This is a genomic window from Streptomyces actuosus, from assembly GCF_016921115.1.
Classification (GTDB): Bacteria; Actinomycetota; Actinomycetes; order Streptomycetales; family Streptomycetaceae; genus Streptomyces; species Streptomyces actuosus_A.
This window is the reverse complement of the sequence record NZ_JAFFZS010000026.1, coordinates 55960-112479: the sequence shown is the minus strand read 5'-3', so window position 1 is coordinate 112479 and position 56520 is coordinate 55960. Positions and strand designations below refer to the sequence as shown.

At 73.6% G+C, this 56520-nt stretch carries 53 protein-coding genes and 2 pseudogenes (2 of these 55 cut by a window edge); 24 read left to right on the top strand and 31 right to left on the bottom strand.

The genetic code is table 11. The features are described 5' to 3' along the window. Both JS756_RS26345 and JS756_RS26340 read left to right on the top strand, forming a co-directional pair. Positions 1-1808, top strand: partial view of a 2OG-Fe(II) oxygenase gene (locus JS756_RS26345; protein ID WP_205385694.1) — the 3' portion only. The gene continues 589 nt to the left of window position 1, outside the view; only the last 1808 of its 2397 coding nucleotides appear in the window; its start codon lies off the left edge, out of view; the stop codon is at positions 1806-1808. Between the two features lie 186 nt (positions 1809-1994). After that, positions 1995-2339, top strand: coding sequence for a hypothetical protein (locus JS756_RS26340; protein WP_205385693.1), 345 nt, complete (start codon positions 1995-1997; stop codon positions 2337-2339). Between the two features lie 170 nt (positions 2340-2509). On the opposite strand, the gene JS756_RS26335 is transcribed toward JS756_RS26340, so the two are convergent. Further along, positions 2510-3385, bottom strand: a complete 876-nt coding sequence (locus tag JS756_RS26335) for an undecaprenyl-diphosphate phosphatase (RefSeq protein WP_205385692.1) — start codon at positions 3383-3385, stop codon at positions 2510-2512. Positions 3386-3580: 195 nt separating this feature from the next. After that, positions 3581-4051: a winged helix-turn-helix transcriptional regulator gene (locus JS756_RS26330; RefSeq protein ID WP_205385691.1), complete on the bottom strand. Its 471-nt coding sequence runs from the start codon at positions 4049-4051 to the stop codon at positions 3581-3583. Positions 4052-4187: 136 nt separating this feature from the next. Here JS756_RS26330 and JS756_RS26325 point away from each other — a divergent pair, with 136 nt between their 5' ends. Next, a complete protein-coding gene (locus tag JS756_RS26325) occupies positions 4188-5357 on the top strand; it encodes a thiolase family protein (protein ID WP_205385690.1) in 1170 nt (389 codons plus the stop codon). 13 nt (positions 5358-5370) lie between these two features. Here the strand turns inward: JS756_RS26325 and JS756_RS26320 are convergent, their stop codons facing one another. After that, positions 5371-6150 carry a TVP38/TMEM64 family protein gene (locus JS756_RS26320; RefSeq protein WP_205385689.1) on the bottom strand — a complete coding sequence of 260 codons (780 nt, stop codon included), beginning with the start codon at positions 6148-6150 and terminating at the stop codon, positions 5371-5373. A 49-nt stretch (positions 6151-6199) separates the two neighbouring features. Between JS756_RS26320 and JS756_RS26315 the strand changes: the two genes are divergently transcribed. The 3 genes from JS756_RS26315 (at position 6200) to JS756_RS26305 (ending at position 9631) form a co-directional block, all read left to right on the top strand. Further along, complete coding sequence (locus JS756_RS26315) at positions 6200-6922, top strand: DNA alkylation repair protein (protein ID WP_205385688.1); 723 nt, start codon at positions 6200-6202, stop codon at positions 6920-6922. A 288-nt stretch (positions 6923-7210) separates the two neighbouring features. After that, positions 7211-8392 (top strand): elongation factor Tu, encoded by a 1182-nt coding sequence (gene tuf, locus JS756_RS26310; RefSeq protein WP_205385687.1) that lies wholly within the window; start codon positions 7211-7213, stop codon positions 8390-8392. A 393-nt stretch (positions 8393-8785) separates the two neighbouring features. Next, on the top strand, positions 8786-9631 hold the full coding sequence (locus JS756_RS26305; protein ID WP_205385686.1) for a spermidine synthase: 846 nt from the start codon (positions 8786-8788) through the stop codon (positions 9629-9631). A gap of 169 nt (positions 9632-9800) precedes the next feature. Here the strand turns inward: JS756_RS26305 and JS756_RS37850 are convergent, their stop codons facing one another. Then, positions 9801-10265, bottom strand: a complete 465-nt coding sequence (locus JS756_RS37850) for a Pycsar system effector family protein (RefSeq protein ID WP_307791080.1) — start codon at positions 10263-10265, stop codon at positions 9801-9803. 252 nt (positions 10266-10517) lie between these two features. Further along, positions 10518-11555, bottom strand: coding sequence for a DUF8017 domain-containing protein (locus tag JS756_RS26295; protein ID WP_205385685.1), 1038 nt, complete (start codon positions 11553-11555; stop codon positions 10518-10520). A gap of 313 nt (positions 11556-11868) precedes the next feature. On the opposite strand from JS756_RS26295, the gene JS756_RS26290 reads away from it, so the two are divergent. Next, positions 11869-12306 carry a DUF4442 domain-containing protein gene (locus JS756_RS26290; protein ID WP_205385700.1) on the top strand — a complete coding sequence of 146 codons (438 nt, stop codon included), beginning with the start codon at positions 11869-11871 and terminating at the stop codon, positions 12304-12306. A 427-nt stretch (positions 12307-12733) separates the two neighbouring features. Here JS756_RS26290 and galU read toward each other — a convergent pair whose 3' ends face one another. Further along, positions 12734-13684: a UTP--glucose-1-phosphate uridylyltransferase GalU gene (gene galU / locus JS756_RS26285; RefSeq protein ID WP_205385684.1), complete on the bottom strand. Its 951-nt coding sequence runs from the start codon at positions 13682-13684 to the stop codon at positions 12734-12736. Positions 13685-13977: 293 nt separating this feature from the next. On the opposite strand from galU, the gene JS756_RS26280 reads away from it, so the two are divergent. Next, on the top strand, positions 13978-14622 hold the full coding sequence (locus tag JS756_RS26280) for a DedA family protein (protein ID WP_205385683.1): 645 nt from the start codon (positions 13978-13980) through the stop codon (positions 14620-14622). A 117-nt stretch (positions 14623-14739) separates the two neighbouring features. On the opposite strand, the gene JS756_RS26275 is transcribed toward JS756_RS26280, so the two are convergent. After that, complete coding sequence (locus tag JS756_RS26275; protein ID WP_205385682.1) at positions 14740-15297, bottom strand: gamma carbonic anhydrase family protein; 558 nt, start codon at positions 15295-15297, stop codon at positions 14740-14742. 107 nt (positions 15298-15404) lie between these two features. Here JS756_RS26275 and JS756_RS26270 point away from each other — a divergent pair, with 107 nt between their 5' ends. Then, on the top strand, positions 15405-16202 hold the full coding sequence (locus JS756_RS26270) for an acyltransferase (protein ID WP_205385681.1): 798 nt from the start codon (positions 15405-15407) through the stop codon (positions 16200-16202). Between the two features lie 7 nt (positions 16203-16209). Here the strand turns inward: JS756_RS26270 and JS756_RS26265 are convergent, their stop codons facing one another. After that, complete coding sequence (locus JS756_RS26265; RefSeq protein ID WP_205385680.1) at positions 16210-17067, bottom strand: DMT family transporter; 858 nt, start codon at positions 17065-17067, stop codon at positions 16210-16212. 174 nt (positions 17068-17241) lie between these two features. Here JS756_RS26265 and JS756_RS26260 point away from each other — a divergent pair, with 174 nt between their 5' ends. Then, positions 17242-17814: a helix-turn-helix domain-containing protein gene (locus JS756_RS26260; protein ID WP_205385679.1), complete on the top strand. Its 573-nt coding sequence runs from the start codon at positions 17242-17244 to the stop codon at positions 17812-17814. A gap of 301 nt (positions 17815-18115) precedes the next feature. Here the strand turns inward: JS756_RS26260 and JS756_RS26255 are convergent, their stop codons facing one another. Next, positions 18116-19195, bottom strand: coding sequence for a cation diffusion facilitator family transporter (locus JS756_RS26255; RefSeq protein ID WP_438817346.1), 1080 nt, complete (start codon positions 19193-19195; stop codon positions 18116-18118). A gap of 62 nt (positions 19196-19257) precedes the next feature. On the opposite strand from JS756_RS26255, the gene JS756_RS26250 reads away from it, so the two are divergent. Continuing rightward, positions 19258-19617 (top strand): ArsR/SmtB family transcription factor, encoded by a 360-nt coding sequence (locus JS756_RS26250; protein WP_205385678.1) that lies wholly within the window; start codon positions 19258-19260, stop codon positions 19615-19617. Positions 19618-19798: 181 nt separating this feature from the next. Here the strand turns inward: JS756_RS26250 and JS756_RS26245 are convergent, their stop codons facing one another. Next, complete coding sequence (locus JS756_RS26245; RefSeq protein WP_205385677.1) at positions 19799-20212, bottom strand: CoA-binding protein; 414 nt, start codon at positions 20210-20212, stop codon at positions 19799-19801. A 158-nt stretch (positions 20213-20370) separates the two neighbouring features. Between JS756_RS26245 and JS756_RS26240 the strand changes: the two genes are divergently transcribed. From JS756_RS26240 to JS756_RS26215, 6 genes are all read left to right on the top strand, one after another. Next, positions 20371-21099: a cysteine--tRNA ligase gene (locus JS756_RS26240; RefSeq protein WP_205385676.1), complete on the top strand. Its 729-nt coding sequence runs from the start codon at positions 20371-20373 to the stop codon at positions 21097-21099. Next, positions 21099-21641: a SixA phosphatase family protein gene (locus JS756_RS26235; protein ID WP_205385675.1), complete on the top strand. Its 543-nt coding sequence runs from the start codon at positions 21099-21101 to the stop codon at positions 21639-21641. Before JS756_RS26240 ends, JS756_RS26235 begins: the two co-directional genes overlap by 1 nt. 58 nt (positions 21642-21699) lie before the next feature. Next, positions 21700-22326: a YigZ family protein gene (locus tag JS756_RS26230; protein ID WP_205385674.1), complete on the top strand. Its 627-nt coding sequence runs from the start codon at positions 21700-21702 to the stop codon at positions 22324-22326. 561 nt (positions 22327-22887) lie between these two features. Then, a complete protein-coding gene (locus JS756_RS26225; RefSeq protein WP_205385673.1) occupies positions 22888-24051 on the top strand; it encodes an exonuclease SbcCD subunit D in 1164 nt (387 codons plus the stop codon). A gap of 58 nt (positions 24052-24109) precedes the next feature. Beyond that, entirely contained in the window at positions 24110-27118 is a 3009-nt protein-coding gene (locus JS756_RS26220) for an AAA family ATPase (protein ID WP_205385672.1), read from the top strand. 59 nt (positions 27119-27177) lie between these two features. Next, the gene (locus JS756_RS26215) at positions 27178-27507 is read left to right on the top strand and encodes a DDE-type integrase/transposase/recombinase (protein ID WP_205385671.1); all 330 of its coding nucleotides are present in this window, start codon (positions 27178-27180) and stop codon (positions 27505-27507) included. Here JS756_RS26215 and JS756_RS26210 read toward each other — a convergent pair. The 3 genes from JS756_RS26210 to JS756_RS26200 form a co-directional block, all read right to left on the bottom strand. Beyond that, entirely contained in the window at positions 27497-29569 is a 2073-nt protein-coding gene (locus tag JS756_RS26210; RefSeq protein WP_240204376.1) for a pentapeptide repeat-containing protein, read from the bottom strand. The two genes, JS756_RS26215 and JS756_RS26210, sit on opposite strands and share 11 nt — an antisense overlap. A gap of 119 nt (positions 29570-29688) precedes the next feature. Then, positions 29689-29892, bottom strand: coding sequence for a hypothetical protein (locus JS756_RS26205; protein WP_205385670.1), 204 nt, complete (start codon positions 29890-29892; stop codon positions 29689-29691). Positions 29893-30405: 513 nt separating this feature from the next. After that, a complete protein-coding gene (locus JS756_RS26200; protein WP_205385669.1) occupies positions 30406-30852 on the bottom strand; it encodes an Lrp/AsnC family transcriptional regulator in 447 nt (148 codons plus the stop codon). 126 nt (positions 30853-30978) lie between these two features. On the opposite strand from JS756_RS26200, the gene JS756_RS26195 reads away from it, so the two are divergent. Continuing rightward, positions 30979-31458, top strand: coding sequence for a rhodanese-like domain-containing protein (locus tag JS756_RS26195; RefSeq protein WP_205385668.1), 480 nt, complete (start codon positions 30979-30981; stop codon positions 31456-31458). Between the two features lie 79 nt (positions 31459-31537). Here the strand turns inward: JS756_RS26195 and JS756_RS26190 are convergent, their stop codons facing one another. Further along, complete coding sequence (locus tag JS756_RS26190; RefSeq protein WP_205385667.1) at positions 31538-33226, bottom strand: DUF885 domain-containing protein; 1689 nt, start codon at positions 33224-33226, stop codon at positions 31538-31540. A gap of 33 nt (positions 33227-33259) precedes the next feature. Further along, positions 33260-33751, bottom strand: a complete 492-nt coding sequence (locus JS756_RS26185; protein ID WP_205385666.1) for an Lrp/AsnC family transcriptional regulator — start codon at positions 33749-33751, stop codon at positions 33260-33262. A 109-nt stretch (positions 33752-33860) separates the two neighbouring features. On the opposite strand from JS756_RS26185, the gene JS756_RS26180 reads away from it, so the two are divergent. Beyond that, positions 33861-35057 carry a trans-sulfuration enzyme family protein gene (locus JS756_RS26180; RefSeq protein WP_307791078.1) on the top strand — a complete coding sequence of 399 codons (1197 nt, stop codon included), beginning with the start codon at positions 33861-33863 and terminating at the stop codon, positions 35055-35057. A 271-nt stretch (positions 35058-35328) separates the two neighbouring features. Here JS756_RS26180 and JS756_RS26175 read toward each other — a convergent pair whose 3' ends face one another. The 4 genes and pseudogenes from JS756_RS26175 to JS756_RS26160 all read right to left on the bottom strand — a co-directional run bounded on the left by JS756_RS26175 (position 35329) and on the right by JS756_RS26160 (position 39533). Continuing rightward, positions 35329-36726 carry a GNAT family N-acetyltransferase gene (locus JS756_RS26175; protein WP_240204375.1) on the bottom strand — a complete coding sequence of 466 codons (1398 nt, stop codon included), beginning with the start codon at positions 36724-36726 and terminating at the stop codon, positions 35329-35331. A 243-nt stretch (positions 36727-36969) separates the two neighbouring features. Continuing rightward, a pseudogene (locus tag JS756_RS26170) lies at positions 36970-37482 on the bottom strand (alkaline phosphatase D family protein); the annotation flags it as partial. A gap of 448 nt (positions 37483-37930) precedes the next feature. Next, positions 37931-38761, bottom strand: coding sequence for an alpha/beta fold hydrolase (locus JS756_RS26165; protein WP_205385663.1), 831 nt, complete (start codon positions 38759-38761; stop codon positions 37931-37933). A gap of 118 nt (positions 38762-38879) precedes the next feature. Continuing rightward, positions 38880-39533, bottom strand: a complete 654-nt coding sequence (locus tag JS756_RS26160) for an NADPH-dependent F420 reductase (protein ID WP_205385662.1) — start codon at positions 39531-39533, stop codon at positions 38880-38882. Positions 39534-39936: 403 nt separating this feature from the next. On the opposite strand from JS756_RS26160, the gene JS756_RS26155 reads away from it, so the two are divergent. After that, entirely contained in the window at positions 39937-40698 is a 762-nt protein-coding gene (locus tag JS756_RS26155; RefSeq protein WP_205385661.1) for a GntR family transcriptional regulator, read from the top strand. A 435-nt stretch (positions 40699-41133) separates the two neighbouring features. Here JS756_RS26155 and JS756_RS26150 read toward each other — a convergent pair whose 3' ends face one another. Further along, positions 41134-42291, bottom strand: coding sequence for an ROK family transcriptional regulator (locus tag JS756_RS26150; RefSeq protein WP_205385660.1), 1158 nt, complete (start codon positions 42289-42291; stop codon positions 41134-41136). 477 nt (positions 42292-42768) lie between these two features. Here JS756_RS26150 and JS756_RS26145 point away from each other — a divergent pair, with 477 nt between their 5' ends. Beyond that, positions 42769-43209: a hypothetical protein gene (locus tag JS756_RS26145; protein WP_240204374.1), complete on the top strand. Its 441-nt coding sequence runs from the start codon at positions 42769-42771 to the stop codon at positions 43207-43209. A 9-nt stretch (positions 43210-43218) separates the two neighbouring features. On the opposite strand, the gene mug is transcribed toward JS756_RS26145, so the two are convergent. From mug to JS756_RS26130, 3 genes are all read right to left on the bottom strand, one after another. Beyond that, positions 43219-43716 (bottom strand): G/U mismatch-specific DNA glycosylase, encoded by a 498-nt coding sequence (gene mug / locus JS756_RS26140; RefSeq protein ID WP_205385659.1) that lies wholly within the window; start codon positions 43714-43716, stop codon positions 43219-43221. 44 nt (positions 43717-43760) lie between these two features. Further along, positions 43761-45203 carry an adenylosuccinate lyase gene (gene purB, locus JS756_RS26135; protein WP_205385658.1) on the bottom strand — a complete coding sequence of 481 codons (1443 nt, stop codon included), beginning with the start codon at positions 45201-45203 and terminating at the stop codon, positions 43761-43763. A gap of 73 nt (positions 45204-45276) precedes the next feature. Next, positions 45277-46062, bottom strand: a complete 786-nt coding sequence (locus JS756_RS26130) for an SGNH/GDSL hydrolase family protein (RefSeq protein WP_205385657.1) — start codon at positions 46060-46062, stop codon at positions 45277-45279. Positions 46063-46173: 111 nt separating this feature from the next. On the opposite strand from JS756_RS26130, the pseudogene JS756_RS26125 reads away from it, so the two are divergent. After that, a pseudogene (locus tag JS756_RS26125) lies at positions 46174-46335 on the top strand (IS110 family transposase); the annotation flags it as partial. Between the two features lie 177 nt (positions 46336-46512). Here JS756_RS26125 and JS756_RS26120 read toward each other — a convergent pair. The 5 genes from JS756_RS26120 to JS756_RS26100 form a co-directional block, all read right to left on the bottom strand. Beyond that, positions 46513-47529: a hemolysin family protein gene (locus tag JS756_RS26120; RefSeq protein WP_205385656.1), complete on the bottom strand. Its 1017-nt coding sequence runs from the start codon at positions 47527-47529 to the stop codon at positions 46513-46515. Next, positions 47526-48869 carry a hemolysin family protein gene (locus JS756_RS26115; protein WP_205385655.1) on the bottom strand — a complete coding sequence of 448 codons (1344 nt, stop codon included), beginning with the start codon at positions 48867-48869 and terminating at the stop codon, positions 47526-47528. Before JS756_RS26115 ends, JS756_RS26120 begins: the two co-directional genes overlap by 4 nt. Positions 48870-49081: 212 nt before the next feature. Continuing rightward, positions 49082-49507: a GNAT family N-acetyltransferase gene (locus tag JS756_RS26110; RefSeq protein ID WP_205385654.1), complete on the bottom strand. Its 426-nt coding sequence runs from the start codon at positions 49505-49507 to the stop codon at positions 49082-49084. A gap of 320 nt (positions 49508-49827) precedes the next feature. Further along, positions 49828-52395 (bottom strand): ABC transporter permease, encoded by a 2568-nt coding sequence (locus JS756_RS26105; RefSeq protein WP_205385653.1) that lies wholly within the window; start codon positions 52393-52395, stop codon positions 49828-49830. A 4-nt stretch (positions 52396-52399) separates the two neighbouring features. Next, a complete protein-coding gene (locus JS756_RS26100; RefSeq protein ID WP_205385652.1) occupies positions 52400-53236 on the bottom strand; it encodes an ABC transporter ATP-binding protein in 837 nt (278 codons plus the stop codon). A gap of 139 nt (positions 53237-53375) precedes the next feature. Between JS756_RS26100 and JS756_RS26095 the strand changes: the two genes are divergently transcribed. Both JS756_RS26095 and JS756_RS26090 read left to right on the top strand, forming a co-directional pair. Further along, entirely contained in the window at positions 53376-53621 is a 246-nt protein-coding gene (locus JS756_RS26095; RefSeq protein ID WP_205385651.1) for a toxin-antitoxin system HicB family antitoxin, read from the top strand. Positions 53622-53625: 4 nt separating this feature from the next. Further along, complete coding sequence (locus JS756_RS26090) at positions 53626-54000, top strand: fic family toxin-antitoxin system, toxin component (protein WP_205385650.1); 375 nt, start codon at positions 53626-53628, stop codon at positions 53998-54000. Positions 54001-54017: 17 nt separating this feature from the next. Here the strand turns inward: JS756_RS26090 and JS756_RS26085 are convergent, their stop codons facing one another. From JS756_RS26085 to JS756_RS26075, 3 genes are all read right to left on the bottom strand, one after another. Beyond that, positions 54018-54704, bottom strand: coding sequence for a class I SAM-dependent methyltransferase (locus JS756_RS26085; RefSeq protein WP_205385649.1), 687 nt, complete (start codon positions 54702-54704; stop codon positions 54018-54020). Between the two features lie 142 nt (positions 54705-54846). Further along, positions 54847-55572 (bottom strand): dethiobiotin synthase, encoded by a 726-nt coding sequence (gene bioD / locus JS756_RS26080; RefSeq protein WP_205385648.1) that lies wholly within the window; start codon positions 55570-55572, stop codon positions 54847-54849. A gap of 1 nt (position 55573) precedes the next feature. Further along, positions 55574-56520: the 3' portion of an adenosylmethionine--8-amino-7-oxononanoate transaminase gene (locus JS756_RS26075; protein WP_205385647.1), read on the bottom strand. It continues 334 nt past the right edge of the window; 947 of the gene's 1281 nt are visible here — the last part of the coding sequence; the start codon falls outside the window, past its right edge; its stop codon occupies positions 55574-55576.

Sequence of the window (56520 nt, the reverse complement as noted above, 5' to 3'; positions counted from 1 at the left end):
AGTCCGGCTACCGCGTCACCCTCACCATGAACCTCCTCGCCGAACGCACCCGCCCGGTCGGCGAGGACGGCGGCCCGGCCACCGACCTGGCCCACTACCTGACCGAACACTTTACCGAGCCGGCCGAAGAGCGCTACGCCTACGGCCGCCAGAAATCGGCGCCCCCGAACCGCCTCGTGTACCTTCTCGACCACGAGTACACCCAGCGTGGCCTGGACTGGGATCGCCTCAAGGGTGCCGACGCCACGCGTGCCACCCGGCTCCGCCAGGCCGCCGGGCAGGCAGGCTGCGAGGCGGTCCTCGCATTGGCCGAGGTGAAGGAGACTTGGGACGCCGTACCGCCCTACGACCGCTACGACTACTACGGCGATGTCGAGCACTTCGACGGCTGCGAGGACGAGGAGTGCGAGGGTGAGTGCCTCCTCGACCCCGACGGGGAGCCCGGGGCCGAGCGCCGCCGCAGTGGCGACTTCTCCGACTACGAGCTGGACGACCTGATCGACGACGAGATCACCCTCGACTGGTGGACCCGCCCCGACGGCACCGACGGTGAGCAGATCTCCCTGCCTGTCTCTTACGCCGAGGTGTGCGCCACCACCGAGAACAAGGACCTCACGCCCTACCAGTCCGAGTACGAGGGTTACATGGGCAACTACGGCAACACCCTGGACCGCTGGTACCGGCGGGCCGCAGTGGTGCTCTGGCCCCGGCAACGCTCGTTCGCGGCACGCGCCGAGGCCGGCTCAGAGGGAGCCCTGCGAGAACTCCAGGGCCACCTGGACACCGGGGAGTTGGAGCTGGCGCGTACGCTCGCCCGGTCGCTCGCCCCGATCTGGAAGCATCGCGGTTCGGGCGAAGCGGCCGCTCCACTCTTCACTGCCGCCCTGCACGTCGCGGTGGGACTGGAGGAAGCGGACACCGCCGCGATGCTCCTTGCGCCCTTCGGGGTGGAGACCCTGGGCCAGCGACACGTCCCCGATCTCGCGGAAGCGGCCGCACGGTACGGGCGGACGTGGTCGCGCGGGGCCGTCGGCAGCTGGTTCGGCCCGGTCGCCGCGTACACCGGGGCGGATCGCGCAGCGTGGCTCGAGTCTCTGCCCGGCCTCTGTGCCGCGCTGCGGACCGCTGACGGTGACGGAGACGCGGTGGCGGCACCGCTGGTCGAGGGCGTGTGGCAAGCGGCCGAGCAGCAGCTCACCGGCTGGCTCGACGTGGGCCGCGAGGCGGAGCGACGCGCGGGCATGGAACGGCTGGGAGCTCCCTTGGCCCGCATCCTGCAGGCGTGCGACCCGAAAACCGCCGACACGATCGTCACCGCGCTGCGCGGCCTGCCGGACACCGCCCTGGAATGCCTGCTCCCGGCCCTGCGCACCGCGGCCCACCGACCGACGACCGTACGAGACGGGGCACCCGCGGCCCACGCCTTCCAGACGCTCGCCGACCACTGCGAGGCCCGGCTCACCGCGGCCGTCACCCGCCCCGTACGCGCGGCGGACGACTGGTCAATCACCCCGGCCGGTACCTGCCGGTCCGGCTGCGGCCTCTGCCCCGACCTCGACGCCTTCCTCACCTCCCGCACCCGTCGGGTCATGGATTGGCCGCTCGCGAAGGACCGGCGCCGCCACATCCACAGCCGTATCGATCTGGCCGGCCTGCCCGTGTCACACACCACCCGGCGTCAGGGACGCCCCTACACCCTGGTCCTGACCAAGACGAACGCGGTGTTCACCCGTGAGCAAGCGGCCCGCATCCGCGCCGAGACCGACCTGGCGTGGCTGCGGGAGAAATGGCCCCGGCCACGCGGCTGAAAGGGGACAGACAAGCCCCGCGGTTCGCGCGCCTGGAACCGGCAGTCCGCACCCGGGACGCGGATGCCGCCGCGTCCCGGCTGGCCGCGCATCGCCACCTGCCGATACCTCGCGGCCGCGCAAGCCTGGGCGGTCGGCGGACCGGCGCCGGACGGGGTAGGCCATGGGCTCGGCGCCCTGGACAGCGTGAGCGGGGATGGCGCGACCGTGGTGGAGCAGCAGCTCCAGGGCCGCGTGGAGGAGGAGATCACGGCGGCCGGGGACATCCGGCTCCTCCAGGTCCTCGCGATCAGCGGCGACATGGGCGCCATCGCCACCGCCGTGTACGGCGCGCTGGGCACCGGCCCGCGCGGTGAGGCGGCCGAGATCACGCACACGTGGGAGGACGTGGAGGCGCGCCTCGGCCTGCTCATCCTCACGGCCGCCGTCGCATTGGACGACCTCACCGGCGATGCCTGGGCCACGGTGGATGAGCGGCTGCGCTTCCTCGTGGCGAGGGTCGCGGCCAGGCCGGACATGAACCTCAGCTGACCCGCTCCACCCTCTGCGCGGAAGGGCCCACACGGACGTGCGGGCCCTAGTGGGGCGTATCTTGCCTCCCCGGTGGGAGATGAGTGGGAGACGAGTGGGAGATGATCATGGCGTGGTGCTGCAATCAGGCGCTAGGAAATGCTCGATAGCGCTACCTGTACGGCCCTGGTTCAGCCGCCGGATTCGCCCGCGTGCGGGCTCAGGACACCTGCTCCCACCAGCATGAACAGCAGGATGCCGAGTGCGATGCGGTAGTAGACGAACGGCATGAAGCTCTTGGTCGAGATGAACTTCATGAACCATGCGATCACGGCGTATCCGGAACCGAAGGCGATCACGGTCGCGAACAGCGTCGGTCCCCAGGCCACATGGTCGCTCTCCATCGCGTCCTTCAACTCGAACAGGCCGGACGCCAGCACCGCGGGGACGGCGAGCAGGAACGAGTAGCGGGCCGCGGCCTCGCGCTTGTAGCCCATGAACAGACCGCCGCTGATGGTGGCGCCGGAGCGGGAGACGCCCGGGACCAGTGCCATGGCCTGGCAGCAGCCGTAGATGAGGCCGTCCTTCACGCCCAGGTCCTCCAGTGTCTTGCGCTGCTTGGGCGCGCGGTGCCGGCCGCCCTTCTCGTCGCGGGCCGCGAGCCGGTCGGCGACGCCCATGACCACGCCGACGACGACCAGCATCGTCGCGGTGATCCGCAGATCGCGGAACGGCCCCTCGATCTGGTCCTTGAACGTCAGCCCGAGCACGCCGATCGGGATCGAGCCGACGATCACCAGCCAGCCCGTCCGGGCGTCGTGATCCCTGCGAGCCGCCCCGTCGTACAGGGAGCGGAACCATGCGGTCAGGATCCGGGCGATGTCCTTGCGGAAGTAGATCAGTACCGCGGTCTCCGTGCCGATCTGGGTGATCGCCGTGAAGGCGGCGCCCGGATCGGGCCAGCCGGAGAAGGCCGCGGTCAGCCGCAGATGCGCGCTGGAGGAGACGGGGAGGAACTCGGTCAGCCCTTGGACGAGCCCGAGGACGAGGGATTCAAACCAAGACATGAAGGTGGGGAGTCCAACTGCCGATCGAGGAGGGGCGACGGACGCATCCGGCCGCCGCGCACGGTGATCACCGGTGTCGAGGGCAGCGTAGCGGCCCCGGTCTGTCGGACCGTCACCAGGGTTCGACGGGGGGAGCCGTGGGCCGGCGCGACGGGCCGCGGTGCCGACCGCGATCGGGCTCCGACCGGCCGGGGTTCAGGCCGTCGTCGGGCCCGTGACCGTCCAGCCGGGGGCCTGCGGGTGGGCGGTCAGGTCCTCGTGGCGGACCTGACCGCCGCAGGCGGAGCAGGTGACGACGGGGACCACGGCGTGACCGCAGGCGTGCTCGATGACCATGGGCCGGTCGCGGTCCTCGCGCAGATGGCGGTCGCCCCACGCCATCAGTGTCATCAGGACCGGCTCCAGCTCCAGCCCCGCCTGCGTCGGCCGGTACTCGAAGCGCTGCGGGCGCTCGCTGTAGGGGTGCTTGGCGAGGACGCCCGCGTCCACCAGCCGGCGCAGCCGGGTGGCCAGGACGTCGCGGGGTGCACCGGTGTTGCGCACCAGCTGGTCGAAGCGGCCGTTGCCCAGGCACACCTCTCGCAGGACCAGGAGGGAGTACTTCTCGCCGACGAGGGCCAGGGCGTCGGCGATCGAGCAGGGTCTGGGGTTCCTGGGGGCGGCCATGCCGCACAGTCTAGGCGAGCGTCCGGATTCCGAACCGACTCAGTTTGATTTTCCAACTCACTGCGCTAGGGTGAGTCCGGATTTCCTACTGACCGGTAATCGCCCCAGGTGGCTCCCCGCCAAGGAGGCCCGCACCATGCGTGACGCAGTCATCGTCGAAGCCGTACGCACCCCCATCGGGAAGGGCAGGCCGAACGGCTCCCTCGCCCACGTCCACCCCGTCGAACTCCTCGCCCACACCCTGCGCACCCTCGTCGAACGCTCCGGCATCGATCCCGCCCTCGTCGACGACGTCATCGGCGGCACCGTCGACCAGGTCGGCAAACAGGCCATGAACACCACCCGCTACGCGGTCCTGTCGGCCGGATTCCCGGAGTCGGTCCCCGCGACCACGGTGGACCGCCAGTGCGGCTCCTCGCAGCAGGCCGTGCACTTCGCCGCGCAGGGTGTCCTCTCCGGCGCCTACGACCTCGTCGTGGCCTGCGGCGTGGAGTCCATGAGCCGGGTGCCGATGTGGTCGAACGTGCCGCCCGGCGCGGACCCCTTCGGCCCCGGTGTCGCCGAGCGCTACCCGGAGGGCCTGGTCCCCCAGGGCATCAGCGCCGAACTCATCGCCGCCAAGTGGTCGCTGACGCGCGCGCAGATGGACGGATTCGCGGTCACCTCCCACCGCAGGGCGGCAGCGGCCCGGGAACAAGGACTGTTCGACGCCGAGGTCGCCCCGCTGGACGGCGTCGCCCGTGACGAGTGCGTACGGCCCGCCAGCACGACCGAGATCCTCGCCGGACTCGAACCCGCCTACCGCGACCCCGTCTTCGCCGAGCGCTTCCCGCAGATCGACTGGAACGTCACCGCGGGCAACGCCAGCCCGATCAACGACGGTGCCTCCGCGGTCCTGATCACGTCGAGCGAGACCGCCGCCCGCCTCGGGCTGCGTCCGCTCGCCCGGCTGCACAGCTTCGCCGTCACCGGCTCCGACCCGCTGCTGATGCTCACCGGCGTGATCCCGGCCACCGAGAAGGTCCTGCGCAGAGCCGGCCTGCACCTCGCCGACATCGACCTGTTCGAGGTCAACGAGGCCTTCGCCAGCGTGGTGCTGGCATGGCAGCAGGAGACCGGTGCCGACCTCGCCAAGGTCAACGTGCACGGCGGTGCCATCGCGCTCGGCCACCCCCTCGGCGCCAGCGGCACCCGCCTGACCACCACCCTCGTCCATGCGATGCGGGCCCGCGGCGCCCGCTACGGACTGCAGACGATGTGCGAGGCGGGCGGCCTCGCCAACGCGATGATCCTCGAGTCGGTCTGACCCCGGCCGGCCCTCACCGCATCCGCAGGTGGTGGCGTTTGCGCCAGGCCATCGCCGTGCCCGCCAGCGCCGGCACGGCGATGCAGGCCAGTGCCACCAGGAAGGCGGGCGACGTCGGCGCCGAGGCCCGCGCACCGGCGACGGCGTACGCGGCGGTGTTCGGGACCGACCCGAGCGCCGTCGCGACGAGGAACGGCACGCCGCCCATCCGGGAGACGGCCGCGCCGTAGTTCGCCGCCCAGAACGGCACCCCGGGGAAGAGCCGTAGGGCCAGCATCGAGCGGAAGCCGTGCCGGCTCAGCTGCCCGTCCGCCGCCTTCAGCCACCGGCCCCTCAGCAGCGGACGCAGCGCGTCCCGCCCGAGCACCCGGCCCAGCCCGAACGCGAGCCCCGCCCCGAGCACCGTCCCCGTCAGCGCCGTGCCCAGGCCGAGCTGCGAACCGAAGAGGGCACCGGCGGCCAGGTTCAGCAGCGGTCGCGGCACGAAGGCCACCGTGCACACCCCGTACGCCACCGTGAACACCGCCGCCGCGGCGGCCCCGCCCAGCTGCGGCGGCCAGCCGTGCGCCAGCAGCCGCTGCGGCTCGAACAGCCATACCGCCGCGCCCGCGGACGCCAGCAGCACCAGCAACAGGGACAGGCGCGACCACGGGGAGAACACCGCTCTCGTGCAGCGCGCGGCGAGGCCGGCGGGCACGGGCGGGGCGAGCTCCGCGGGGCCGGCGAAGGCGCCGGCGGTGGCCCGGGGAGGGGCCGTAGCGGTGCCCCCGGAGCGGGTGGTGGCATCGAGCATCCGGCGACAGTAACCGACACGCTCCGGTGATCGCCGTAGGGTGCGTCTCATGACCGCCCCGGAACCGGACCCGGCCGAGGTGCCCCGCAGCGCCCTCGCCGACACCGTTCTCGCACGCCTGACCGTGGCCCACGGCGCCGCGGCCGACCCGGAGCGGGCCGCGACCATGCGCGCGTACATGAAGGACACGTTCCCGTTCCTCGGCATCCCCGCGCCCGCGCGCCGGGCGCTGTCCCGCACCGTCCTCGCGGGCACGGCGCGCCCCGAAGAGACGGACTGCCGGGCCGTCGCGCTGCGCTGCTGGGCGCTGCCCGAGCGGGAGTACCACTACTTCGCCGCCGACTACCTGCGCCGCCACGTCGGACGCTGCTCGTCGTCCTTCCTGCCGGTGGTGCGGCACCTCGTCACCACCGACTCCTGGTGGGACACCGTCGACCCGCTCGCCGTCCACGTCGTCGGTCCCCTGGTCGCGGCCGACCGCTCCCTCGCCCCCGTCATGGACGACTGGGTCGCCGACGACGACCTGTGGCTCGTACGGGCCGGGCTGCTGCACCAGCTGCGGTACCGGGAACGCACCGACGCCGAGCGGCTCTTCGCCCACTGCCTGAGCCGCGCCGGCCACCCCGACTTCTTCGTCCGCAAGGCGATCGGCTGGGCCCTGCGCGAGTACGCCCGGACCGATCCACGGGCCGTGCACGACTTCCTCGCGCGGGAGGGCGGCCACTTCGCTCGGCTGACGGTCCGTGAGGCGCTGAAGCACGCGGGAGGCTGAGCCGCCGCCCACGCCCGGAAAAGCATTCGACGTCGGCCGCCGGGTCCGCGAAGATCGACCCCATGTTCCGGTACGCCTTCCTCCTGGCAGCATCCGCCGTCGCGGATGCGCCGAAGGCTGCCGCTCGCCTCGTCCTGGCCGCCGTCGACGGCGCCCGAAGCTGACCCTCCCCGGATCGTCCGGCGGACCCCGCAGGGGGAGGGTCGGGAAGTCCTCGGGGTCCGTGTCCCGGTCCGCCCGACCGGGACCTTCCGCGCAGCACCCACGATCAGGCTTCGAGGTATCGCCATGTCCAAGACGGCTTACGTGCGCACCAAACCGCACCTCAACATCGGCACGATGGGTCACGTCGACCACGGCAAGACCACGCTGACCGCCGCCATCACCAAGGTCCTCGCCGAGCGCGGTTCCGGCGCCTTCGTCCCCTTCGACCGCATCGACCGCGCCCCGGAGGAGGTCGCGCGCGGCATCACCATCAACATCGCGCACGTCGAGTACGAGACCGACACCCGGCACTACGCCCACGTCGACATGCCGGGCCACGCCGACTACGTCAAGAACATGGTCACCGGCGCCGCGCAGCTCGACGGCGCGATCCTCGTCGTCTCCGCGCTCGACGGGATCATGCCGCAGACCGCCGAGCACGTACTGCTCGCCCGGCAGGTCGGCGTCGACCACATCGTGGTCGCGCTCAACAAGGCCGACGCCGTCGACGACGGCGAGGACACGATGCTCGCCGACCTCGTCGAGCTGGAGGTCCGCGAACTGCTCACCGCGCACGGCTACGGCGGCGACAGCGCGCCCGTCGTCCGAGTCTCCGGGCTCAGGGCCCTGGAGGGCGACCCGCGCTGGACGGCGTCCGTGGAGGCGCTGCTCGACGCGGTGGACACCTACGTGCCCATGCCGGAGCGGTACCTGGACGCGCCGTTCCTGCTGCCGGTGGAGAACGTCCTGACCATCACGGGGCGCGGGACGGTGGTGACGGGCGCCGTGGAGCGGGGAACGGTCCGTGTCGGCGACCGGGTCGAGGTGCTCGGCGCCGGTGTCGAGACCGTCGTCACCGGCCTGGAGACCTTCGGCAGGCCCATGCAGGAGGCGCAGGCCGGTGACAACGTGGCGCTGCTGCTGCGCGGGATGCCCCGGGACGCCGTCCGGCGCGGGCATGTCGTGGCCGAGCCCGGGAGCGTGGTCCCGCGGCGCCGGTTCACGGCGCAGGTGTACGTGCTGTCGGCGCGCGAGGGCGGTCGTACGACGCCCCTGGCGACCGGGTACCGGCCGCAGTTCTACATTCGTACCGCCGACGTGGTCGGTGACGTCGACCTCGGCACGGCCGCCGTGGCACGGCCCGGGGAGCAGGTGGAGATGACCGTCGAACTGGGACGGGAGACGCCCCTGGAGCCGGGGCTCGGCTTCGCCATCCGCGAGGGTGGGCGGACCGTCGGGGCGGGGACCGTGACCGCCGTGCTGTGAGGGACGGTTCCGGAACACGCTCACCGCGGCCCCGGAACACACGGCCGCGGTCCCGGGCCCGGGACCCGGGCTCGCGACGTCCGGGCCCGCCCGCTCGAGCCACGGCTCTCGGGCCCGTCCCCATGGTCGCGGCAGCGGCCTCCGGCTCTTGAGGAGCGCGGTCGACCACCGCGGTCCGGGTCCCCCGCCCTCGGGCGGAGGCCCCACGGATCCCGGTTCGGGGGTGACCAAGGGCCCCGACGGGGGACCGGGGCTCCGGACACGGGGACGGGGGCTCCGGATGCGGGGACGGGGGCTCCGGACGCGGGGACCGCAGGGCAGGCCTCGGCCGGCCCTGCGGCCCCCCGGGGCCCTGTGGCCCCGCGCAGCGGTCGCCGCGGGCAGAATGAGACGGTGAACGAAGCCATCCCCGTCACCCGGACCGTCGACCACGGCACGGCCCGGCTCATGCCCGACGTCGACCGGGAGCGGGCCTGGCTGCTGACCGTCGACGGGGCGCCGCAGTCCTACGTCGATCTGGACGCACCCCAGCATCTGGAGTTCGAGTACGCCCGGCGCCTCGGGCACGTGCTGGACACCGTCGCGGAGCCCGGGCGGGCCCTGGACGTCCTCCACCTCGGCGGCGGCGCGCTGACCCTGCCCCGGTACGTCGCCGCCACCAGGCCCGGGTCCCGGCAGGACGTCGTCGACGCCGACCGGGGTCTGCTGGACATGGTCGCCGAGCACCTCCCGCTGCCCGGCGGCAGCGGCATCGCGCTGCACGCCGCCGACGCGCGGGCCTGGCTGGAAGCCGCCCCGGACGCCTCGGTCGACGTCCTGGTCGCCGATGTCTTCGGCGGCTCGCGGATTCCGGCCCACCTGACCACGCTCGCCTACGCCCGCGACGCCGACCGGGTCATGCGGGACGACGGCGTCTACCTGGCGAACCTCGCCGACGGATCGCCGTTCGCCTTCCTGCGCTCCCAACTCGCCACGTTCGCAGCGGTCTTCGAGGAACTCGCGTTGATCGCCGAGCCGGGGGTGCTGCGCGGACGGCGCTTCGGCAACGCGGTGCTCGTCGCCTCCCACCGGCCCGTCGACACCGCGGCCCTCACCCGGCTGACCGCCGCCGACGCCTTCCCGGCCCGGGTCGAGCACGGAGCTTCGCTGCGCCGGTTCACCGGCGACGCGCGGCCGGTCGGGGACGCGGACGCCGTGCCGTCACCCGAGCCCCCCGACGGCACGTTCGGCATCGGCTGAGTCACCTCCACCGGTGCCCCGGACGACGGTCCGGCCGAGGCGCCGCTGACGACGCACGTACGGCCACCCGGCACCGCCCCCCACCACGACCGGCGCGAAGCGTGCTCGGTGAGAGCTTCCCGGGTACGGCGAGGTGCCCGGAGCGTGCTCCGTGCCATGGGTGGATACGTCATGCCAGCGCCAGGACCATGGCGATGACCATGGCTGTCAGAGACATGACCGTGATGTCGACGGATAGACGCAGGCCTCGATATTTACGCCTGGCTGCCTGCGAGAGCGCAACGATCAGTTCCGCACGTCGATCCGTCGTCACGTCCTCTCGCACCTGTTGTGGAGTGCGTTCGGCCCACAACCTGTACGTTCCGCAGGACCCGCCGCCGAGTTCCGGTCGTACGACCAGGAGAACGACGAGCATGGCTGCGACGAGGCCTGTTCCGGCGATGCCCAGCAGTACGGCGGGCGCTGTTTCGATCTTCTTGCCCGGCACGGTGGCCACGAGCACGGCGAACGGAACACCCAGCCCGGTGAGCAGTGCTCCGGCGGTGGTCTCGGTGCGACCGATCTCAGCACGTACGTCGGCAACGGCCGCGGCGAGTGCGTTGTCCGTGTCGATGGATGGTGGGCTCTGTGCCACGGCTGACCTCACGGCTGGAGACTGGGGTCAGCTTGGCGCCATGGCCCGCGGCGTGAAAGGGCGCTCGGTGGTGAACGGCGCATGAGGCGCACGAGCGGCACCTGCGACCTGCCCCGGGCGGGCGGGCGCGGGCGGTGCGGGGAGCCGGCGGCCTCGGTCGCCGGATGCTCGGCGCCGTCCCCGGCCCGCGGTGGAGGACGTTTCGTGCGTCGCCCGGGGCGACCGGTCGCACCACCCGCCCGCCGTGACCGGTCAGCCCTCCTGCGGAGTCCCGTGCAGCCGGACCGTGCTGAGGATCTTCATGACCGTCGCCTCGGGGACCTCGCCCTTGACACCCTTGGCTCCGTAGAAGTTGAACGACACGTAGTCGCCGGCGCCGTTCTTGAAGCCGAACGTCAGTGCCTTCCCGTCACTGTTGCACTTGCCCTTCCCCTTCTGCGGGGAGTCGGTGGACCGCGCCCAGCCGTAGCTGCCCTGGATGCCCGACGCCGTTCTGAAGGGCGTGGCCTTCTCGTCGTACGTGAGGGTCTTCTTGTCCGGCTGGGTGTAGCCGCCGTACACCCACCAGGCCGGGGTGTTGACGGCGACCTCGTCGGAACTCTTGGCGCCCTTGGCGCCCTTGGAGCCGACGGCGGCCAGGGGGGTGTCCTCGGTACGGCCGTCCTTGTCGTCGTCCGACGTGCACCACTTCGACTTGTACTCCGCGGTCCCCGACATGGTGATGATCGGTTTGAAGTCGTCGGAGTTGTCCTCCTCGAACCCGATGCTCAGCGTGGGGGAGTTGACCTCCCAGTCCGCCGGAACGTCGTAGGCGATGCCCCACTTGGGGTTCATCACGACCTTCCAGCCCGCCACGGTCGGCTTCTCGGTCTCCGCTCCGCGCGGGTTGTCCTGCGCGCCCGTCGCCGCGGAGCCGCTCGGTTCCACGGGGGCGGCGGAACGCGTCGGCGCGCTGTCCTTGCCGTCCTTCCCGGCCGAGTCGTCCTTGTCCCCGCCGAGGACCAGGAATCCGGTGACGCCCGCGGCCACCACGACCGCGGACGCCGCGACGACGGCCACCAGCTTGGTGCGGTTGCCACCACCGCCGCCCTGCGGTGGCTGGGACCCGCCCACGACCGTCGGTGCCTGCCAGGGCTGCTGCGGCTGCGGCTGCTGCCCGTAGGGGTTGGGCTGCTGGTAGCCCGGCTGCTGGTACGGGTTCGGCTGCTGATAACCCGGCTGCTGGTACGGATTGTTCTGCCCGTGCGGGTTCTGCTCTCCCCCGGGCGGCTGCTGCTGTCCTGGCCACATGCGGAGCAACCCTAGTGCCGCACCGGACACGAATCGGTCACCGCCCCTTGTCGGGGACGTACCGAAGCAGGGGGTCGACCCGGCGGGGATGTGCCGAATCAGGGACGTACCGAATCAAGCCGAATCGAGTCCGGTCGAGCGTGTACCGGGTCGGGCCGTCCGGAAGGCGGAGGGGGATGTGCGTTGTCCGTCGCCGAGGCGGGGGCGGGGGCGGGGGCGTCGGGGTGGAAGGTACCGCGTCCGGAGGGTTCTCCGGCGTGTCTGGTCAGATGTTGCTACTCACGGGTAACCTCCCGGCATGAGCGCAGACCAGATGTCCATCGGCGAGATGCTCGCCGCCACGGTGCCCATGGCCCGGACCCTCAACCTCGAGTTCCTGGAGACCACGCCGGAGAAGGCTGTGGTCTCCCTGCCGGACCAGAGCGACTACCACAACCACGTGGGCGGGCCGCACGCCGGTGCGATGTTCACGCTCGGCGAGTCGGCCAGCGGGGCGATCGTCCTGGCCGCGTTCGGGCAGCAGCTGTCGCGCGCCGTGCCGCTGGCCGTGCGGGCCGAGATCGCGTACCGCAAGCTCGCGATGGGCGCCGTCACCGCCACCGCGACACTCGGCCGTCCGGCCGCCGAGGTCGTGGCCGAACTGGACGCGGGAGAGCGGCCGGAGTTCCCGGTGACCGTCGAGATCCGCCGCGGGGACGGTGCCGTGACCGGCGAGATGACCGTGGTGTGGACCCTGCGCCCCAACGGCTGAGCGGCACGGGGTCGGGTGCGGGGCCGAGCGGGGTGCTTCCGCGGGCCGCAGCACCCTCGCGGCTGCCGCACGCCCGTGGGGGCGGAGCCGCTGGACGCGCCGGGTCGTCACACCCGCCGTCGGGCACCCCGGACGCGCGGAGCGGGACCGCAGAGGGCTCTCGCCGGTGTCGGCGGCGGGGTCGAGGTGACCGTCTTCGACGGCGGCGGGAGCGCCGCGGCGGGGCGCTTCCCGACGGGCAGCCAGTCGTCCAGGAGCGTCCGCGCGGCGGGGCCGGGCGCCTCGCCGACGTGCCGGCACGCCCCCGGCCCCGCCGGGAGGACGAGGGTCCCGCCCGGAACCCCGGGCCGGCCGGGAGGCCGCGTCCCCTCGGCAGGCGCCGCGGAAGGGCGCCGTGCTCACCGGGACGCCTCCGGTCCCGCCCGCTTCAGGCCGCCGCGCGCTCGGCCGCGGTGCCCGTGCCGTCGGCCAGGGCCGCCACGAACTCTCTGAGCCAGGCGGTGAACTCCGGGCCCAGATCGGGGCGTTCGCAGGCCAGCCGGACGACCGTGCGCAGGTAGTCGGCCTTGTCGCCGGTGTCGTAGCGCAGGCCGCCGAAGACGACGCCGTGGACCGTGCCGTCGCCGGCCATTTCCTGGAGGGCGTCGGTCAGCTGGATCTCACCGCCCCGGCCGGGCGGGGTGCGCTCCAGGACGCCGAAGACCTCCGGGTCGAGGACGTAGCGGCCGATCACCGCGTAGCGGCTCGGCGCCGCCCGGCGGGAGGGCTTCTCCACCAGGCCCGTGACGCGGACGACGTCCGGCTCGGCGGTCGGAGCGACGGCCGCGCAGCCGTACAGGTGGATCTGCTCCTCGGGTACCTCCATCAGCGCGACCACGCTGCCCGCGCGGGCCTCACGCACCTGGAGCATCCTGCGGAGCAGCGTCTCGCGCGGGTCGATCAGGTCGTCGCCGAGCAGGACCGCGAAGGGCTGTCCGCCCACGTGGTGGCGGGCGCACAGCACGGCGTGCCCCAGTCCCAGCGGGTCTCCCTGCCGGATGTGGTGGATGTCGGCCAGCCGGGCGGGGTCGCGCACCGCGTCGAGACGCACCGTGTCGCCCTTCGCCGCCAGGTTCTGCTCCAGCTCGAATGCGTGGTCGAAGTGGTCCTCGATGGCCCGCTTGTGCCGGCCGGTGACCATCAGGATGTCGTCGAGCCCCGCCGCCGCGGCCTCCTCGACGACGTACTGGATGGCGGGTTTGTCGACGATCGGCAGCATCTCCTTCGGCGTCGCCTTCGTCGCGGGCAGGAACCGTGTCCCGAGTCCGGCGGCCGGTACGACCGCCTTGCGCACGGCGGGCGCGGTCGGGGGAGTCGGTGAAGTTCGGGGGGCGCTCATGCGCCGCATGCTGGAACACCGGGATGAGAGCCGGCCCGGAGTGGGATGAGAGCGGGCTGTGGGCCTCGCGGAGGGCGGCCCGCGGTCCCCGGCGGAGCCCCGCCGCGGTCCCGTCGCCCCGCACCACGGCCCGCCTGCGCGGAGCGCAGGCGGTTCGGCCGGGACGCCGGTCCCACGAACCGGACGTCGCACGTCAGAGCGACCCGGTAGGCTTCCGGGGGCAGGCACGCCCACCGGGCGCGCGCCCGGGGGGTCCCCGGAATGCAGGGTGGCAGAACGGGGAGGAACCGGCGGTGCACGTCCAGGAGTGGCTCGACACGGTGCCCGCGGCTGCCGTCTACGCCGTGGTGGGACTCGTCATCGGACTGGAGAGCCTGGGCATCCCGCTGCCCGGTGAGATCATCCTCGTCTCCGCCGCGCTGCTGTCCTCCCAGAGCGGAGGCGTCGACCCGGTGGTGCTGGGCGCCTGCGCCAGTGCCGGTGCGGTGATCGGCGACTCCATCGGCTACGCCATCGGCCGCAAGGGCGGACGGCCGCTCCTGGCCTGGCTCGGCCGCAAGTTCCCGCGGCACTTCGGCGAGGCGCACGTCGCCACCGCCGAGCGCTCCTTCCACAAGTGGGGCATGTGGGCCGTCTTCTTCGGCCGCTTCGTCGCCCTGCTGCGCATCTTCGCCGGGCCGCTCGCCGGCGTTCTGCGGATGCCGTACTGGAAGTTCCTCATCGCCAACGTCCTGGGCGGCATCGTGTGGGCGGGCGGTACGACGGCGGTCATCTACTACGTCGGTGTGGTGGCCGAGTCCTGGCTGAAGCGGTTCTCGTGGCTGGGCCTGGTGGCGGCGGTGCTGATCGGGCTGACGTCGATGCTGATCCTCAAGCACAAGGCCAGGAAGGCCGAGGCCGCGCAGCAGGAGCCCGCGCCCGTGCCCGCCGGGGAGTAGCCCCACTCGCGGGCCGCGTGCGGCCCCGGTCGGTCACGCCTCCCGGAGCCCCCGGTCACGCCTCCCGGAACGCCTCGTCCGGGGCACTCGGCCGAGGCGGCCGAAACGCCCCCGGGTTCACTCGGCCGAGTCGTCGGCGTCGTGAGCGTCGTACGCGTCGCTCCGGTGCGCCTTCGCCAGCTCCGCGTACAGGGTGCCGTTCAGTGTCACGCCCTGCCGCTCCTCCTCCGACAGCTCCCGCCTGACCTTGGCGGGAACACCGGCGACGAGCGAACCCGGCGGCACCACCATGCCCTGCGGCACGAGCGCCTGCGCGGCCACCAGGGAGCCGGCGCCGATCACCGCGCCGTTCAGCACCGTCGCGCCCATGCCGATCAGGCAGTCGTCCTCCACCGTCGCGCCGTGCACCACCGCGTTGTGACCGACGGACACGCGCTCGCCGACCGTGACAGGGAAGCCGGGGTCGGCGTGCAGGGTGCAGTTGTCCTGCACGTTGCTGTCGGCGCCCACGCGGATGCCCTCCACATCGCCGCGCAGGACCGCGCCGTACCAGACGCTCGCGCCCGCGCCGAGGGCCACATCGCCGATCACCGAGGCCGTGGGTGCCACGAACGTGGCCTCGTCGATCCGCGGCCTCCTGCCGCCGATGCCCCGGATCAGCGCCTGGTGCGTCATCGTTGCCTCCCGCTTGTCGGTACACCGGCACCGTACGCCACCCGGTGGGGCGAAGATCACAGGGCTCCCGCGTGATGGGCCCGCCGCGCGGCGATTACCGTGAGCCCGTGCCCAAGCGCAAGAACACGTTCTCATCCTGGCGGCGCGGCCTCGCGCAGCGCGCCGTCCATGCGGCCTGGTCGTGGGTGCAGCGCACGGGGTCCGTCACGGCCGAACACCCGGCGGGCTTCCGCTTCGGTGCGATGGGAACAGGTACCAGGCTCGCGTTCCCGCTCGGCACGGTCTTCGGTGAACCGTGGATCCACGTCGGCGCCCACTGCATCATCGGCGAGCAGGTCACGCTGACCGCCGGCCTCATGCCCGATCTCGACCTCGGGCCCGAGCCGATCCTGCGCCTCGGCGACGGCGTCGTGCTGGGCCGCGGCAGCCACGTCATCGCGGACACCACGGTCACCATCGGCAGCGACTGCTACTTCGGTCCGTACGTCTACATCACGTCGACGAACCACTCGTACGACGATCCCCATGAGCCGATCGGAAGGCAGTGGCCGCGCATGGAACCGGTGGAGATCGGGCCCGGCTGCTGGATCGGCACCGGAGCGGTGATCCTGCCCGGAGCGCGGATCGGACGGAACGTGGTGGTCGCGGCGGGAGCGGTCGTGCGCGGTACCGTGCCCGACCACGCCGTGGTCGCGGGGGCGCCCGCCCGGGTCGTGCGGCGCTGGACGCCCGACGGCGGCTGGCAGCCGCCGCTGCGGACCCCGGCCCCGGTCCCGATCCCCAAGGACGCCACCCCGGAGCAGTTGCGGGCGCTGTCCGCACTGGACGAGGAGGAGACGGCGCGGCCGGCCGCACTCGACGCGGAGCAGGCGGCGCGGCTCGCGCGGCTGGAACCCGAGGGGTGACGCCGCGTCATCCGGCCGCCAGCAGCAGGGTGCCGACCAGGGCGAGGCCCGCCCCCGCCGCCTGGACGGCGCGCAGCCGCTCGCTGAGGAAGCCTCGCGCGGCCAGAGCGGTCACCACGGGGTAGAGCGAGGCGAGGACGGCGGCGACGGTGACCGGACCGTGCTGGGCGGCCACGGCGTACGTGCCGTTGGCGGCGACGTCGGCGAGGCCGACGAAGCCGAGCGCCGGCAGCGACGCCCGGGGCAGACCGCCGTCGGGCAGGGCGGGGAAGCCCCGCCGCACGGCGGCGTACAGGGCGGCCCCGCCCGCGGAGACGTTGACCACGCGCTGCACGAACAGGGCCAGGAAGAGGCCGGTGACCGTGGTCGAGGCCTGGGCGATCAGGGCGAACACCGTGCCGAAGCCGAGCGCGGCGACGAGGGTCAGGGCGATGGTCCGGCGCTGCACGGACGCACCGCCGAGCTGGGGTCCGCCCGCCAGGACCACGCCGGCGACGGCGACCGCGATCCCGGCGACCTGCACGAGGCCGGGGCGCTCGCCCAGTGTCAGGCCGACGCCGACGGGCACGGCCACGCTCAGGGTGGCCAGCGGGGAGACGACGCCCATCGGGCCGGCGGCGAGGGCCCGGTAGAAGCAGATCATCGCCACCGGGCCGACCAGCCCCGCCGCAACCGCGCACCACAGCCGCGGACCGGCCTCGGCCCAGCCGCCCGTCGCCACCACGACGGCGCCGAGCACCGCTGTCGCGATCGTCTGCGACACCACGACCACGGTCAGTGCCGGCAGGCGCCGCGTCAGCAGCCCGCCGCCGAAGTCGGCCAAGCCCCACAGGAGGCTGGTGGCCAGGGCGAAGAATGCTGTCACGGGCCGCCTCGCAGTACAGTTCGGTGAACAATCGGGTGCACCACACCGTAGTTCAGCGAACCGAACTCTGTCATCCAAGATATTGAACTGTCGGGCCTCGCCGGGCCCGCCGGAACCGCCGGACCCATTGGATCTGTCTCCTTGGCCGAGAATGTCGAAAACCCTGGACGGACCGTGTCGGACCTCGACCTGCTGACCCAGTCCCTGGCGCGCAACGTCAAGCGCTGGCGCACCGAGCGCGGCTTCACCCTGGACGCGCTCGCCGCCCGGGCGGGTGTCAGCCGCGGCATGCTCATCCAGATCGAGCAGGCGCGCACCAATCCGAGCATCGGCACCGTGGTCAAGATCGGCGATGCGCTCGGCGTCAGCATCACCACCCTGCTCGACTACGAGCAGGGGCCGAAGGTGCGCATCGTCCCCGCCGACCAGGCCGTACGGCTCTGGCACACGGACGCCGGCAGCTACAACCGCCTCCTCGCCGGCGCCGAGGCTCCCGGCCCGCTGGAGATGTGGGACTGGCGGCTGATGCCGGGTGAGTCCAGCCCCTCCGACCCGCACCCCGCGGGCACGGTCGAACTCGTCCATGTCACGGCCGGCGAGCTGACCCTCACGCTGGACGGGGTTCCCTACCGGGTTCCGGCGGGTTCGAGCGCCTCCTTCGAGGCCGACGCGCCCCACGTCTACGGCAACGAGGGGGACGAGCCGATGGAGATGGTCATGGCGGTCTCCGTCCCGCCCGTCCGCTGAACCGCCCCGCCGCGCTCGGTGAGTTCGCGGCACCGGGCGGGTGCCCGGCCGGTGCCCGCCCGTAGGGCTTGCCGAGCGGGCGGGCACCGGCCCGGCCGCCTGCGGTGACCCGACCACCCCCGCCGCGGACGCCGAACGGCGGACCGCTTCCCTGTCCGGCGGAGGCGGCTTCGAGGGGGCAGGGTGCCGTGCGCCGCGCGGTGATCGGGCCGGTCGGTCCGGAGGGGGCCGCCGTCCGGCCCGTCAGGCGCCCGCCGACCCGGGCCGGCGCCCCCGTGCGGGCCCCGAAGGCGCGGCCGGGTCACGCCGGCGCGTGGTGGGCGAGGCGCCGGTGCGGGTCCGGCTCCCCGGGGGCGGGTTCCGGGTCGGCGTGCACGAGGGCGGCCGTCAGGCGGGGCACGGCGTGCAGCAGCGCGTGCTCGGCGTCCACGGCGACGGCGTGCGCCTGCCGTACCGTAGCCTCCCCGTCCACCACCACCGCCACCTCGGCCCGCAGCCGGTGTCCGATCCACCGCAGCCGCAGCTCGCCCACCGCGCGTACGCCCGGAACCGCGGCGAGCGCCTGTTCGGCCCGGTCCACCAGGACGGGGTCGACCGCGTCCAGCACCCGCCGGAACACCTCGCGGGCCGCGTCGCGCAGCACCAGCACGATCGCCGCCGTGATCGCCAGCCCCACGACCGGGTCGGCCTGCTCCCAGCCCAGGGTCGAGCCGCCGGCGCCCAGCAGCACGGCGAGCGAGGTGAAGCCGTCGGTGCGGGCGTGGAGCCCGTCCGCGATCAGCGCCGCCGAACCGATCGACCGGCCGACGCGGATACGGTGGCGGGCCACCCACTCGTTGCCCGCGAAGCCGATCAGCGCGGCGGCGGCGACGGCCGGCAGGTGCGCGACCGGACGCGGCGCGAGCAGCCGTTCCACCGCGGCCCACCCGGCGAAGGCGGCGGACGCGGCGATCGTCAGCACGATCGCGATGCCCGCCAGATCCTCCGCCCGCCCGTAGCCGTAGGTGAAGCGCCGGGTGGCGGCCCTGCGCCCCAGGACGAAGGCGATGCCCAGGGGGACGGCGGTCAGGGCGTCCGCCGTGTTGTGCACCGTGTCGCCGAGCAGGGCCACCGATCCCGAAGCGACCACCACGACGCCCTGTGCCAGCGCGGTCGCGCCGAGCACCGCCAGCGACACCCACAGCGCGCGCATGCCCCGGGCCGAGGACTCCAGGGCGGCGTCGATCTTGTCGGCGGTCTCGTGGGAGTGCGGGGTGAGGAGGTGGCTGATCCGGTGACGCAGGGGGTGGCGGGAGCCGGGGTGTCCGTGCCCGTGCCCGTGCCCGTGCTCGTGTCTGCGGACCTCGTGCGAGTGGCCCCACTGCTCGTGCCGGTCGCTCACGTGGCTCCCCTTCCGGTGGGCGGAGGTGGACGCGCGTACGTCCACGGGGCCATTATGTGCGTATGAGCGCACGCATGCACCTGTCATCTGCACGCGATGCGCACCCGCGCACCCCCGGCGAGGAGCAGTTCGCGCTCGCCGCCGAGATCCTCGCCCTGCTCGGCGACCGCACCCGGATCGTCCTGATGCATGCCCTGGCGTCCTCGGAGGCCGACGTCACGACGCTCACCGAGGTCTGCGGGGCTGCGCGGCCGGCGGTCAGCCAGCATCTGGCGCGGCTGCGCCTCGCGGGCCTGGTGACCACCCGCAAGGAGGGCCGGCGAGTGGTCTACTCGCTCCGGGACGGGCATCTGCGCCGCCTGGTGGACGAGGCGCTGAGCGTTGCCGACCACCGGCTCACCGACCGCCCGGCGCACGACTGAACCGTTCCGGGTGCCGGGCGTCGCCCCGGCGCCCTCCCGGACGGTTCGGGCGGTGCCGTGCGGCGACCGGGGTCGTCCCCATGCTCGCGGAGCCCCCCACGAGAAGCGGCCCGGACCCGGGTGCACACCCCGGTCCGGGCCGTGTGACGGGCTGTGCGACGCGCCGCCCGGCGTCCGCCGCCTACTTCCCGCCGAGCAGCGGGATCTCGATCGCCGGGCAACGGTCCATCACCATCTCCAGGCCCGCGGCCCGAGCACGGTCGTACGCGGCCTCGTCGACGACGCCGAGCTGGAACCACACCGCCCGGGCGCCCTTCGCCACCGCCTCGTCCGCCACCGCGCCCGCCAGGGCGCTGTTGACGAACACGTCGACCACGTCCACGTCGAAGGGGATGTCCGCGAGAGAGGCGTAGCCCTGCTCGCCGTGCACCGTCTCGGCCTTCGGGTGCACGGGCACGACACGCTTGCCGTGGCGTCTGAGCACCTCGGCCACCCCGTGGGCGGCACGCCGCCGGTTCGAGGACAGGCCCACCACCGCCCACGTGTCGCCGAGCTCGGTGAGGATCTTGCGGACCGCCGCGTCGTCTCCGTACAAGGCCAATCTCCCTTGGCGTCGGGGTACCTACCGTCGAGACGGACAACCGCACTCCGGCCGCCGGGATTCCGCCGCCGACCGGCGCGTTCACCGCCACCCTGTCCGGAATCCCCGCGACCGGACTGCGCGCGGCCGTCCGCGCGCCTACGCTCAACTGCGTGCTGCGCATCATCGACGACCGGACCGGCGAGCCCGTCGAGGCCGCCCCGGTCCGCCGCGGGCTGACCCGCATCGAGGCCCACGCGCCCGGCTACGATCCGACCTCCCTGCGCGTCCTCCTCGTCACCGACCTGCTCGTGCGCGCCCTCGAACTCGGCGGCACCCCCGTGTGGGCCCTCCTCGACGCCCCGCGACGGCAGGCCGAGCTGCGGGCGGGTGCCGCGGCCCTCGGCATGCGGCCCCTGGAGGACAGCCGGGACGTGGCCGCGGGGCTCGGCGAGGCACAGGTCGTCCATGTGGCCCCACAGGGCACCGCAGTTTCCGACGGCGTCCTGCTGGCCGTCGGCCCGGTCGAGACGGCACCCGGCGAGCCGCCCCTGGACGCCGACCCCGCCGTCGTACGCCTGGCCCTGCTGAGCACGCCCCGCACCACCGTTTCCCGGCTGGACCCGACCGTGCTCGCCGCGGCCGGCGACACCCTCACCCGCCGTCGACGTGCCGTCGCCGACTGGGCGCGCCGCCCCTCCCGGCCCGTCCCGGACACCGTGCGCGCCCGGCTTCGCGCCGCCTGGGAGAACGACCTGGACATCCCGGCCGTCCTGCGCGTCCTGCACGACGTGGCGCAGGCCCCGCCCGGGGAACTGCCGGACGGCGCCCGCTTCGAGACCTTCGTCCACGCCGACCGGCTGCTCGGCCTCGACCTCGCCCGCGACGTGGGGGCCCCGTGATGACCGGGCGCGCGGGCGCGGGCCCCAGGCGCCGCCTCGTCGTGCTGCGGCACGCCAAGTCCGCCTGGCCGGAGGGCACCCCCGACCACGAGCGCCCGCTGGCCCCCCGGGGCCTGCGCGACGCCCCCGCCGCGGGCCGGGCGCTCGCCGCCGCCGACTGCCTGCCCGACCTCGCCCTGTGCTCCACCGCCGTCCGCGCACGCCGGACCTGGGAACTGGCCTCCGCCCAGTGGGGCACCCCGCCGCCTGTGCGGTACGACGAACGGCTGTACGCCGCCGGCACCGCGACCCTCCTCGACGCCGTCCGGCGGGCGCCTCCTCACGTCGGCACACTGCTGCTGGTCGGGCACAATCCCGGACTGGCGGACCTCGTCCTCGACCTGGCCGGCGACGGCCTCGACGACACCCTGGAGCGGGTGCGCACCAAGTTCCCGACGGCCGCGATCGCCGTCCTCACCTGGTACGGCCCCTCCTGGCGCGCGCTCACCCCGGGCGCCGCCCTGTTGACCGCGGTCACGGTGGCGCGGGGCAGGAAGAGGTAGCGAGCGCACCGGGCAGCCGCGGGGGAGCGGTCCGCATGCTCCCGCATAGGCTGGCCCGATGCAGGACGAGTACCGCACGATCGCCCGCACCGGCGTGCACGAGACCGAGGTCAACCGCTCCCGCTTCCTGTGCGCCCTCGCACCGGCGGCCACCGAACGGGAGGCGCAGGACTTCGTCGCCGCGGTGCGCAAGGAGCACGCCGACGCCACGCACAACTGCTGGGCGTACGTCGTCGGCGCCGACGCCGCGATCCAGAAGGCCAGCGACGACGGGGAACCCGGCGGCACCGCCGGCGTACCGATGCTCCAGATGCTGCTGCGCCGGGACATGCGCTACGTGGTCGCCGTCGTCACCCGCTACTACGGCGGTGTCAAGCTCGGCGCCGGCGGCCTGATCAGGGCCTACGGCGGCGCCGTGGGCGAGGCCCTGGACGCGCTCGGCACCCTCACCCGCCGCCGGTTCAGGCTCGCCACGGTCACCGTCGACCACCAGCGCGCCGGCAAACTCCAGAACGACCTGCGGGCCACCGGGCGTGAGGTCCGCGACGTCCACTACGGCGAGGCGGTCACCCTGGAGATCGGACTGCCGGACGCCGACGTGGACGCCTTCCGCGCCTGGCTCGCCGACGCCACCGCCGGAACGGCCGCCTTCGAGCCGGGCGGAGAGGCCTACGGCGACGCGTGAGTCGGCAGGGCGACGGCTACGGCGTCAGGTCCTGCTCGCCGATCCGCGTGCCCGAGCGGTGGAGGTCGCCACCCCGCCGTGCACCTCGTACACGTGGGCCCCGTCGGCCGCCGGCCGGCCGTCATCCGCCTCCTCGGCGGCCACGGCGATGCCCTCCTCCCGGCCGTCTGCTGAAGCCGCCCCGCCGCTCCCGCCGCAGCGGCCGTCACCGGATCCGTGCCGTGCCCCCGGATCGCCCGCGTCGTGCAGGTCGGTCGATGCAGGGGTGCTTCCGGACGGCAGCCGTGTCTCCTCTCACATCGAACGACGCGGCTGCCTCGTCGGCGGTGCGGCCCGGCGTTCGCGAGCCGGTCCGTATCGGATCGAAACAGGCTTCCTCCTCTCCTGCCTCTCCCCTTTGCTCCCTTTGCCCCCTTTCCTCCCGCTCCTCGCGCCCGTCAAGGGCCCGTGCCCGCAGGCGGGGTGGCGCGAAGGCGACGGAGCGGGACAGAGAACCCGGTGACGGGCGAACACGGGAGTAACCGCCCGTGGTGTCGGACCCGGCCGTTAGTCTCGGGGATCATGCGACTGCTGCACACGTCCGACTGGCATCTCGGCCGGTCCTTCCACCGGGTGAACATGCTCGGCGCCCAGGCCGGGTTCGTCGAGCATCTGGTGGCCGCCGTTCGGACGCACGACGTCGACGCGGTCGTGGTCGCGGGGGACGTGTACGACCGGGCGGTGCCGCCCCTCGCCGCGGTCGAGCTGTTCGACGACGCCCTGCACCGGCTCGCCGCGCTCGGCGTGCCGACGGTGATGATCTCCGGGAACCACGACTCGGCCCGCCGGCTCGGCGTGGGTGCCGGTCTCATCCAACGCGCCGGCATCCACCTGCGCACCGACCCGGCCGCCTGCGGCACGCCCGTGGTGCTGCGGGACGCGTTCGGCGACGTCGCCTTCTACGGCCTGCCCTACCTCGAACCGGCCCTGGTGAAGGACACGTTCGGGGTGGAGAGAGCCGGCCACGAGCCCGTGCTGGCGGCCGCCATGGACCAGGTCCGCGCCGACCTCGCCGCCCGTGCCCCGGGGACCCGCTCCGTGGTCCTCGCGCACGCCTTCGTCACCGGTGGCCGGGCCAGCGACAGCGAGCGCGACATCACCGTCGGCGGTGTGGCCGCCGTGCCCGCCGGCGTCTTCGACGGCGTCGACTACGTGGCGCTGGGCCACCTGCACGGCTGCCAGACCCTCACCGAGCGCGTCCGCTACTCCGGCTCCCCGCTGCCGTACTCCTTCTCCGAGGCCGACCACCGCAAGTCCATGTGGCTGGTCGATCTCGGCGCCGACGGCTCGCTCACCGCCGAGCGCCTCGACTGCCCGGTACCCCGGCCGCTGGCCCGCCTGCGCGGCACCCTCGAGGAGCTGCTGGCCGACCCCGGCCTCGCCCGGCACGAACAGGCCTGGGTGGAGGCCACGCTCACCGATCCGGTCCGGCCCGCCGACCCCATGGCCCGGCTCAGCGAGCGCTTCCCGCACACGCTCAGCCTGGTCTTCGCCCCCGACCGGGCCCCGGACGACCCCGCCGTGTCCTACGCCAGGCGCCTGGCCGGGCGCACCGACCAGCAGATCGCCGAGGACTTCGTCGCCCATGTGCGCGGCGTCGGCCCCGACGGCCGTGAGCAGGCGGTCCTGCGCGACGCCGTCGACGCCGTCCGAGCGGACCACGCCGTGCGGGAGGTGGCGCCGTGACCGGGCCGGCCCGGCAGGACCCAGGGGTGCGGCGCACCCGGAGCGCGCAGGAGGCTGCATGAGACTGCACCGGCTCGGCATCACCGCCTTCGGGCCTTTCGGCGGCTCGCAGACGGTCGACTTCGACGAGCTGACCGCCGCCGGCCTCTTCCTGCTGCACGGACCCACCGGTGCGGGCAAGACCTCGGTTCTGGACGCCGTGTGCTACGCGCTGTACGGAGCCGTCCCCGGCGCCCGCCAGAGCGGCCAGGGCATGGCCCTGCGCAGTGATCACGCGGCCCCCGGCACCCGGACCGAGGTCACCCTCGAACTCACCGTCGCCGGACGGCGTCTGGAGCTCACCCGGCAGCCTCCGTGGGAACGCAGGAAGCTGCGCGGCACGGGCACGACGGTCGACAAGGCCCAGTCCTGGCTGCGCGAGTACGACGCCACGGCCGGCACCTGGAAGGATCTCAGCCGCTCGCACCAGGAGATCGGCGAGGAGGTCACCCAGCTCCTCGGTATGAGCCGCGAGCAGTTCTGCCAGGTCGTGCTGCTGCCCCAGGGCGATTTCGCCCGCTTCCTGCGGGCCGACGCCGAGGCGCGCGCCCGGCTGCTGGGGCGCCTGTTCGACACCCACCGCTTCGCCGAGGTCGAGCAGGGGCTCGCCGAACGCCGCAGGACGACCGAGGCGCAGGTCCGGGAGGGCGACGCGGCCCTGCTGGCCGACGCCCACCGCATGCAGCAGGCCGCCGGTGAGGCCATGGAGCTTCCGCAGCTGTCGCCCGGCGAGCCCGGCCTGACCGAGGCCGTCCTGACCGCCGCGGCCGTCGCCCGTGCCACCGCCCGCGAGCAGCTCACGGTCGCCCGCTGCGGGCTCGCCGCCGCCGAGTCCGCCCAGGCCGCCGCCGACCGCACCCTGGCCGACGTCCGCGAACTCGCCCGTCTCCAGAGGCGCTTCGCCGAGGCACAGGAGCGGGCCCGGCGCCTGGAGGAGGATGCCGGGGCCCATCGTGAGGCGCAGGCGCGCAGGGAGGGGGCCCTGAAGGCGGAGAAGGTCGCGCCCGCACTGGAACTGCGCGACGCCGCCGGCGCCGAGCACCGGCGCGCCGCCGGGGCCGAGGCGGACGCGCGCGCACTGCTGCCGCCGGACTGCGCCGGTGCCGGCGCCGCCGGGCTCGCCGCAGCCGCCCGCCGTGCCACCGAGGAACTGGGCGGCCTCGACTCCGCCCGCCGCGCCGAGCAGCGCCTGCACGACCTCCTCACCGAGCGGGCAGGCCTCGACCGCCAGGAGCGCGCCGACGACGACGTCCTCGCCGAGGCCGCCACCTGGCTCGACGGGTGGGACGCGACCCGGGCCGCGCTCCAGCACCGCATCGAGACGGCACAGGAGGCCGCGACCCGCGCCGAGCAGCTCTCCGTGCAGCGCGAGCCCGCCCGGCAGCGCCTGGACGCGGCCCGGCTGCGCGACCGGCTGGCCGGCGACGTCGAGCGGGCCGCCGCCGAGGAGGGCGAGGCCCGCGCGCGGATGCTCGGGGCCAAGGCGCACTGGCTGGACGTCAAGGAGCAGCGCCTGAACGGCATCGCCGCCGAGCTGGCCGCGCGTCTGGAGGACGGCGCCCCCTGCGCGGTCTGCGGATCCACCGAGCACCCCGCCCCCGCCCGCAAGGACGCCGGCCACGTGGATCGCGCCGCCGAGGAGCTCGCCCTGGCCGCCTACCAGGAGGCCGAGGCGACCCACACCGAGCAGGAACGACGTATGGCCGCCGTACGCGAGTCCCTCGCCGCGGCCGCCGCCGAAGCGGGCGAGACGCCCACCGAACGTCTGGCCCGTGACACGGACGAGCTGGAGCGGCTGTACGCGCGGGCCCGCCGGGCCGCCTCCGGGCTCCACGCCGCGCACGAGGAACTGCGCCGCGCCGAACAGGAGTACGAGCGGCGCATCGCCGAGCGGCAGCGGGCCGAGCTGGCCGCCGCCTCCCGGGCGGCCCGCCGTGACATCCTCGACCGTGAACGGGCCGCACTTGAGGAGGAGTTGGCCGAGGCCCGGGGGGAGACGGGCAGCGTGGCGGAGCGTGCCGCCCAGCTTCGGCGCAGGGCCGGCCTGCTGACGGACGCCGCCGAGGCCACCCGCCGCGCCGAGGACGGCGCGCAGCGCCTGAAGGACGCCGACGCGCGGCTCGCCGACGCCGCCTTCCGCGCCGGGTTCGACACCCCGCAGGCCGCTGCCGCCGCACTCCTCGACGATGCCGCCCACCGCGCACTGCAACGACGCCTGGACGAGTGGCAGTCCGAGGAACTCGCCGTCCGCACGGCCCTCGCAGAGCCCGGCACCGCCGCCGCGGCGCAGCGTCCCCCGGCCGACCCCACGGCCGCGGAACTCGCCGCCGCGACCGCCGCCCGGCGCCTCCGGGAGGCCGCCTCGGCACACGACGCGGCGGTCCGACGCTGCGAGGAACTCGACCGGCTGTCCATGCGCGCCGCCCGAGGCGCCCGCCGCCTGGCCCCCCTGCGCGAGGAGCACGACCGCGTGGCCCGCCTGGCGGCCCTCGCGGCGGGCACCTCCGCCGACAACGAGCGAAGAATGCGCCTGGAGTCGTACGTCCTGGCCGCGCGTCTGGAGCAGGTCGCCGCCGCCGCGACCGTACGGCTCCAGCGCATGTCGTCGGGCCGCTACACCCTCGTCCACTCCGACGACCGCACCGGCCGCGGCCGAAGCGGTCTGGGCCTGCACGTCGTGGACGCGTGGACCGGGCGCGAGCGGGACACGGCGACGCTGTCCGGAGGGGAGACGTTCTTCGCCTCCCTCGCCCTCGCCCTCGGGCTCGCCGATGTGGTCACCGACGAGACCGGCGGGGTCCGCCTGGACACCCTCTTCATCGACGAGGGCTTCGGCAGCCTCGACGACCAGACCCTCGACGAGGTCCTCGACGTGCTCGACTCCCTGCGCGAACGGGACCGCAGCGTCGGCATCGTCAGCCACGTCGCCGACCTGCGGCGGCGTATCCCGGCCCAACTGGAGGTTCGCAAGGGGCGAGCGGGCTCCTCGGTGCGGCTGCGCACCGGGGCGGACGCGCTGGGCGGCTGATCAGGCGGCTGCTCCCGAGGCCGCCGTCGGAGGAGTCCTGCCCGTTCCTGCCGCCCGCCATGGCCGATCACCACCGTGCCGAACTCGTCGTCGACGCCTTGGACACGGCCCATGGCCGGGGGAACCTGGAGCCGGGCTGTGTGATCCACAGTGATCGCGGCAGCGAGCTCTCATCCCCATTCCGTGAACGAGTAGGCGAGCTGGGACTCGGGCGGAGCCGCGGGCGGACCGGATCATGCTTCGACAATGCCGCCCCGGAGAGCTTCTGGGCCCTGCTCAAGGCGGAGATCGGCACCCGGACCTGGCCCGACCGGGTGACCGCCCGCGCCGAGGTCTTCACCTTCGTCGAGACCTTCTACGACCGGATCTTGAACAAGCTCAGGGTCTGATGCGGCCGCGAACGGCGAGGGCGGCAAGGGCGAGGAGCATGGGTTCGAGGAGGCGCGATGTCATCTCGATGTAGGTGCCGGCTGTGGTGAGGTTCTGGCCGGAGGCGCGGAAGATCACGGAGTTGAGGACGATCCGTGTGGCCTGCTCCGCGCGGTCAGTGGTCAGGCGCTGGTGCCAGGGGCCTGTCAAGGTCGGGTCCGGTGTGGTGGTTGTGAGAGTGAGTCGGCCGTGGGTGAGGGTGCCGGTGGCGACCAGGTCCGGGGTGTGAGTGGGCAGACCCCACAGCACCAGGAGCAGCACCGTGGTGGTCATGGCTGCCAGAAGCCAGCTCATGGCGCGGGAGGAGCGCAGGCCGTATCCGGACAGCAGCCAGTACCAGAAGAGCAGGCCGCGTTCGGCGCGCGAGGTGCCGGTCCGGTCGTGGCGGCGCATTTCCGTCTCGCCGTAGTAGAAGTCGGCCGCACCGGGTTCGTTCTTGCCGTCCTCGAAGGCCTTGCGCAACTGCCGGTACACCGCGGCCACGTGCTGCGGGGTGGGGGTGCGATCCGTGTCGGTGTGGCGCCGACCGGTGCGCCACAGGCGGGACGATGAAGGCTGCCCGGCCTGTGTGGCGGGCTGAGGGGCTGCCTGGGCACGCCAGTGGTGTTCTTCGGCCAGGCAGCGTCGCTGAGACCAGCGATAGGGCCATATGCGGTGGCGTAGATGGATCCCGGTGGGGGCGGGGGCGAAGGTGGTGGTGCCTTCCAGTCGGAGCTGGTCGAGGTGGAACGCCCCGGAGAAGAGGCAATCGCTCAAGTCGGTTTCGGCCAGCACCAGATGGGCGGCATCCACTCCGTGCACCGAGGTCACCTTCACGCCAGGGTCTCGGCCGTCCAGCGGTGTTTCGTCCACCGTGTGGCCACCAGCGGCAGTGAACCTGGGCGAAGCCATGACAGCCGCTGGTGCCGACAACACAGCTCGGCTGAGGTCTACGGTTGCGTACCGCAGGCGCAAAGTAGCTGTCGACTCCCACCGGGTTCGGACACACTGCACCTCGGCCGCCGCGATCTCCACCGTCACGGGGGCTCCGAAGACGCTTTCGGACAGGTCGACCCGGCTGGTGCAGGTCAACGGGCCAAGCGCTGACAGCGCGGGGAATGTCGCGCTGCGGAAACGCGCGTCCTCGGCGAAGGTGGCCTCGTCGAATCGGACTTCTGCGCAGAATGCGGCCTGGTCGAATCCAGCGGGCCCGGTGAACACGGCACCGCCGAAGTCAGCGCGGACGGCGAAGCGCCCGCCGCTGAACTGGGCGGGACCGGTGAACGTCGCGCCGGCGAAGGCGGCGAGGCCTGTGAAGGTGGCATCGGTGAAGGCGGCGGGGCCGGTGAAGGCCGTGCCGTCGAAACCAGCGGAGCCGTTGAACGTCGCGCTGCCGAACCCTGCGGAGCCGTTGAACATCGGGCTGCCGAACGCGGCGAGGTCGGAGAACGTCGCCCCGTGAAAACCGGCGGAGCCGTCGAATGTCGCCCCGACGAAGCCGGCGGGCCCGGAGAACGTCACCAGACCTAACTCGGCGTGGTCGGTGAACCGCACGCCGGCGAAGGCGGCGAGGCCGGTGAACGTCGCTCCGTCGAAGCCGGCGGGGCCGGTGAACGTCGCCTCGTCGAACCGGGTGTTGCCCAAAAGCGGCTTTCCCATCGCGGGGTCCCGCAGGGCGCCGAGGAGTGCCCGGAGGACGGGTTCGGTGAAGGGCGTGCCGCGGTGATCGATGTCGGCGCCCGGGGCCAGCTCGGCGAGGTAGGCGGTGCGGTCGGCGTCGGTGAGGTGAGCCAGGCAGTCGGAGAGGCCCGGGACGTGAATGCCGCGGCAGCCGGTGGGGTCGGCAGGGGAAGCACCGTGTCCGCAGTGCGGCCAAGAGGGCCCGGACCGTACATGCGGTGCGCTCATCGACTGACAGGCACGCAGCAGGCTGTTGAGTACCCCTGCCGGGTCGTGCAGGATACGCGCGCCATCGGTGACAACGCGCCGTGTGCCGGAATCGACGGGGTCGGTCTTGGCCCAGCCGACGGCCCCGACGTTCATCTCCACTTCCAAGCCCGAGGCAGTGGCAAAGCGTCGTTCATCGGCTGCCCCCCACGACTGGGTTCTGATCAGTGTGCCGAGGGAGAGCTCATCGGCCCACGTTTCCTCCGAGTACCCGGTCACGTCCGTCGCGAGGAGCACGAGGTCGATGTCGGAGCGGGGCGGGCGGCGTTGCGAGCGCATGAGCCGACCAGCAGCAGGCCGACGATGTCGTCACGTTTCGCGGCCCAGCGAGCAACACGGTCGATGATCTCTTCGATTTCAGCAATCCGTGTGGGCGAGATGGTGGCCTGCCCACTCGCCGACTGCTCGTCACGGTGCACTGAGATGGCCTCCTGGGTGGGTAGCGGAGCCGAACGCGACACAGTGTCTCAAGCACCGTTCTGGGCGCAGAGGTTGCCGTGATCGCGGCAGCGGTACAGCCCACCAGAACGTCCAGCTCCCGCAGGTGTGTCCAGCCGCCCAGGGCATACCGGCCCGTCCGCCGACAGCATGCATGCCCGCATCGGGGAATGTTGCCCCGTCAGCTTTCACATGCCCCGATGCCCCGAGCCCGTACCGTCACCGGAATTGCAGGATCAAGTTGCACGCAGCCGGCTCGCACCGACCCCGCGTTTCTTCAACACCCAGCTCGGCTTCGTGCACCAATGCGGCGACGAGGGAAGCACGGACACTGGACCAGCTGCGCCGTCTGCGTGACGCTCCTAGGCTGCGGATCACGAGCAGGACTCGGACACGAGCGCGGCAACGCGTTCGTCGAGCAGTTCGAGGGCCCGCTGAGCCTGCGGAGCGATCGGCCGCTGCAGGTGCGGCAGCGGGGGCGACGGGGCGGGTGCTCAGCGGCCGACCGGCCGGCCGGGCAGGGGCGAGGAGTACACGACGCTCGTGGTCACCGAGCCGAGCGCCCCGATCCTCCCGGACACCTCCTCCAGGTGCCGCATGGAGCGGGCGGCGACCTTGATGACGAAGCAGTCGTCGCCCGTGACGTGATGCGCCTCCAGGATCTCGGGCGTCGCCGCGACCAGGTCGTGGAACGGTTTGTAGTTGCCCGTGGGGTACCGCAGGCGCACGAACGCCAGGACCGGCAGTCCGAGCCGCTCGGTGTCCACGACCGCGGTGTAGCCCTTGATCACCCCCGCCTCCTCCAGCCGCCGCACCCGCTCGGTGACGGCGCTCGGCGACATGGACACGGCCCGCGCCAGCTCGGCGAAACTGGCCCGACCCTCCCGCTGGAGGACGTCGAGAATGCGCCAGTCGGTGGCGTCCGGGGAAAACGCGGTCATGCCCGATGACTAGCAGGGAAATCCCCGGCGCGGCAAGACCTTCTCCGGGGAACACACCTTCAGTGGGCTGATCACGGACCGTAGATTTCAGGGCGTAGGAACTCCTCCAGCGAAAGGCTCCGGACGATGACCACCCCGACCGCCGCCGGCCCCGTCCTGCGCGTCCCCCCGGCGTCTCCGGCCGAGGCCGCCGCCTACTTCCGGGCCTCGCTGGCCTTCCACGCGGACGTCTCGGACGTGGCCGCGGCCCTGGCCACCGGAGGCGACCCCGGCTTCGTCGTCATGGACTCCCGCTCCACTGAGGCCTGGGACCAGGGCCACGTCCCCGGAGCGCTGCACCTGCCCACGGCCCTCGTCCCCGAGCAGGCCGAGCGGCTCCTGGACAAGGCCGTTCCGGTGGTGACCTACTGCTGGGGCCCCGGTTGCAACGGCGCCACCCGCGCCGCGCTCGCCCTCGCCGAACGCGGCTACCGGGTCAAGGAGATGCTCGGCGGCTTCGAGTACTGGGTGCGCGAGGGCTTCGCGTACGAGACCTGGCAGGGTCGGGAGCACCGCGCTCCCGACCCGCTCACCGCGCCCACCGGCGCCGGGGACTGCGGCTGCTGAACCCGGCGCGGAGCGGAGCGTGCCGCGCTCGATCGGTGCCGGGACGATCGAGCGCGGCGGAGCGGTGATCCCGAGGGGGTCAGAGCAGGGACAGCTCGTCGACGAGGTCGTCCAGGCCCAGGGACCCCTGGGAGAGCGCGGCCATGTGCCAGGCCTTCAGGTCGAAGGCGTCGCCGTGCCGCTCGCGGGCCTTCTCGCGGCCCAGCAGCCAGGCCCGCTCGCCGAGCTTGTAGCCGATGGCCTGGCCCGGCATCGTGAGGTAGCGGACCAGTTCGCTCTCCACGTAGTCCGCCGGACGGCTGCTGTGCGCACCGAAGAACTCCTGCGCCAGCGCCGGGGTCCAGCGCTCGCCGGGGTGGAAGGGCGAGTCGGCGGGGATCTCCAGCTCCAGGTGCATGCCGATGTCGACGATGACCCGCAGGGCCCGCATCATCTGCGCGTCGAGGTAGCCCAGCCGCTCCTCGGCGTCCGAGAGGAAGCCCAGCTCGTCCATCAGCCGCTCCGCGTACAGCGCCCAGCCCTCGGCGTTGGCGCTGACCCCGCCGACGGTGGCCTGGTAGCGGGAGAGGTTCTTGGCGACGTACGTCCACTGGGCGAGCTGGAGGTGGTGGCCGGGGACGCCCTCGTGGTACCAGGTCGACACGAGGTCGTACACCGGGAAGCGGTCCAGGCCCATGGTGGGCAGCCAGGTACGGCCGGGGCGGGAGAAATCCTCGGACGGGGCCGTGTAGTACGGGGCCGCGGCACCGCCGGGCGGTGCGATACGGGACTCCACGCGGCGCACCGGCTCGGCCAGCTCGAAGTGCGTGCCGTCCAGCTTCTCGATCGCCTCGTCCATCAGGCCCTGGAGCCAGTCGCGGACCTCGTCGACGCCCTCGATGTGCCGGCCGTGCTCGTCGAGGTGGGCGAGCGCCACCCATGGCGTCCCGGCGCCGGGAAGGATCTTCTCGGCCTCCTGCTTCATCTCGGCGAGCAGCCGGTGGTACTCGGCCCAGCCGTACGCGTACGCCTCGTCCAGGTCCAGATCGGTGCCGTTGAAGTAGCGGGCGAGGCGGGCGTAGCGGTCCCGGCCCACGGTGTCCGGCGCGCCCTCGATGGCCGGCGCGTACACGTCGCGCATCCAGTCCCGCAGCTCCGCCACGGCCGCGGTGGCGCCGCGGGCCGCCTCGTCCAGCTCCGCCCGCAGCGCGTCGGGTCCGGCGGCGGCGAAGTCCTCGAACCAGCCGCGTCCCTCGCCGGTGTCCGCCCACTCGGCGAGCTGCTCGACGAAGGTGGCGGTCGGGCGGGGGGCCGCGTACAGCGTGCGCTCCAGGCCGAGGGCGAGGCCTGCGCGATAGCCGGCGAGCGCGTCCGGTACGGCGCGCAGTCGTTCGACGATCGCGGCCCAGTCGTCCTCGGTCTCCTGCGGGGTCACGGTGAACACGTCGCGCACCTGGTGCGGCGGCGTGTGCAGGTTGCCGACCGCGCGCAGGCCCTCGTCGGCATCGTGGACGGCGAGTTCGGCGGTCAGCCGCTCGCGCAGCAGACGCGCGCAACGGCGTTCGACGTCGCTGTCCGCACCGGGCCGGCGCTCCGCCTCGTCCAGCTCGGCCAGGGTCGCCCGCGCCAGCGCGGCGAGTGCCTCCTGGCCCGCCGGTGAGGTGTCGGGCAGCCGGTTCGAACTCTCCTTCACGCCGAGGTAGGTGCCGGTGATCGGGTCGAGGGCGATGAGGCCGTCGACGTAGGCGTCGGCGACCTCGCGGGGCAGCGGGCTGTTGGTCTGTGACATGCGGACCATCCTCGTACGGGCGGCCGCCGCGCGTCACGCGGATTGCGCGCCGGGAGCGGCGGGCAGCAGTGGTCCGCACTCCCACTGCTGGAAGATCAACCGTGTCTCGACCCGGGCCACCTCGCGGCGCGAGGTGAACTCGTCGAGCACCAGTCGCTGGAGGTCCGCCATGTCGGCCACGGCCACATGGACGAGGTAGTCGTCCGGGCCGGTGAGGTGGAAGACGGTCAGTGCCTCCGGCAGCGCGCGGATCCGCTCCACGAACGGTCCCACCAGCTCCCGCCGGTGCGGGCGGACCTGCACCGACAGCAGCGCCTGGAGGCCGCGCCCCAGCTTGGCGGGGTCCAGTCGCAGCCGGTGCCCGAGGATCACACCGCTGCGGCGCAGCCGCGTCACCCGGTCCAGACAGGTCGACGGAGCCACCCCGACCTGCGCGGCGAGATCCCGGTAGGTCGTCCGGGCGTCGTTCTGCAGCAACCGCAGCAGATGGAGGTCCACCGGATCCAGTACGACTGATTCGGACATGTGCCGAACGTAACACGGGCCCGGGCTCCCCGGGTCCGGTCGGTGTTCACTCTTCCGCTCACGGGCCGCCGTCCCGTCGACACCTCGCACCGAGCCTGTGGAGACGCCTGTGGACACCAACTGCAACGCCCCGAGAGCTCTCACCACCGAAGCCGTGCACGCCGGCCGCGACGATCTCGCCCGCCAAGGCCTGCACGCCCCGCCCATCGACCTGTCGACCACGTATCCGTCCTACGACAGCCGCGCCGAGGCGGCCCGTATCGACGCCTTCGCCGCGACCGGCGCCGAACCGGACGGGCCGCCGGTGTACGGCCGTCTCGGCAACCCGACCGTCGCCCGTTTCGAGACGGCACTGGCCCGTCTGGAGGGCACGGAGTCCGCGGTCGCCTTCGCCAGCGGCATGGCCGCGCTGAGCGCCGTGCTGCTGGCACGGGCCTCTATGGGGCTGCGGCACGTGGTCGCCGTCCGCCCGCTGTACGGCTGCAGCGATCACCTGCTCACCGCGGGACTGCTCGGCTCGGAGGTGACCTGGACCGATCCGGCGGGCATCGCGGACGCCGTGCGCGCCGACACCGGGCTGGTCATGGTGGAGACGCCCGCCAACCCGACCCTGGCCGAGGTCGACCTCGCGGCCGTCGCCCACGCCTGCGGCAGCGTGCCGCTGCTGGCCGACAACACCTTCGCCACGCCGGTGCTGCAGCGGCCCGCCGAGCGGGGAGCGCGGCTGATTCTGCACAGCGCCACCAAGTACCTCGGTGGACACGGCGACGTGATGGCGGGCGTGGTCGCCTGCGACGAGGAGTTCGCCGGGCTGCTGCGGCAGATACGGTTCGCCACCGGCGGGGTGCTGCATCCGCTGGCCGGCTATCTGCTGCTGCGGGGCCTGTCCACGCTGCCCGTCCGGGTCCGTGCCGCCTCGGCCACCGCCGCCGAGCTCGCTCGCCGGCTCGCCGCCGACCCGCGCGTGGCGCGCGTGCACTATCCGCGGATCGGCGGCGCGATGATCGCGTTCGAGGTGCACGGAGACCCGCACGCCGTCATCTCCGGCGTCCGGCTGGTCACCCCGGCCGTCAGCCTGGGCAGCGTCGACACCCTCATCCAGCATCCGGCCTCCATCAGCCACCGCATCGTCGACGCCGACGACCGCCGGGGTGCCGGGGTGAGCGACCGTCTGCTGCGCATGTCGGTGGGCCTGGAGGACGTCGAGGACCTGTGGGCCGACCTGGACCGGGCGCTGGCCCGGGCGGGAACCGCGGCCGAGGCGGGAACGGCGGCGGAGGCGGAGATGCGCCGGGTGCTTCACTGAGGGGCCGGCCCCGGTCGGCGTACGACGCCGGTCGGGGCCGCAACCGGTCCGCCGACGGCCGCGCGGCGGGCGGGCGCGGTTGCCCGCGTCCGCTGGTCTCGCGGCCGTCGCCCCTCATGTCCTCCGGTTTCTGCCCTCCGGTCTCGCGCCCGCCGACGGGTGCCCGGGCCACGGACGGACGGCGGTTCTCCGCCGCGGCGCGGGCCCGCCGGGCGCCCCGGCGGGCGAACGCCGGGCGCGTCGTACACAGAGCGGGCGGAGGGGGCGCGGATCAGTCCCGGGCCAGCTGCCCGCCCTGGGGCAGACGCCCGGCGAGCGGGGCCGGATCCAGGCGCGCGGTGATCACCAGGGTGCCCTCTTCGATCTGGTAGTCGAGCGGGAGAGCGAGGCCGCGCATGGCGGCGACCATGCCGGTGTTGGAGGCCTGCGTCACCGCGTACACGCTCTCGCAGCCTGCCTCGACCGCCATCGCCACCAGGCGGGTCAGGAGTTCACCGCCGACGCCGCGCCGCTGCCAGTCGTCCTCCACGAGCAGTGCGACCTCGGTCTCGTCCCCGTCCCACAGCAGATGGCCGAGGCCGACGATGCGGTCCGAGGCGGTCTGCACGGCGAGGGTGCGCCCGAAGCGCGGGCTCAGCAGGTGGTTGAGGTAGCGGTCCGCGTCACCGACGGGCCCGTGGTAGCGCATGGCCAGTGTCCGCGTCGAGCACCGCTCGTGCATGGCCTTGGCGGCCTCGACATCGCCGACGTCGGCCCGCCGGATCGTGAGGGCGTTGCCCTCGGGCAGGGTGAGCGTGTCCTTCCCGACCGGAACCCGCGGTCCGAGCCGGGCGTCCAGCTCCACCAGGGCCCGGGCCCTGGCGAACTCCGTCGGGGTGAACGGCAGGTGCGGCCGCTCCACGGTCAGGACACCGCCCTCGGGTGCCCGCAGCCGCATCACGGTGTCCTCCAGCACGCCCTCGACCGGTACGGCCTCGGCGCCGCGTCCACCGCGCGGCGGCGCCACGGGCGACTGCCTGATCGTGCAGCGGCCCAGCAACTGCCGTAGCGCGAGCGGTAGTTCGGCTGCGTCCAGGGCGGTGCGGGTGGCCAGGCCGAGGACCCGGGTGGGAGCGTCCACGAGGTCGTGCGCGTCGGCCCGCTCGATCCACGTACCGGTGCCGCCGGCCGACGCCACCACCCGGACGAGGTCGTCGGCGGCGAGGTCGCCGGGGGAGCGCAGCAGGAACTCGTCGACGGTGGTCTCGCCCAGCGGGTGCGTCTGGAGGCTGAGGATGTCGACGCGGCGTCCGGCCAGGGCCGTGCAGAGCGCCGCCAGGGATCCGGGTTCGTCCGTCACGGTCGTCCGCATGCGCCACAGCGCACTCGGTCCGCACGCGGGACGTTCCGCGTGCCCGGCCGGCTGCGCTGCGGACGGCGGCCGGGCACCGGTATCAGGGGTCGGCGGTGCGTGGCCGTGGCTCCGTGCCCACCAGGTGTGGAAGGCGGCCGTGGCCACCAGGGCGACGGCCGAGAACAGCAGCAGCGCCGGCCCGTCCGGGCCGTGGCCGACCAGGTTCGCCACCGCGTCGGCGACGGCGACGGCCGTGAAGAGGGCGGCGAGTTCCACGACGTCCCGCCGCCAGTGGTGCACCGGGCGACCGTTCTTCGCCCGCGTCACATCAGTCATGTCCGGAGTCATGCAACCACAGTGGAGCAACGGTGTTGCGTGATCACGAACGTCTTGTGACTGCCGGGTAAAGGCTGCTTGTGGCCGATTCGGGGCTTCTGGTGCGACCGCGAGGCGGGTAGGCGAGCCGTTCCCGGAGCCGGTTCTCCGCGCGCCGGGGTACTCGTGCCGCGCACCGGGGGATGACGCCGGTGCGCGGCCGTGGACCGAGGGTAGTACGGAGTCCGCCCGGTGCGGTCGCTCCTACTGGCCGACCCGGCCCGGCTGGAGCACCCGCGTGAACAGCACCGTGCCGTCCCACTCGCGCAGCCGCACCGTCATCTCGCCGCCGCCGCCGCCGCCGCCGTCGCCGTCGCCGTCGATGTCGATGTCGACCTCGCCGAAGAACTGGTAGCCCTCGGCGGGCGAGACGTTCGCGCGCGGCGGCGCTTTGACGAAGACCCGGTCGGGTCCGAACGTGCCGTCGAGGGCGTTGGCGGGGAAGGCACCCGCGTTGAGCGGTCCGGTGACGAACTCCCAGAACGGCTCGAAGTCCTTGAACGCGGCCCGCGCCGGATCGTAGTGCTGGGCAGAGGTGTGGTGGACGTCGGCCGTCAGCCACACCGTGCCGGTGATTCGTCGGTGCTTGACGAACCGCAGCAACTCGGCGATCTGCAGCTCCCGGCCGAGCGGTGCCCCGGGGTCGCCCTGCGCGACCGCCTCGAAGTGGGGCCTGCCCTCCAGCCCGTCGGGTACGACCAGCCCGAGCGGCAGGTCACGTCGCCGGCCTGCACGCCCCAGCCCGCCTCGGGGTGCGCGGACAGCGCGAACGCCGGTGCCGTGCCGAGGTCGGACGGCAGGGTCAGGGCCGCCGACGCGGCCAGCGAGCCGCGCAGCATGTTGCGGCGGCCGGGGAGTGGACGGTGTGCCATCGAAGAGCCCTCCAGGGACGGGATTCGGCCGATGTGCAGGGTCCACACCTACTGGGGCGTCGCAGCGCCCACGGAAACCACACGTGAACAACTGCCCGTCCCCGCAACGGGTTCAGGCGCTCCGGCCGGTCGCGTTCGCTCTCCGTGTGATCTGTTGCCGGGAGGTCCCAAAAGCCCGGTGGTTGGCGGGCGCGGCAGAGGCGACCGCCCGGCCGGCGGTCACCGGCACGCGGCCGTGGCCGCGGGCGGGGTGTCCGACGGATCCGCGGCGCGGCCGGGCTGAACGGGCGGCGTCAGCGGCTGTTGTCCAGGATGACGCGAGCGACCAGCGCCGGGTCGTCGTTCATGGGGCAGTGCCCGCAGCCGGGCAGCCGTACGAGGCGGGCGCGCGGCATCAACTGCTTGGCGCGGATGCCCTGCCGGCGCAGCAGCAGCCGGTCCCGGGTGCCCCAGGCGACGGTGACGGGCAGCTCCGCGAGGTCGTCGGTGAAGCGGACGGCCGTCCCGGCCTTCAGTGTCTCGTTGAACCCGGTGGCCCGGGCCAGGGCCAGCGTCTCGGCGACCACCGCCTCGGGCGACCGGCGTCCGGGGCGGGCATAGATGGTGCTCGTCAGGGCCGTCCGTCCGGCGGTCGTCAGCGACAGCTGCCGGACCAGCGGCAGCGGCAGGCGGCGGGAGATGTGCCGCATCGCCAGCAGCACACCGAACGCGTAGCGCCGCTCGGCCTTTGACCAGAACCCGGCGGGGGAGAACGCGGTCACCGAGCGCGCGAGCTTCTCCCGGCCCAGCTCCAGGGCGAGCAGGCCGCCGAGCGAGTTGCCCGCCACGTGGGGCCGGTCGAGATCCATCGCCGCACAGAACGCCCCGAACACCGCGGTGGTCGTCGCCAGGTCGTACGGCAGGCCCTCGGGCAGGGCGGGGGAGGCGCCGAAACCGGGCAGGTCGACGGCGATCACGTCCCGGTCGGCGGCGAGGATGTCCATCACCGGGTCCCAGGCCTGCCGGTGGTGGCCGATCCCGTGCAGCAGGAGCAGCGGTTCGCCGTGCCCCTTGCGTGCGTACGAGACGGTGACGGCCCGCGGGCCGTGCACGGAGGGGACCTGGACGGAGACGGTGGCGGACATGGCGGTGCTCCTCGGGGACTCGCTGACGGACGCCGTAGACAGCTTGTCAGCAATTGCTACCCGCTGGTAGCCCCTGGGGTGGGACCGGCACGCCGTGCCCGCCGGACACGACCCGCCCTCAACGCGCCCGGCGCAGCTCAAGATTGAAGTCCGCGTGCCCGAACGTGCGGGACAGATCCAGCCACAGGGGCAGCCACATCTCCACCGCGCGGGACTCGCGGATGCCGCCCAGGTCGAGCACCCGCTCCGCCGGCCAGCCGAACTCCCCGAGCATGGCCGTGACCTGTTCCTTGGCGGAGGCGTCCGCACCGCACACGAACAACACGTGCTCGCCCGGCACCCGCCCGGGGTCCACCATGACCCGGCAGTTCACGGTGTTGAGCGTCTTCACCACGCGCGCGAGCGGGAAGGCCCGCTGGATCTGCTCGCCGACACTGTCCGACTCGACGGGTGACAGGTGCAGCTGACCGTCCTCGAACACCAGCGGATTCGAGACGTCGATCAGCACCTTGCCCTCCAGGTTCCGCGCGCCGGCCGCCTCCAGCGCGGCGAGCGCGACCTGGCCGCCCACCGCGTTCACGACGACCTCGCCGGCCGCGGCGGCCTCCGAGAAGGATCCGGCCGCCGCCCGGTCGCCCGCCTCCCGCGCCCACTCCACGGCGACCGGGTTGTCCTTCGTGCGGGAGCCCAGCGTGACCTCGTGGCCCAGCTCCACCAGTCGCCCGCCCAGGGTCCGGCCGACCTCTCCGGTGCCCAGTACCGCGTACCGCATGGTTCCTCCCGTCGCAGTGACCGCCGGCCACCGGCGGCCCGGCCATTCTGCGGCCGAGGGGCCCGCCCGGCCGGCACGGCGCCGTTCGTGTCGCGGGGGCCGGGTGAACGCCGCTCCGAACGGCGGTACCGCAAGGCGGTCGGGACGCGCCGCCGCCGCTCGGACGGATGGGGCCGGTCATGATCGACGGGCGTGTCCGGGGCTTTGCCCGCGTGTCACACATACGGCGTTGCACGAACGCCCCGTGAACGCTCCCGAGCGCCGCTCCGGTGCGCCCGCTGAGCGTCGAGGATTGGTCTTGACCAAGGGTGGGGGCCGTCCTATGGTCGCAGACAAGTGCAACAACCTTTAATAAACAAGGGCGCGGAAACGCCGTCGGATCACGGCGATTGCGGAGGACAGGGTGGGGACCACGCAACTGGAAACGGTGCCGGAACCGAAGTACTGGCACCTCAAGACCGTGCTCAGCGAGGCACTCGACTCCGAGTTCGCGGTGGGCGAGATCCTGCCCAACGAACGTGAGCTGGCCGCCCGCTTCGGCGTCGCGCGCGCCACACTCCGCCAGGCTCTGGAGCAGCTCGAACTGGAAGGCCGCCTCCAGCGCCGCCGCGGCGTCGGCACGACCGTCGCGCCGCCCCGCGTCGGAGTGGCCGTCGGCACCGAGCAGCACACCTGGCCCGGCGCCCCCGACGACGACTGGCAGCTCGTCGACTGCACCCTCGCCGTGCCGCCCGCGGCCGTCGCCGACGCGCTGGAGACCGCCCGCGACGAGATGGTCCACATCGTGCGTCGCACCCGGATGTCGCACGGCCAGCCCGTCGCCGCAGAACTGCTGCACATCCCGCAGGCGTCCGCGCCCGCGCTCTCCGGCATCGACGCCCCGTCCGGACCGGCCCGCGCCCGCGCCGTGCTGCGCGAGCTGGAGCGCCTGCACCTGGAGGGCGAGGACCGGGCCGTGGAGCTGGGTTCCGCGCGCGCCGACGACGCCAAGGAGCTGGACCGGCTGCCCGGGGCGCCCGTCCTCGTCGTCACGACGCGTTTCTTCGCCCAGGGCCGCACCGCGGCGCTCTCCGTCGCCACCTACCGGGCGGACACCTGCCGGCTGACGTTCGGCGACACCGGCGGCGTGGAGATCCACCACGGACCGGAACGCCGGGCCTCCTGACGCCCGTCCGGCGGATCATGCCGCGGACGGGAGCCCGGATCGCCCGCCTGAACGGCGTTGTCTCCGGTGGCCGACGCTCCGGCGCCGGCGCGTCCTCCGCCGTGCGGTCGAACGTCCCGGGCATCGCTCCACAGGGCGACGGACACCGCCTGCCTCCTCCGGCCCGGTCCGCCGGACAGGCACCGGGCCACCGAAGCCCTCATGCGCCCCGGCAGCACCGCGGCGCTCGGGGCCCTGTGGAAGGCGCCCGCCCGCGTGTCCTCCCGGGTGGTCGGCGGTCCCTGTTCCCTCCCTCGTGGGCGGCCGTAGGCCCCCTCCGGGGAAACCGATCCGTGCGAGTGCTCCGCAGACCACGGTCGGCATCCGGCCCGGCACGCCGGGCCATCCCGCGCGGCCGACCCGCACGTCCCGCCCGCCGTCCGGCGCGCCGGCTGCTCAGCGCCGCGCGGTCACCGTGCCCTCCACCGCGAACAACTGCTTCTCCACGTGGTCCAGGGCCAGCCGCAGCGCGCCCATCGACACGGCCGCCTCGCCCAGCAGGGACAGGGCGACCTTCGGCACCCGCAGGCAGTACCGCTCCAGTTCTCGCCGCAGCGGCTCCAGGACACCGTCCAGACCGGCCGCCCAGCCCCCGATGACGACCAGCTCCGGGTCGAGCGCGAGCACCAGCGCGGCCACGTCGTGCACGAGCCGCTGGAGGAACCGGTCCACTGCGGCACCGGCCCGCCGGTCGCCCTCGCGGGCCTGTGCGAAGACCTGCGCGACCGCCTGTTCGTCGAGGGGGTGCAGGGGCCGGCCGGTGGTCGACAGCAGCGTCTCCGGAGTGGCCTCCCGGCCCAGCAGGTGCAGTGCCCCGATCTCGCCGGCCGCCCCGCCGAAGCCGCGGTGCAGCCGCCCGCCGATCAGCGCGCCCGCCCCGGGGCTCAGCCCGGCCAGTACGTACACCACGTCGTCGGACTCCGTCGCGCACCCCTTCCAGTGCTCGGCGACAGCGGCGGCGTTGGCGTCGTTCTCGACGAGCACCGGGCACTTGAACGACCGGCTCAGCCGCTCGCCCAGCGGCAGGCCCGTCCACCCGGGCAGCGCGGTGCCCAGCCGCACGGTGCCGTCCGCCTCCACGATCCCCGGCGTGGCCACCCCGACCGCCCGCAGCGAGCTGCGCGGCACCCCGGCCCGGCGCAGCAGTTCGGCCACCGCGCCGCGCAGCCGCTCCAGCCGCTCGTCGGCGTCGGCGGACTCCTCCACATCCCGGGCCTGCGCGCCGAGCACCTTGCCGTCCAGGTCCGCCAGGAGCGCGGCCACCCGGTGCGGGCCGATCTCCAGGCCCAGCAGATGCCCGGCCTCGGCCCGGAACCGGAACCGCCGGGCCGGACGCCCCTGCCGCCGGGCCGCGCCCTCCTCGGCCGCCGTCTCGACGACCAGGCCGGCCTCGATGAGGTCCTCCACGACGCCCTCGACGGTCGGCCGGGACAACCCCGTCACCCGGGTGACCTCCGTGAGCGTCGCACAGTCCGCGGCACGCAGCGCGTGCAGCACCACCGCGGAGTTGATCCTCCGCAGCAGCGAGGGATCCCCGCCGGTCAGCCGCCCCACGGTCCGTCCTCCCAGCTCGTGCGCATGTGGGGCGGATCGTACTCGGGGCGCCGGACACCGGCGAGAGCCGGGCCGGGCGGCGACGGATCGCAGAGCCCGGCACTCACACCGTCACGGCCGCATGAGTGCGCTCCCACCACCCGGGCGCCCTCCCGGCCCGGCCGGGCGCCCTCCCGGCCCGGCCGGGCGGTGCCCGGCCAGGGCCCGCACCGCCCGCGCGCCGGGCCTGGCCGGCCTACGCTCTCCGGGCACGGCCGCCAGGCCGCCTACCGCGGCCCCGACCCTCTCCGGTCCTGCTCCGGCCCTCTCCCGATCCTGCTCAGCTCGGAGGCTGCGTCTGGGTGAAGGCGTCGGTGCGGGGCGGCGGTTCCGGCCGCGGGCACCTCGCGCGGTCCTGCGCGGGCAGGTCCGGCCTGCCGGGAAGTGCGAGTTCTGACGCCCCGCCAATTGTCAGTGCCGGCAGGTTTACTGGAGGACATGGGCATCGAGAAGTACCTCGTCGCCACCGACGTGCTGTGCTCGCGGGAGTTGCCCGCCGAGGACTGCGGGTGGGACACGGACATCGGCGGCCCCGGCTACCGCACGGCCGAGTTGGCGGCCAGCCACGGGCTGCCCGTCGCGGATGCCGCGGTGCGCGCGACGGAGGCGGAGCGCCTGTACGAGGACCGGGAGGCGCTGGCCACCCGTCTCACCGAGCGCTGGGGCGAGCCGTCCCTGATGGGGCTGCAGACGATACGCCTGCGCATCGCGGCGGAGGCGATACCCGAGCCGTGGGCCCGCCTCAGCCATCTCGTGCGGGACGCGTACGTGTGGCAGGAGCCGGAGCTCGGCCGCTGGATCGTCCTCGGCGTCGCCGACCGCGACCGCGCGGACGAGATCCGGCTCCTGCTGACCGTCACCGAGACGGATCCGCCCTGACCCGACCCGCTACGCCTGCGCCGCCTCGCGCAGCCGCGCGAACTCCTCCGCCATCGTCGCCGCCGTCCAATGGGCGTTGAGCCCACTGGGATTCGGCAGCACCCACACCCGTGCGCCCCCGATGACCCGCTCCTGGGGACCCACCCGCGCCTTCCGGTCGTCGAACGCCGCACGGTAGGCGGTCACCCCGACCACCGCCAGCCACCCGGGCCGCAACCGCTCCACCTTCGCGGCCAGCAGCCGTCCGCCCTCCCGGTGCTCCTCGGTGCTCAGCTCGTCCGCCCGCGCGGTGGCCCGTGCCACCACATTGGTGATGCCGAGCCCGTAGGACAGAAGTTCTCCCTGCTCGGCGGGTCGCATCAGGCGCGGGGTGAAACCGGACCGGTGCAGCACCGGCCAGAACCGGTTCCCGGGGCGGGCGAAGTGATGACCCGTCGCCGCCGTCATCAGCCCGGGATTGATGCCGCAGAACAGCACGCGGAGGCCGTCCGCGACGACGTCCGGCACGAGACGGTCGCGGGCGGCCTCCAGGTCCTGCGGCGCGAGCCGTGTCAGAGGATCGCCCCCGGCGTGTAGCCGGCCGCCTCGGGGTGCTGCTTGACGATCTCCTCGATCCGGGCGACCACCGCGGCGACCTGGTCGGCGGCGGCACCCGTGAAGGACAGCTTGTCGGCCATCAGTTCCGCCAGCTGCTCACGGCCGAGCGGCAGTCGCTCGTCGGCGGCCAGCTTGTCCAGGAGGTCGTTGCGCTCGGCCCCCTGCTCACGCATCGCCAGCGCGGTGGCGACGGCGTTCTCCTTGATCGCCTCGTGCGCGACCTCACGGCCCACGCCCGCGCGCACCGCGCCCATCAGGACCTTGGTGGTGGCGAGGAACGGCAGGTAGCGGTCCAGCTCGCGGGCCACGACCGCCGGGAAGGCACCGAACTCGTCGAGGACCGTCAGGAAGGTCTCCAGCAGGCCGTCGAGGGCGAAGAAGGCGTCCGGCAGGGCCACCCGGCGGACCACCGAGCACGACACGTCGCCCTCGTTCCACTGGTCGCCGGCCAGCTCGCCGGTCATCGACGCGTAGCCGCGCAGGATCACCATCAGGCCGTTGACGCGCTCGCAGGAGCGGGTGTTCATCTTGTGCGGCATCGCCGAGGAGCCGACCTGGCCCGGCTTGAACCCCTCGGTGACCAGCTCGTGCCCGGCCATCAGCCGGATCGTCTTCGCCAGCGACGACGGAGCCGCCGCCAGCTGCACCAGCGCGGTGACGACCTCGTAGTCCAGCGAGCGCGGGTAGACCTGGCCGACCGAGGTGAAGGCCTGCGCGAAGCCCAGGTGCCCGGCGATCCGGCCCTCCAGGTCGGCGAGCTTGGAGGCGTCCCCGCCCAGCAGGTCCAGCATGTCCTGGGCCGTGCCCACCGGGCCCTTGATGCCGCGCAGCGGATAGCGGCCGAGCAGCTCCTCCAGGCGGCCGTGGGCGACGAGCAGCTCGTCGGCGGCGGTGGCGAAACGCTTGCCGAGGGTGGTGGCCTGCGCGGCGACGTTGTGCGAGCGGCCGGCCATGACCAGCTCCCCGTACTCCCCGGCCAGCTTGCCGAGACGCGCCAGGACGGCCACGGTCCGGTCGCGCATCAGCTCCAGCGAGAGGCGGACCTGCAGCTGTTCGACGTTCTCCGTGAGGTCGCGGGACGTCATGCCCTTGTGCACCTGCTCGTGCCCGGCGAGGTCGTTGAACTCCTCGATGCGGGCCTTCACGTCGTGACGCGTGACCTTCTCGCGCTCCGCGATGGAGGCCAGGTCGACGGTGTCGAGGACACGCTCGTAGTCGGCGAGCGCCTGCTCCGGCACCTCGATGCCGAGGTCCCTCTGCGCCCGCAGCACGGCGAGCCAGAGCTGGCGCTCGAGCCTCACCTTCTGCTCGGGCGACCAGAGCGTGGCGAGTTCGGCGGAGGCGTACCGTCCGGCGAGGACGTTCGGGATGCGGGGCTTGGCGGGCGCTGAAGTCACGTGGACAGATTCTACTGGCGGTTCGTGCAGGCCAGCGCCACACCCCGGTTCGGCGGAAGATACGAGACCGCGGTCACTCGGCGCCGGGTGCCAGGTACGGCAGCAGCTCCGGGCGCTTCGCGGGGCGCCCGTCGCCCGAGGAACGGCCGGTGAGGCGGCGGCCGATCCACGGCAGCAGGTGCTGCCGGGTGAAGCGGACGTCGGCGACGCGGCGGGTGAGCCAGGTCGGGGGCAGCCCCGGGGGCGGTGCCAGGTGCCACTCCTGATCCTCCGCCGGGTAGCCGAGAGCCTGCCAGACCGCCTCCGCGACGCGGCGGTGGCCCTCCCCGGTCAGGTGCAGCCGGTCGACGTCCCACAGGCTCGGATCGCCGAGCGAGGCAGCGCCGTACAGGTCGACGACGACGGCGCCGTGCCGTTCCGCCAGGTCGTCGACGCAGGCGAACAGCTCCTCCATGCGCGGCCGGAACCGCTCCAGGACCGGTCCCCGACGGCCCGGGCTGCGCATCAGCACCAGCTGCTCGCAGGAGGGCGCGAGTCGCTCCACGGCCTCCGTCAGCAGGTCGCGCACCCGCCCCATGTCGCACTTGGGCCGCAGTGTGTCGTTCAGGCCGCCGACCAGTGTGATCACGTCGGCGCCCATCGCCGCCGCCGGTCCGACCTGCTCCTCCACGATCTGCCCGATGAGCTTGCCGCGCACGGCCAGATTGGCGTAGCGGAAACCGGGGGCGCGCGCGGCCATCCGGGCGGCCAGGAGGTCGGCCCAGCCGCGGTAGGAGCCGTCGGGCAGCAGGTCCGACATGCCCTCGGTGAAGGAGTCGCCGACGGCGACCAGACTGGTGTGGGCGGGGTTCGTCTGCATGGCGCCACCGATGGTATCCGAGCTCCATACCCAGCGGTCGGTCACCCCGGAGACCACCCCGAGCGCGCCCGACCGGACCAGCACGCCCGAGTCGACAGAGCCGCCCCGCACGACCCCGTCTCCCGCGCCTACTACGACAAACAACGCGCCCGCAAGAAGACCCACACCCAAGCCGTCCTCCGTCTCGCCCGCCACCGCATCAGCGTGCTCTTCGCCATGCTCCGCGACGGCACCTTCTACGAATCACGAACCCCCGAAGCAGCCGTCGCATGACCAGCTCGGGCTTGACGAAGGACATAGAGGCACCCCCCGGGCGGCTCTGCCAGGTCCCGGGCCGCCTCCGCTCCCCTTGCCTGCCCGGGCGCGGACCGGACCGGCCCCGGGGCCGCCCCGCCCGGCGGTCCCGGGCCCCGCCCCGGGGCCGCCCCAGGGGGTCTGCGAACCGTCCTCTCAGGTCGCCGGCTGGCCGAACAGCTCGCGCAGCACGTCCTCCATCGTCACCAGACCCGCCAGTCGGCCGTCGGCCCCCAGGACGGCCGCCACGTGGGTGCGGCTGCCGCGCATCGCGGTGAGGACGTCGTCCAGGGGCGTGGTCTCCCGGACGCGGGCGATGGGCCGCATGTCCCGCAGCCGGAACGGCACGTCCCGAGGCGAGGCGTCGAGCGCGTCCTTCACATGCAGGTAGCCGACGATGCGGCGCCCCTCGTCCACGACGGGGAAGCGGGAGAACCCGGACTCGGCCGACAGCCCCTCCAACTCCTCCGGCGTCACGCCCACCCGCGCGTACACCACCCGCTCCAGCGGGAGCACGACGTCCCGCACCGGCCTTCTGCCCAGCTCCAAGGCGTCGTGCAGTCGTTCCCTGGCGCGCTCGTCGATGAGGCCGGCCTCGCCCGCGTCCTTGACGATCTGCGCGAGCTCGGCGTCCGAGAAGGTCGCCGTCACCTCGTCCTTGGTCTCGATCCGCATCAGCTTCAGCAGCGCGTTGGCGAACGCGTTGATCGTGAAGATCACCGGCCGCAGTGCCCGCGACAGTGTCACCAGCGGCGGCCCGAGCACCAGGGCCGTGCGCACCGGCTCGGCGAGCGCGATGTTCTTCGGCACCATCTCGCCCAGCAGCATGTGCAGGTAGGTGGCCAGGGACAGCGCGATGACGAAGGACACCGCGTGTCCGGCGCTCTTCGGCACGCCGACGGCCCGGAAGACCGGCTCCAGCAGGTGGGCGATCGCCGGTTCGGCGACCACACCCAGCACCAGCGTGCACAGCGTGATGCCGAGCTGGGCCGCGGCCATCAGCGCGGAGACGTGCTCAAGGCCCCACAGCACGCTCCTGGCCCGCCGGTCGCCCGTCTCCGCGTGCGGCTCGATCTGGGAGCGGCGGACCGAGATCAGGGCGAACTCGGCGCCGACGAAGAAGGCGTTCAGGACCAGGGTGGCCAGGCCGATCAGCAGCTGCACGGCGGTCATCGGCCGGCCTCCTTCTCGTGCCCGTCCCTCTCGTCGTCGAGCGGCGCGTGCAGCAGCACCCTGGCGGCCCTGCGTCCGGAGGCGTCGACGACGTCCAGCCGCCAGCCGCCGACCTGGAGGGTGTCGCCGACGTCCGGGATACGGCCCAGACCGGCGGCGACGAGTCCGGCGAGCGTCTCGTACGGCCCCTCCGGCGGCTTCAGGCCGACCCGCGCGAGCTGGTCGACGCGCGCGGCGCCGTCCGCGGAGTAGACGGCGCGGCCGTCCTGGTCCGTGCCTGCCGGGGCGAGGTCGGGGGTCTCGTGCGGGTCGTGCTCGTCGCGGACCTCGCCGACGACCTCCTCGACGATGTCCTCCAGGGTGGCCACGCCGGCGGTGCCGCCGTACTCGTCGATGACGACGGCCATGGTGCGCCGGCCCGAGAGCCGGTCCAGCAGCCGGTCGACGGTGAGGGACTCCGGGACGAGCAGCGGCTCGCGCATCAGCTCGGACACCGGCACGTGCAGACGCCGCGCGGCGGGCACCGCCAGGACGTCCTTGACGTGCGCGGTGCCGACGACGGTGTCGAGGCTGCCGCGGTAGACGGGGAACCGGGACAGCCCGGTCGCCCGCGTCGCGTTCGCCACGTCCTCGCAGGTCGCCCGCGCGTCCAGGGCGATGACCTGCACCCGCGGCGTCATCACGTTCTCCGCCGTCAGGTCGGCGAGGTTCAGGGTGCGGACGAACAGCTCGGCGGTGTCGGCCTCCAGCGCGCCCTTCTTCGCCGAGTGCCGGGCCAGCGCCGCCAGCTCCTGTGGTCCACGCGCGGAGGCCAGCTCCTCGGCCGGCTCCAGTCCGAAACGGCGCACCACCCGGTTGGCGGTGTTGTTCAGGTGGGAGATGAAGGGCCGGAAGGCGGCACTGAACCAGCGCTGCGCACTGCCCACCCGCTTGGCCACCGCCAGCGGCGAGGAGATCGCCCAGTTCTTCGGCACCAGCTCGCCGACGACCATCAGGAACACGGTCGACAGCCCGGTGCCCAGGACCAGCGCCAGCGAACTCGCGGCGGACGAGGAGATGCCCAGTGCCTCCAGGGGGCCGGCGATCAGCTTGGCGATCGACGGCTCGGCGAGCATGCCGACCACCAGGTTGGTGACGGTGATGCCGAGCTGAGCGCCGGAGAGCTGGAAGGTCAGGTTGCGGACCGCCTTCAGCGCGCCGGAGGCGCCGCGCTCACCGCGTTCCACGGCTCGGTCCAGCTCGCCGCGCTCGACCGTGGTCAGCGAGAACTCCGCTGCCACGAAGGCGCCGCAGGCGAGCGACAGCAGGATCGCCACCAGCAGCAGGAGCACTTCGGTCATCGGGTCACCTCCGTCCCATGATCGGGCAGGGCCGGGAGGATCGCGCGACGTCGCCTGCGGCGGCAGCGGGTCCGGCGATGTCGGGTACTGGGAGGCTCGCCCATGGGCGGACGCTCACACCTTTCCGTCGGGGGACCGGTACCGGTACCGGTCCGCTTCGACCCGGAACGGCTCCGGATCCGCCCCCAATGGTAAAGGGTCGGCAAAGCCCCTCAGTCGGTGAGGGGCTTGACCCAGCGGCGCCAGTGCTCCTCGGGCGCGTACCCGGCCGCGCGCCAGGCGTGGCGTGCCCGCTCGTTGTCCGTGAGCACCATCGCGTCCGCGCGCCGCCCGCCGAGCCGCGCGAAGCGTTCCTCGGCGGCGGCGAGCAGTGCCGTCGCGACGCCGCGACGGCGGTGCCCGGGGTGGACCGCGAGCCGGTAGAGGTGGCAGCGCCAGCCGTCGAAGCCGGCGACGACCGTGCCCACGATGTCCCCGCTCCGCTCGGCGAGCAGCAGGGCCTCGGGATCGCGGTCGACCAGCCGCTCCACCCCGGCGCGGTCGTCGCTGATGCTCGTGCCCTCGGCGGCCGACTTCCAGAAAGCCAGCACGGCGTCGAGGTCGGCGGGCGTCGCGGCCCGTATGCGCAGATCGGACATGCCGCGATCCCACCACGCGGGTCGGACCGGGGCCCGGAATTCCACGATGCGGACCGGCGGCCCGGGGACCGTCCGCCGCATCCACGGCCCGCGGGGCGGCGGGGCCGGGGAGGACGGACGGCCCGCGGGTCCGCCCGCCGCCCGGGCCGGCAGCCGCCGGGCCGCAGTCCCCCTTCCCGTCCTGCCGACGGTCCGGCCGTCCGACCCCGCCGGGCAGGAGGGCTCCACGACGGCGGCCTCCACCGACCGGGCGAGCGGTCGGCCGGGGCGCGGCCTCGCGCCTCCCCACGACCGCTGCCGCCGCCCGGCGGCCGGTCGGCTCACTCGTGCGCGATGGCCGCCAGCACGTTCATGCGCGAGGCCCGCAACGCCGGGAGCAGCGCCGCCGCCACACCGACCACCGCCGAGCCGATCACCACCGCCACGATCGTGCCCCACGGGATCGCCAGTGCCGTCATTCCCTGCAGGGCCAGCACCTGCTGGGTGCACACCCCCCAGACCAGTCCCAGCGTGAGCCCCAGCACCGCCCCGAACACCGCGATCACCACCGACTCCAGCCGGATCATCCGGCGCAACTGCCGCCTTGCCAGTCCGATCGCGCGCAGCAGCCCGATCTCCCGGGTGCGCTCGACGACCGACAGGGCGAGCGTGTTGACGACCCCGAGCACCGCGATCACGATCGCCAGCCCCAGCAGGGCGTAGACGAGGTAGAGCAGGACCGCGATCTGGTCGTGCACGAGTTTCTTGTAGTCGGCCTGGTCGCGCGCCTGCACCTGCGGGTACGGGGCCAGCGTCCGTTCCAGGCCGGCGCGCAGTGCGTCGGCGCCGGTGCCGGCGGCGGCGTTGACGTACAGCGCGGAGTCCTGGCCGCCGGGAATGTACTTCTCGACCGTGGCGAGGCCGAGGAACAGTCCGCCCTGCGGGCCGAACCCCTCGGCCTGCTCCTGGTCGGTGAGCGCGCCGACCCTCAGCCGGGCCGTCCGGCCGCCGGGGAACTCCACCGGGACGACACTGCCCGCCCGGACTCCGTGGTCGCGGGCGAAGCCGGCGTCCATGCCCATGCCGCCGGCGGCGAGTGCCGCGGCCGAGTCGCCCGCGGTGTAGGTGATGTGGGCGACCTCGTCGATCTGCGGGTCGTAGCCCGCCGCGGACGTCTTCACCCGGGTGCCGTCGGGCAGCCGTACGGCGACGGGAGCGAAGCGCTGCCGTACGACCAGGCCCACGCCGTCCGTGGCGCGGACCTTGTCGGTGATCTCCTGCGGGAACGGCATGAAGTTGGCGTTCTGGACGACGAAGTCGGCGCCCAGGGTGCGGTCGATCTGCCGGTCGAACGACTTCGACATGGAGGCGCTGGCCACCGACATGCCGCCGACCAGGGCGAGACCCACCATGAGCGCGGCGGCGGTCGCACCGGTGCGGCGCGGATTGCGCAGGGCGTTGCGTTGGCTCATGCGCCCGACGGACCCGAACAGGGCCGGGAACGCCGCGCCCAGCACCCGGATGACCGGGCGCACCAGCAGCGGGCCCGCGATCACCGTGGCGATCAGCGTGAGGAAGACGCCGAGCCCGAGCAGCGAGGCCGCGGACGCCGTCCTGGACGAAGCGACGCAGCCCGCCAGTGCGGCCGCGCCGGCCGCGCCGACGATCCCGCCCGCCACCGCCCGCGTCCGCAGCGGCCGTCCCGCGCCTGATGTCTCGGCGTCCTGGAGCGCCGCCATCGGCGAGACGGCGGCCGCACGCCGGGCCGGCAGGTACGCCGCGACGAAGGTGACCCCGATCCCGACGACGTAGGCCGTCACCGGCGTGGGCCAGCGCACGACCAGCTCGGTCGCCCTCAGGTTCATGCCGAAGACGCCCATGAGGCGGATCAGCCCCACCGCGAGCGCGATGCCGACCGCCAGCCCCAGCGTGGACCCGGCCACCCCCAGCAGTGTCGCCTCGGTCAGCACCGACCGCCGCACCTGCCGCCGGTCGGCGCCGAGGGCACGCAGCAGGCCGAGTTCGCGGGTGCGCTGCGCGATGAGCATCGAGAAGGTGTTGACGATCAGGAACACACCCACCAGGACGGCGATCCCGGCGAATCCCAGCATCACGTACTTGATCACGTCGAGGAACGTGCCGAGCTGCTCGGTGGCCGACGCGGCCCGTTCGTCGGCGGTCTTCAGGGCGTAGTCGCCGGTGCCGATCGCCGCGCCGATGCGTCGCTTGAGCTCGGTGTCGGACACACCCGGTGCCGCGTCCGCCGAGATGCTCGTGGCGCGCTCGGCGGAGCCCAGCAGCTTCTCCCCGGCCACGGCGGAGTCGAGATAGACGAGGGCCGCGCCGGGGTTGGTGGTGGTGAACGTGGCGATGCCGACGACCTGCACCCGGAAGGAGCCGGGCTGGGCCAGCACGGTGAGGGTGTCGCCGATCCGCACGTGCTTGCGGTCGGCGGTGTCCGCGTCCACCAGGGCCTGGTCCGGGCCGTGCGGGGCGTGGCCGGACGTCAGCTCGACGGGGCTGCGGCCGGTGACCTCCCAGTCGCGGGCGATGGTGGGCGGGCCCGTGGTCGGTCCGACGGACCGGCGCCGGCTGTCGACGACCGTGACGTTCTCCACGCTGACGTCCGCGTGTGCCGAAGCGACCCCGTCGACCCGTGCCACCTGCGCGGCGAGCGAGGCCGGCACCGTCGCGACGGCGCCGGAGGGCAGCTGCGACCGCAGGTCGTCCTCGGGGGCCACGGTCACGTCGGCGGCCGTGGAGGCGAAGAGGCGGTCGAAGGTGCGGGAGACCGTGTCGGAGAAGATCAGACTGCCCGCGACGAAGGCGACGGACAGGACGACGGCCAGCGCGGACAGCGCCAGTCGGCCCTTGTGGGCCAGAAAGCTCCGGAGCGTCGCCTTGAGCACGGGTTCAGTCCTCTCCGGCCGTCTCGGCGACGCGCCGGACGTCCGCGTCGGTCTCCGCCGTCCTGGGAGCGCGCCCGGTGAACAGCCGCATCCGTTCCAGCACCGCTGCCGCGGTGGGCTGCTCCATCTCGTCTACGATCCGTCCGTCGGCGAGGAAGAGCACCAGATCCGAGTGGGCGGCGGCGCCCGGGTCGTGGGTGACCATGACGACGGTCTGGCCCAGGTCGTCGACGGCCTCCCGCAGGAAGCCGAGCACCTCCAGGCCGGCCCGGGAGTCGAGGTTGCCGGTGGGTTCGTCCGCGAAGACGAGTTCGGGGCGGGACAGCAGAGCCCGGGCGCACGCCACCCGCTGCTGCTGTCCGCCGGACAGTTGCGCCGGCCGGTGTCCGAGCCGGTCGCGGAGGCCGAGGGTGTCGACGACCTGGTCCAGCCACGCCGGGTCCGGTTTCCGGCCGGCGATGTCCATGGGCAGGGTGATGTTCTCCAGCGCGGTCAGCGTGGGAATCAGATTGAAGGACTGGAACATGAAGCCGATCCGGTCCCGCCGCAGCCGGGTCAGCTCGCGGTCCCGCAGCCCGGTGATCTCGGTGTCGCCGAGCCACACCTGACCGGCGGAGACCGTGTCCAGCCCCGCCAGACAGTGCATCAGCGTGGACTTTCCGGAGCCCGACGGGCCCATGACGGCCGTGAACCGGCCGCGCGCGATGTCGACGTCCACGGCGTCCAGCGCCAGTACCGTCGTCTCGCCCTGTCCATAGGCCTTCGTCAGCCCGCGGGCGCGGGCCGCCACCCCGTCCGTCGGGGCCTTCTCCTGGGCGTGCTCCGCAGCAGGTGAGGGCAAGGCTGCCTCCTCGCTCGGGTGGACGGTGCGACTGCCGTGTCCCGCCCGAGCCTAGTGTGACCCCGCCCACATCCGGTATCCGCCCCCGGCAGGAGTCCGCGCTTGCCGTTGCTAGCGGTCCGGCGCTAGCGTCGAGGTCATGGCGAAGACCCAGCTGAACGTGCGTGTGGACGAGGACACCGCCCGCGCCGCCCGGGAACGCGCGCTGGCCCGCGGCATGAGCGTCAACCGCTACATCGAGGAACTGGTCAGACAGGACACGGGGGAGGCGGGGCGCACCTTCGTGGAGGCCGCCGCCGACTTCATGAAGAGCTACGAGTCCGTCTTCGCCGAGGAGTTCGGGGCGGGCGGCGAGGCCCGGCACGGCGAGGGCCGGAAGCGCTGATCCGTTGAACGAGCTCAGGATCGACCTCTCCTGGCTGCTCATGCTCGCCGAGCAGAAGACCCCCGGCGATCCCCAGGTCACGGACTGGGGAGCCCTCGTCGCCGCCGTCGCCCGGCACCGCGCCGACATCTTCGACGTGCCCGTCTACGACACCCCGCACGCGCGGGCCGCCGCGCTGCTCCAACTGCTGATCCACGTGCCCGCACTGGAGCGTTCCAACGCCCTGTTCGCCTCGGCCGTCGCCTACGCCTACCTCGTGGCCAGCGGCCTGAAGGTCGCCACCTCGCCCGTGCAGGTCCGCGACCTGGCCCGACTGGTCAAGAGCGGCGAGGCGTCGGTCCACGTCATCGCCGAGGAACTGCGCCGCTGGACGGTCTGATCGGCCCCGCGTGCCGATCAGGCCCGGCGCGGCCCGTCCTGCGGTGCCCACGCCGTGCCCAGCACGCAGTGCGAGGTCGGCAGCCGCGGCCCCTCCTGCGGCATCATCACCTGCCGGTACGGCCCCAGGGCGAAGCCGGCCGCGCGCAGCGAGGCGACCGGCTCCCGGGACAGATGGCAGCCGCCGTTCAGCAGCGGCCACACCGCCGCGTCCAGCGCACGCTGCGTGACCCGCATCGCCCGGCCCCCGCCGCGGCCGTGCTCGAAGAACCGCACGACGCCACCCGGACGCAGTACCCGGCGCACCTCGGCCAGGGCCTGCGGCACGTCCCGCACGCTGCACAGCACCAGGGAGACCACCGCGGCGTCGAAGGCCTCGCTCTTGACCGGCAGGGCCTCCGCGGCGCCCGGCGCGACGTCGACGGGCACGTCGGCCCGCAGGGCGGCCTCCACGGCCAGCCTCCTCAGCAGGGGCTCGGGTTCGATCGCGACGACCTCGGAGACCGTCTCCGGATAGTGCGCGAAGTTCAGTCCGTTGCCCGCGCCGATCTCGATCACCCGCCCGGACAGCCCGGCGAGCAGCCGCTCGCGCACTCCGGCCATGCCCATGCGGGTCTCGGCCGTCACGCTCAGCCGCGCGTAGCAGCGGGCGAACAGCGGATGGTGGACGGCGTCCCGGGCCACCTTCGCGGAGCCGGTGGACATGGGGGGTACCTCCCTGCTCGGTCGGTGCCGGGAGCGCGGCGGAGGCGCGAGGGCCTCCGCATCCGGCGGGCCCTACCGCGATTGTCCCCCGTCACCGCCCCGGCACACCCGGCGGTGGTCGCCCGGTGCGGCCGGCCCGGGCTCAGGGGGCGGGGGGCGCCTCCCGTACCCGGAACGCCTCCGCGTCCCACGTGCCGTCCAGCCGCGGCGACAGCCAACCCGGAGCCGCAGCGCGGAACTCTGCGGGGGTGAGCGCCCCCGCTCCGTCCGGCACCGCGCCGAGCAACGGCACCCCGGCCACGTCGGGCAGGTCGGCGAGGTTGCACCGGCAGGCGAGGTCGGGCTCGTGCGGCCAGCTGCCGATCACCAGCCCCAGCAACTCCGTTTCCTGGCCCCGAAGTTCACGTGCCGTCAGCTCGACGATGTTGAGGGTGCCCAGACCGGCGGAGGCCACGAGCAGGACGGGTGCACCCAGCAGCCGGGCCGTGTCCGCCAGTGTCCCGCCGGCCTCGTCGAGCCGCACCATCAGGCCCCCCGCGCCCTCGACCAGCACCAGGTCGTGCTCGGTGGCGAGCTTGGCGGCGGCCTCGGCGACCTGCTGCGGGTGCACCGGCTCCAGACCGGCGCGCCGTGCGGCCGTCGCGGGCGCCAGCGGCTCGGGATAGCGGGCGACCTCGGCCGCCGTCACACCGCCGGCCAGCCGCGCCACCTCGTCGGCGTCCCCGCGCTCGCCGGGCGCCACCCCGGTCTGCGCGGCCTTGAGCACGGCCACCGACCGGCCCGAGGCGACCGCGGCGGCGGCCACCGCCGCGGTCGTGACCGTCTTGCCGACCTCGGTGCCCGTACCCGTGATCACCAGTACCGACATGTCATCCCTCCCGTGCCGCGGCGCACACCGCGCGCGCGATCCGTGCCACGTCCGCGTCGCCGGTGACGTACGGCGGCATCGTGTAGACGAGGTCGCGGAACGGCCGCAGCCAGACGCCCTCGCGCACCGCGGCCCGCGTGGCCGCCCGCATGTCCACGGGGTGATTGAGCTGGACGACCCCGATCGCGCCGAGCACGCGGACGTCCTTCACACCCGGCAGGGAGGCCGCCGGTGCCAGCCCCGAGCGCAGCCCGGTCCCGATCCGCGCCACCTCGGCCCGCCAGTCCTGGCCGAGCAGCAGTCCGATCGAGGCGCACGCCACCGAGGCGGCGAGCGGGTTGCCCATGAAGGTCGGGCCGTGCGCCAGCACCGGTACCTCGCCCCGGGAGATCCCCTCAGCGATCCGCGCCGTGCACAGGGTCGCCGCGAGCGTGAGGTAGCCGCCGGTGAGCGCCTTGCCCATGCACATCACGTCCGGCGCCACGCCGGCGTGGCCGGCGGCGAACAGCTCGCCGGTGCGCCCGAACCCGGTGGCGATCTCGTCGAACACCAGCAGCACGTCGTGCGCGTCGCACGCCTCACGCAGCACCCGCAGGTACGCGGGGGAGTGGAACCGCATACCGCCCGCGCCCTGCACCACCGGTTCCACGATCACGGCGGCGAGCTCGTGCGCGTGCCGCTCGACGGTCGCGCGTACGAGCTCGGCGTAGGCCTCGTCGTACTCCGCGGGCGGCGCCTCGGCGAACACCTGGCGGGGCAGCACCCCCGTCCACAGGTCGTGCATGCCGCCGTCGGGGTCGCACACCGACATCGGCTGCCAGGTGTCGCCGTGGTAGCCGCCGCGCCAGGTCATCAGCCGCCGCTTCTCTGGCCGGCCCAGCGAACGCCAGTACTGCAGGCACATCTTGACCGCGACCTCGACCGACACCGAGCCGGAGTCGGCGAGGA

Bases quoted from the DNA above. Each gene is read 5' to 3' on its own strand.
- JS756_RS26335 (WP_205385692.1), bottom strand. From the start codon at position 3,385: ATGTCTTGGTTTGAATCCCTCGTCCTCGGGCTCGTCCAAGGGCTGACC.
- JS756_RS26330 (WP_205385691.1), bottom strand. From the start codon at position 4,051: ATGGCCGCCCCCAGGAACCCCAGACCCTGCTCGATCGCCGACGCCCTG.
- JS756_RS26325 (WP_205385690.1), top strand. From the start codon at position 4,188: ATGCGTGACGCAGTCATCGTCGAAGCCGTACGCACCCCCATCGGGAAG.
- JS756_RS26320 (WP_205385689.1), bottom strand. From the start codon at position 6,150: ATGCTCGATGCCACCACCCGCTCCGGGGGCACCGCTACGGCCCCTCCC.
- JS756_RS26315 (WP_205385688.1), top strand. From the start codon at position 6,200: ATGACCGCCCCGGAACCGGACCCGGCCGAGGTGCCCCGCAGCGCCCTC.
- tuf (WP_205385687.1), top strand. From the start codon at position 7,211: ATGTCCAAGACGGCTTACGTGCGCACCAAACCGCACCTCAACATCGGC.
- JS756_RS26295 (WP_205385685.1), bottom strand. From the start codon at position 11,555: ATGTGGCCAGGACAGCAGCAGCCGCCCGGGGGAGAGCAGAACCCGCAC.
- JS756_RS26290 (WP_205385700.1), top strand. From the start codon at position 11,869: ATGTCCATCGGCGAGATGCTCGCCGCCACGGTGCCCATGGCCCGGACC.
- galU (WP_205385684.1), bottom strand. From the start codon at position 13,684: ATGAGCGCCCCCCGAACTTCACCGACTCCCCCGACCGCGCCCGCCGTG.
- JS756_RS26275 (WP_205385682.1), bottom strand. From the start codon at position 15,297: ATGACGCACCAGGCGCTGATCCGGGGCATCGGCGGCAGGAGGCCGCGG.
- JS756_RS26250 (WP_205385678.1), top strand. From the start codon at position 19,258: ATGAGCGCACGCATGCACCTGTCATCTGCACGCGATGCGCACCCGCGC.
- JS756_RS26235 (WP_205385675.1), top strand. From the start codon at position 21,099: ATGACCGGGCGCGCGGGCGCGGGCCCCAGGCGCCGCCTCGTCGTGCTG.
- JS756_RS26230 (WP_205385674.1), top strand. From the start codon at position 21,700: ATGCAGGACGAGTACCGCACGATCGCCCGCACCGGCGTGCACGAGACC.
- JS756_RS26225 (WP_205385673.1), top strand. From the start codon at position 22,888: ATGCGACTGCTGCACACGTCCGACTGGCATCTCGGCCGGTCCTTCCAC.
- JS756_RS26220 (WP_205385672.1), top strand. From the start codon at position 24,110: ATGAGACTGCACCGGCTCGGCATCACCGCCTTCGGGCCTTTCGGCGGC.
- JS756_RS26215 (WP_205385671.1), top strand. From the start codon at position 27,178: ATGGCCGATCACCACCGTGCCGAACTCGTCGTCGACGCCTTGGACACG.
- JS756_RS26210 (WP_240204376.1), bottom strand. From the start codon at position 29,569: ATGAACGTCGGGGCCGTCGGCTGGGCCAAGACCGACCCCGTCGATTCC.
- JS756_RS26200 (WP_205385669.1), bottom strand. From the start codon at position 30,852: ATGACCGCGTTTTCCCCGGACGCCACCGACTGGCGCATTCTCGACGTC.
- JS756_RS26195 (WP_205385668.1), top strand. From the start codon at position 30,979: ATGACCACCCCGACCGCCGCCGGCCCCGTCCTGCGCGTCCCCCCGGCG.
- JS756_RS26190 (WP_205385667.1), bottom strand. From the start codon at position 33,226: ATGTCACAGACCAACAGCCCGCTGCCCCGCGAGGTCGCCGACGCCTAC.
- JS756_RS26185 (WP_205385666.1), bottom strand. From the start codon at position 33,751: ATGTCCGAATCAGTCGTACTGGATCCGGTGGACCTCCATCTGCTGCGG.
- JS756_RS26175 (WP_240204375.1), bottom strand. From the start codon at position 36,726: ATGACTGATGTGACGCGGGCGAAGAACGGTCGCCCGGTGCACCACTGG.
- JS756_RS26165 (WP_205385663.1), bottom strand. From the start codon at position 38,761: ATGTCCGCCACCGTCTCCGTCCAGGTCCCCTCCGTGCACGGCCCGCGG.
- JS756_RS26160 (WP_205385662.1), bottom strand. From the start codon at position 39,533: ATGCGGTACGCGGTACTGGGCACCGGAGAGGTCGGCCGGACCCTGGGC.
- JS756_RS26145 (WP_240204374.1), top strand. From the start codon at position 42,769: ATGGGCATCGAGAAGTACCTCGTCGCCACCGACGTGCTGTGCTCGCGG.
- JS756_RS26130 (WP_205385657.1), bottom strand. From the start codon at position 46,062: ATGCAGACGAACCCCGCCCACACCAGTCTGGTCGCCGTCGGCGACTCC.
- JS756_RS26120 (WP_205385656.1), bottom strand. From the start codon at position 47,529: ATGACCGCCGTGCAGCTGCTGATCGGCCTGGCCACCCTGGTCCTGAAC.
- JS756_RS26115 (WP_205385655.1), bottom strand. From the start codon at position 48,869: ATGACCGAAGTGCTCCTGCTGCTGGTGGCGATCCTGCTGTCGCTCGCC.
- JS756_RS26110 (WP_205385654.1), bottom strand. From the start codon at position 49,507: ATGTCCGATCTGCGCATACGGGCCGCGACGCCCGCCGACCTCGACGCC.
- JS756_RS26095 (WP_205385651.1), top strand. From the start codon at position 53,376: ATGGCGAAGACCCAGCTGAACGTGCGTGTGGACGAGGACACCGCCCGC.
- JS756_RS26085 (WP_205385649.1), bottom strand. From the start codon at position 54,704: ATGTCCACCGGCTCCGCGAAGGTGGCCCGGGACGCCGTCCACCATCCG.
- bioD (WP_205385648.1), bottom strand. From the start codon at position 55,572: ATGTCGGTACTGGTGATCACGGGTACGGGCACCGAGGTCGGCAAGACG.